The 57,671-nt window shown below is 59.4% G+C and carries 40 protein-coding genes (2 of these 40 running past the window's edge); 13 read left to right on the top strand and 27 right to left on the bottom strand.

The window, feature by feature from the left end:
• Both H7A87_RS20730 and H7A87_RS17710 read right to left on the bottom strand, forming a co-directional pair.
• A protein-coding gene (locus tag H7A87_RS20730; protein ID WP_197942519.1) for an alpha/beta fold hydrolase crosses the window boundary here: on the bottom strand, window positions 1-518 show its 5' portion. The gene continues 1,939 nt to the left of window position 1, outside the view; only the first 518 of its 2,457 coding nucleotides appear in the window; its start codon is at window positions 516-518; its stop codon lies off the left edge, out of view.
• An 86-nt stretch (window positions 519-604) separates the two neighbouring features.
• A complete protein-coding gene (locus H7A87_RS17710; RefSeq protein WP_180496787.1) occupies window positions 605-1,156 on the bottom strand; it encodes a TetR/AcrR family transcriptional regulator in 552 nt (183 codons plus the stop codon).
• Window positions 1,157-1,623: 467 nt separating this feature from the next.
• Between H7A87_RS17710 and H7A87_RS17705 the strand changes: the two genes are divergently transcribed.
• The gene (locus H7A87_RS17705) at window positions 1,624-3,825 is read left to right on the top strand and encodes a methyl-accepting chemotaxis protein (RefSeq protein ID WP_119128199.1); all 2,202 of its coding nucleotides are present in this window, start codon (window positions 1,624-1,626) and stop codon (window positions 3,823-3,825) included.
• 505 nt (window positions 3,826-4,330) lie between these two features.
• Here H7A87_RS17705 and H7A87_RS17700 read toward each other — a convergent pair.
• The gene (locus tag H7A87_RS17700) at window positions 4,331-5,605 is read right to left on the bottom strand and encodes a VCBS repeat-containing protein (RefSeq protein ID WP_197942518.1); all 1,275 of its coding nucleotides are present in this window, start codon (window positions 5,603-5,605) and stop codon (window positions 4,331-4,333) included.
• A gap of 153 nt (window positions 5,606-5,758) precedes the next feature.
• The gene (locus H7A87_RS20725) at window positions 5,759-6,613 is read right to left on the bottom strand and encodes a hypothetical protein (protein ID WP_197942517.1); all 855 of its coding nucleotides are present in this window, start codon (window positions 6,611-6,613) and stop codon (window positions 5,759-5,761) included.
• 614 nt (window positions 6,614-7,227) lie between these two features.
• Here H7A87_RS20725 and H7A87_RS20935 point away from each other — a divergent pair.
• From H7A87_RS20935 to H7A87_RS21025, 3 genes are all read left to right on the top strand, one after another.
• On the top strand, window positions 7,228-7,353 hold the full coding sequence (locus H7A87_RS20935) for a hypothetical protein (protein ID WP_255437910.1): 126 nt from the start codon (window positions 7,228-7,230) through the stop codon (window positions 7,351-7,353).
• Window positions 7,354-7,436: 83 nt separating this feature from the next.
• Complete coding sequence (locus tag H7A87_RS17690; RefSeq protein ID WP_119128201.1) at window positions 7,437-8,393, top strand: DUF932 domain-containing protein; 957 nt, start codon at window positions 7,437-7,439, stop codon at window positions 8,391-8,393.
• The gene (locus H7A87_RS21025; RefSeq protein ID WP_119128202.1) at window positions 8,393-8,902 is read left to right on the top strand and encodes a JAB domain-containing protein; all 510 of its coding nucleotides are present in this window, start codon (window positions 8,393-8,395) and stop codon (window positions 8,900-8,902) included. Before H7A87_RS17690 ends, H7A87_RS21025 begins: the two co-directional genes overlap by 1 nt.
• A 108-nt stretch (window positions 8,903-9,010) precedes the next feature.
• Here the strand turns inward: H7A87_RS21025 and H7A87_RS17680 are convergent, their stop codons facing one another.
• The gene (locus tag H7A87_RS17680; protein WP_119128203.1) at window positions 9,011-9,397 is read right to left on the bottom strand and encodes a helix-turn-helix domain-containing protein; all 387 of its coding nucleotides are present in this window, start codon (window positions 9,395-9,397) and stop codon (window positions 9,011-9,013) included.
• A 156-nt stretch (window positions 9,398-9,553) separates the two neighbouring features.
• On the opposite strand from H7A87_RS17680, the gene H7A87_RS17675 reads away from it, so the two are divergent.
• Genes H7A87_RS17675 through H7A87_RS17660 form a run of 4 tightly spaced genes read left to right on the top strand, consistent with a single transcriptional unit; the run spans window position 9,554 to window position 11,390 of the window.
• Entirely contained in the window at window positions 9,554-10,234 is a 681-nt protein-coding gene (locus tag H7A87_RS17675; RefSeq protein WP_119128204.1) for a J domain-containing protein, read from the top strand.
• 25 nt (window positions 10,235-10,259) lie between these two features.
• The gene (locus tag H7A87_RS17670; RefSeq protein WP_119128205.1) at window positions 10,260-10,478 is read left to right on the top strand and encodes a hypothetical protein; all 219 of its coding nucleotides are present in this window, start codon (window positions 10,260-10,262) and stop codon (window positions 10,476-10,478) included.
• Window positions 10,479-10,480: 2 nt separating this feature from the next.
• Complete coding sequence (locus tag H7A87_RS17665) at window positions 10,481-10,747, top strand: hypothetical protein (protein WP_119128206.1); 267 nt, start codon at window positions 10,481-10,483, stop codon at window positions 10,745-10,747.
• Between the two features lie 10 nt (window positions 10,748-10,757).
• Window positions 10,758-11,390, top strand: a complete 633-nt coding sequence (locus tag H7A87_RS17660) for a hypothetical protein (protein ID WP_232087879.1) — start codon at window positions 10,758-10,760, stop codon at window positions 11,388-11,390.
• A 356-nt stretch (window positions 11,391-11,746) separates the two neighbouring features.
• On the opposite strand, the gene H7A87_RS17655 is transcribed toward H7A87_RS17660, so the two are convergent.
• The 8 genes from H7A87_RS17655 to H7A87_RS17620 all read right to left on the bottom strand — a co-directional run bounded on the left by H7A87_RS17655 (window position 11,747) and on the right by H7A87_RS17620 (window position 20,669).
• Window positions 11,747-12,463 carry a MobA/MobL family protein gene (locus H7A87_RS17655; protein ID WP_119128208.1) on the bottom strand — a complete coding sequence of 239 codons (717 nt, stop codon included), beginning with the start codon at window positions 12,461-12,463 and terminating at the stop codon, window positions 11,747-11,749.
• 654 nt (window positions 12,464-13,117) lie between these two features.
• Complete coding sequence (locus tag H7A87_RS17650) at window positions 13,118-14,557, bottom strand: YfjI family protein (RefSeq protein ID WP_119128209.1); 1,440 nt, start codon at window positions 14,555-14,557, stop codon at window positions 13,118-13,120.
• The gene (locus tag H7A87_RS17645) at window positions 14,554-14,841 is read right to left on the bottom strand and encodes a hypothetical protein (RefSeq protein ID WP_119128210.1); all 288 of its coding nucleotides are present in this window, start codon (window positions 14,839-14,841) and stop codon (window positions 14,554-14,556) included. Before H7A87_RS17645 ends, H7A87_RS17650 begins: the two co-directional genes overlap by 4 nt.
• Window positions 14,842-14,853: 12 nt before the next feature.
• Window positions 14,854-15,258, bottom strand: a complete 405-nt coding sequence (locus H7A87_RS17640) for an AlpA family phage regulatory protein (RefSeq protein ID WP_167763248.1) — start codon at window positions 15,256-15,258, stop codon at window positions 14,854-14,856.
• Window positions 15,259-15,392: 134 nt separating this feature from the next.
• On the bottom strand, window positions 15,393-16,226 hold the full coding sequence (locus tag H7A87_RS17635) for a hypothetical protein (protein ID WP_232087878.1): 834 nt from the start codon (window positions 16,224-16,226) through the stop codon (window positions 15,393-15,395).
• Window positions 16,227-16,694: 468 nt separating this feature from the next.
• Entirely contained in the window at window positions 16,695-16,949 is a 255-nt protein-coding gene (locus H7A87_RS17630) for a hypothetical protein (protein WP_147421076.1), read from the bottom strand.
• A 178-nt stretch (window positions 16,950-17,127) separates the two neighbouring features.
• Window positions 17,128-19,962 carry an XVIPCD domain-containing protein gene (locus H7A87_RS17625; RefSeq protein ID WP_119128213.1) on the bottom strand — a complete coding sequence of 945 codons (2,835 nt, stop codon included), beginning with the start codon at window positions 19,960-19,962 and terminating at the stop codon, window positions 17,128-17,130.
• Between the two features lie 44 nt (window positions 19,963-20,006).
• Window positions 20,007-20,669 (bottom strand): DUF1629 domain-containing protein, encoded by a 663-nt coding sequence (locus tag H7A87_RS17620; protein WP_119128214.1) that lies wholly within the window; start codon window positions 20,667-20,669, stop codon window positions 20,007-20,009.
• Between the two features lie 682 nt (window positions 20,670-21,351).
• Between H7A87_RS17620 and H7A87_RS17615 the strand changes: the two genes are divergently transcribed.
• Window positions 21,352-22,029 (top strand): hypothetical protein, encoded by a 678-nt coding sequence (locus H7A87_RS17615; RefSeq protein ID WP_232087877.1) that lies wholly within the window; start codon window positions 21,352-21,354, stop codon window positions 22,027-22,029.
• A gap of 128 nt (window positions 22,030-22,157) precedes the next feature.
• Here H7A87_RS17615 and H7A87_RS17610 read toward each other — a convergent pair whose 3' ends face one another.
• Window positions 22,158-22,673 (bottom strand): 3'-5' exonuclease, encoded by a 516-nt coding sequence (locus H7A87_RS17610; protein WP_232087876.1) that lies wholly within the window; start codon window positions 22,671-22,673, stop codon window positions 22,158-22,160.
• A 99-nt stretch (window positions 22,674-22,772) separates the two neighbouring features.
• Between H7A87_RS17610 and H7A87_RS17605 the strand changes: the two genes are divergently transcribed.
• Together H7A87_RS17605 and H7A87_RS17600 are read left to right on the top strand one after the other, a co-directional pair.
• Entirely contained in the window at window positions 22,773-24,728 is a 1,956-nt protein-coding gene (locus H7A87_RS17605) for a site-specific DNA-methyltransferase (RefSeq protein WP_119128215.1), read from the top strand.
• Window positions 24,725-27,406 carry a DEAD/DEAH box helicase family protein gene (locus H7A87_RS17600; RefSeq protein WP_119128216.1) on the top strand — a complete coding sequence of 894 codons (2,682 nt, stop codon included), beginning with the start codon at window positions 24,725-24,727 and terminating at the stop codon, window positions 27,404-27,406. Before H7A87_RS17605 ends, H7A87_RS17600 begins: the two co-directional genes overlap by 4 nt.
• A 47-nt stretch (window positions 27,407-27,453) precedes the next feature.
• Here H7A87_RS17600 and H7A87_RS17595 read toward each other — a convergent pair whose 3' ends face one another.
• Window positions 27,454-30,564 carry an AAA family ATPase gene (locus tag H7A87_RS17595; protein WP_180496786.1) on the bottom strand — a complete coding sequence of 1,037 codons (3,111 nt, stop codon included), beginning with the start codon at window positions 30,562-30,564 and terminating at the stop codon, window positions 27,454-27,456.
• 1 nt (window position 30,565) lies between these two features.
• Window positions 30,566-32,326 carry a hypothetical protein gene (locus H7A87_RS17590; protein ID WP_147421077.1) on the bottom strand — a complete coding sequence of 587 codons (1,761 nt, stop codon included), beginning with the start codon at window positions 32,324-32,326 and terminating at the stop codon, window positions 30,566-30,568.
• Window positions 32,327-33,145: 819 nt separating this feature from the next.
• On the opposite strand from H7A87_RS17590, the gene H7A87_RS17585 reads away from it, so the two are divergent.
• Window positions 33,146-34,264 (top strand): hypothetical protein, encoded by a 1,119-nt coding sequence (locus H7A87_RS17585; RefSeq protein ID WP_119128219.1) that lies wholly within the window; start codon window positions 33,146-33,148, stop codon window positions 34,262-34,264.
• 1,308 nt (window positions 34,265-35,572) lie between these two features.
• On the opposite strand, the gene H7A87_RS17580 is transcribed toward H7A87_RS17585, so the two are convergent.
• The 7 genes from H7A87_RS17580 to H7A87_RS17550 form a co-directional block, all read right to left on the bottom strand.
• Window positions 35,573-37,438 carry a hypothetical protein gene (locus H7A87_RS17580; protein ID WP_119128220.1) on the bottom strand — a complete coding sequence of 622 codons (1,866 nt, stop codon included), beginning with the start codon at window positions 37,436-37,438 and terminating at the stop codon, window positions 35,573-35,575.
• Window positions 37,429-37,926: an ABC-three component system middle component 2 gene (locus H7A87_RS17575; RefSeq protein WP_119128221.1), complete on the bottom strand. Its 498-nt coding sequence runs from the start codon at window positions 37,924-37,926 to the stop codon at window positions 37,429-37,431. Before H7A87_RS17575 ends, H7A87_RS17580 begins: the two co-directional genes overlap by 10 nt.
• Window positions 37,923-38,999 carry an ABC-three component system protein gene (locus H7A87_RS17570; RefSeq protein WP_119128222.1) on the bottom strand — a complete coding sequence of 359 codons (1,077 nt, stop codon included), beginning with the start codon at window positions 38,997-38,999 and terminating at the stop codon, window positions 37,923-37,925. Before H7A87_RS17570 ends, H7A87_RS17575 begins: the two co-directional genes overlap by 4 nt.
• Window positions 39,000-39,349: 350 nt before the next feature.
• Window positions 39,350-40,456, bottom strand: coding sequence for a hypothetical protein (locus H7A87_RS17565; protein ID WP_119128223.1), 1,107 nt, complete (start codon window positions 40,454-40,456; stop codon window positions 39,350-39,352).
• Between the two features lie 402 nt (window positions 40,457-40,858).
• On the bottom strand, window positions 40,859-41,497 hold the full coding sequence (locus H7A87_RS20895) for a hypothetical protein (RefSeq protein ID WP_232087875.1): 639 nt from the start codon (window positions 41,495-41,497) through the stop codon (window positions 40,859-40,861).
• 587 nt (window positions 41,498-42,084) lie between these two features.
• Window positions 42,085-43,110, bottom strand: a complete 1,026-nt coding sequence (locus H7A87_RS17555; protein WP_119128225.1) for an ATP-binding protein — start codon at window positions 43,108-43,110, stop codon at window positions 42,085-42,087.
• Entirely contained in the window at window positions 43,107-45,482 is a 2,376-nt protein-coding gene (locus tag H7A87_RS17550; protein ID WP_119128226.1) for a DDE-type integrase/transposase/recombinase, read from the bottom strand. Before H7A87_RS17550 ends, H7A87_RS17555 begins: the two co-directional genes overlap by 4 nt.
• A gap of 1,066 nt (window positions 45,483-46,548) precedes the next feature.
• On the opposite strand from H7A87_RS17550, the gene H7A87_RS17545 reads away from it, so the two are divergent.
• On the top strand, window positions 46,549-47,613 hold the full coding sequence (locus H7A87_RS17545; RefSeq protein WP_119128227.1) for a DUF3800 domain-containing protein: 1,065 nt from the start codon (window positions 46,549-46,551) through the stop codon (window positions 47,611-47,613).
• Window positions 47,614-47,646: 33 nt separating this feature from the next.
• On the opposite strand, the gene H7A87_RS17540 is transcribed toward H7A87_RS17545, so the two are convergent.
• The 4 genes from H7A87_RS17540 to H7A87_RS17525 all read right to left on the bottom strand — a co-directional run.
• A complete protein-coding gene (locus H7A87_RS17540) occupies window positions 47,647-48,372 on the bottom strand; it encodes a hypothetical protein (protein WP_147421078.1) in 726 nt (241 codons plus the stop codon).
• A 101-nt stretch (window positions 48,373-48,473) separates the two neighbouring features.
• Window positions 48,474-54,011, bottom strand: coding sequence for a DEAD/DEAH box helicase (locus H7A87_RS17535; RefSeq protein WP_119128229.1), 5,538 nt, complete (start codon window positions 54,009-54,011; stop codon window positions 48,474-48,476).
• Window positions 54,012-54,020: 9 nt separating this feature from the next.
• Window positions 54,021-55,109 carry a hypothetical protein gene (locus H7A87_RS17530; protein WP_119128230.1) on the bottom strand — a complete coding sequence of 363 codons (1,089 nt, stop codon included), beginning with the start codon at window positions 55,107-55,109 and terminating at the stop codon, window positions 54,021-54,023.
• Window positions 55,094-57,671 carry the 3' portion of a hypothetical protein gene (locus H7A87_RS17525; protein ID WP_119128231.1) on the bottom strand. Its footprint extends 218 nt past the window's final position, so only the last 2,578 of its 2,796 coding nucleotides appear in the window; its start codon lies beyond the right edge, outside the window; the stop codon is at window positions 55,094-55,096. Before H7A87_RS17525 ends, H7A87_RS17530 begins: the two co-directional genes overlap by 16 nt.

The following is a 57,671-nucleotide window of genomic DNA, read 5'->3' as shown; positions in this document are numbered from 1 at the left end:
GGTGCTAGTAGCAAGAGCCCGGCGAGGTCCTGCGGGTCGCGCAGCGCGCTGGATACCGCCACCAGCCCGCCGAGTGAGTGGCCGAACAGGAACACCGGCAGGGGCTGGTCGCGCAGGGCCTGCCTGGCTGCCAAATTGTCCTGGATCGCCTGCTCCACATCGACCACGCCACGCCTTCCCGGGGAATAGCCGTTTCCCCGCATGTCGAACGCGTACACGCTGATGCCCTGCACCAATAGTTGGGGAATGAGCCGGTTGTTTCCGCTAACGTAGCGCAGCGCGTAGTGGCCGTAGCCCGGCTGGATCAGGATGACCGCGCGCGTATGGGAAGCGCGCCAGACGTAGCCGGCGACCGATCTGCCGCCTGGGCGCCAAGGCTCGCAGGGGATGTGCACTCCCACCGGCAGGGCTGCCAATGCCTGATCGCTGGCGCTGATCGTTGCGTTGACCGGTCGTGGCGCGGTTTGTCCGCGCGCCGGCATGGCACCGTGGTACAGCAGCATGCAGTAGGCAAGCATCTGGGCCTGCTGCGCGAGTCCACGCGATGCGATGCGGCCAAGCGTTTCGCGGGTCGACGAGTGCCGTGCCCTGTGGCAGGCCATACTCACTGAGCCGAACTCGCGATGATGGCGTTTATGTAGGCTATATAGACCGATTCGGCGTGTTCCGCATACGTGGAACGCTGCAGGCTAAAGCCACTTAGCAGCGCCCAGAACCCGATGACGATCTGGCGCGGCGGCATAGACGGGACGAGACCGAAGCCGACGAAAACCCGCTCCACCACCTGCGCGAAAGCGTCTATGAACCTTGCCTTGTGACGCCCGTAAAGCTCACCGAACGACGGATTGCGGTTAGCGTGCAATTGCAGTTCCAGCAGCATCATGCCCGCCGTGGAATCCTGATGCATTTCCACCAGCCAGGTCACGATGCCGCGCAGCGCACTGGTCATGTCGGCGCTGTCAGGCACCACGAAACGATCGAACTGCTCGACCAAGCGCTTCATCTCCAACTCCATCAGCGCCACCAGCATCGCGTCCTTGGACGCGAAGTTCGAGTAGAACGCGCCCTGGCTGAATCCTGTGTTTTCAGCGACGTCTCGCACGGAGATGCCAGCCAACCCACGCCGGGCGATGAGCGAGCGAGCGGACGCGAACAACTGTTCACGTGTGTGTTCCTGGTTCGCTTGGCGCGACAGGCGTGCCCTCGGCGCGGACGTCGGTATCTCGTTAGCCCCACGCCTTGTCATAATTTACCCAAATAGCAAATGTAATCTAGATATCATAAGATACTTGAAAAGCGAAAAAAGTCGAGTCGTTGAGTAGATTCGTTCACTGGCTGTACTAGGGCTAGCCGGGTCTATCACCAACGCCCGGCTAGCCACCCTGCGGGCCTGCTCCGATCCGCCAGTTCGGCGTTGCACCGCGTCCTCCACTCGTCGCCCATCGTCACTCACGCCCAGGCCGACGTCCCTAGCCATCGACTGGACCGATCTTGTTCGGGCCGCAAGACAGTCCTCCTAAAGTTCTAAATCGAGATGCCGATAAGCAGACGAGCCTTTTTGCGTCTCGCGTTCGTCTCCGGCAATGGATGGCCTAAACCCTTTTCTTTGAAGAAGGCACTTTTATGTTGGATTTCATACAGCGCTACAACGTGGGACGACGGCTTGCCATCGCATTCTCTTTACTGATTGTCCTGACGACCGCGCTGGTCGGCATCGGCGTAGCCAGCATGCACCTGGCCCGATCCGAACTCGATAATATCGCCCAGGACAACATGCAGAAAATCAAGCTCGCACAAGAAATGATGGATGCCAACTCCATACTTTCTGTCGAGCTTCGCAATCTTGTGCTTCCTACCGACAGTAGCGAAAAGGCCGGTTTTAAAAAAATAATTAGGGATCAGCGTCTGCGCTATGATCGGAGCCGGGAGCGGCTGTACAGCCTCAAATCAGACGTCGATGGCAGGAGTCTACAAAGAAAAATGGATGCCCGTCTTGAAGCGTCCAGAGGCGTAAACGATCAGGTCGTTTCCCTGGCTGCCGCGGGCCAGCCTCAGGAGGCCTTGGAAGTTCTTCTCCGGGAGTCGGCACCCGCCACGCAAGCATGGCAGGACTCAATTCGCGACTATGAGGAATTCCAGAACCTGCGCGCGCAACGTGCTTACGATGTGGCGGCTAGGCAACTCGATCATGGACGAAACCTGCTGGTTGCCGGTGGCATCGCAGCTGCTCTTCTGAGTGGCCTTCTAGCTTGGTTCATTACTCGCAGTCTCACGGCTCCATTGAGATTTGCTAATAAAGTGGCCGAGGACATTGCGATGGGGAGGCTGGACAACGATATTCCCTCCAAGGGGCGGGACGAGCCTGGACGGCTGCTCCTGAGTATGCAGAGGATGCAAACGCAGTTGAAAGATGTGCTCGCCGCACAAACGGAAATGGCGGCTCGCCATGAGCAGGGGCAGATCAGCTACCGAATGGATGCCGACTCGTTCCCGGGCGAATATGGCCACATGGTTCGGGACAGCAATCAGCTGGCTGCTTCCCACATCGCCGTAAAGATGCGTCTAGTAGAGGTCATGGGGCGCTATGCGGTTGGCGATTTGCGGGACGATATGGATCGCCTGTTGGGCGAGAAGGCCGTGCTGACCCAGACTATGGACACCGCCAAGCTCAACTTGATGTCGATGAACCAAGAGATCAACCGCCTGGCAGCGGCCGCTGCAAGTGGAAACTACAAGGAGCGCGGAGAGGAAGACCGCTTCCAGCACGATTTCCGTACGATGGTCGTTAATCTAAATCGGCTTATGTCCATCGCTGATAGCGGCCTGCAGGCACTTTCGAATCAGTTTCACGCTCTTGCTAGGGGCGACCTGGATGCACGCGTCGATGGCGATTTTCAAGGGGTTTTCGCGGACATGCGAGACGATGCCAATGCCACGGCCGCGCAGTTGTCTGGCATCGTAAGGCAAATCAAGAATGCAGCCGGAAGCATATCGACGGCCGCCAGTGAAATTGCCACGGGCAACCAGGACCTGTCACAGCGTACCGAACAGCAGGCGGCCAATCTTGAAGAGGCCGCAGCTTCCTTGGAAGAACTTACTTCGACTGTGAAGCAAAATGCCGAACACGTTCGGCTGGCCAACGGGCTAGCCATCGGGGCCGCTTCAGTTGCCTCTGAAGGTGGTCGCATCGTCAGCCTCGTCGTCGATACGATGGGTGGGATCGAGATATCATCCAAGCGGATCGCAGACATCATCGGCGTGATCGATGGGATCGCCTTTCAAACCAATATTCTGGCACTCAATGCTGCAGTGGAAGCGGCGCGAGCAGGCGAGCAGGGCCGAGGGTTCGCCGTTGTGGCTTCGGAAGTGCGTACCCTCGCCCAGCGAGCGTCAGCGGCTGCGAAGGAAATCAAGGACCTGATCGACGACTCCGTTCAACGCGTCACCGATGGCTCCAGATTGGTTCATGATGCGGGCAAAACGATGACAGAGATCGTCGCCGGGGTGCAGCATGTTACTAGGCTGATGGGCGAGATATCGGCGGCCTCCGAGGAACAATCAGTGGGTATAGCGCAGGTCAATCAGACCATCACCCAGATGGACTTAGTCACTCAACAAAACGCTGCACTCGTAGAAGAAGCCACGGCGGCAGCGCATGCCATGGAAGATCAGGCCCATCAGCTGAGCGAGGCGGTGTCTGCCTTTACGCTCAACGATGGCGTCTCGTCCGGCGGGCCAGGAGGGACTGCGGTTGGTTCGGATGCGCGTAGGCAAAGCAGATTGAATGGAAAACGGGCGGACGTCATCCATTTATCGACTGTCTGAAAGGTCCGCAATCTATTGCCCAGATGCTAAACGTTGCTCCTGCGCAACGACCGGCAACCGCAGATTCTTCAATGACGTGCGGTTGCTGCAGGCTCTTGACGCCCTGATCGACACCATGGGTTTCAAGCGTTCCCCGGAGCGATAGGCGTCCTGGACTATGTCGATAGGCCATGACAGAGTGCTGTTCCAGCAAATCTGTACCCCCTAGAAGGAATTCCGACTGAAGCAGCGTTGAAACCGGGATCACAGAGCGCAGTATTGAGGTTTATGTGAATCCCAGTGCGCGGCTGTTGAAATCTGGAATGACAAAGTGCGGCCGTTGGTGGGGGTCAATGCGGCTGGTTAGGCAATGCCGCGCTCAACAGTAGGCCGCCTCCGCGGCGTCGCAACAGGGACGCCGTTGGGGATCGCGGGCATTGCAGCGCGGCTCCGTCGGGATCGCTCGCTATGCCAGCTTGCGATGTCTTGGCAAGCGGGGGCAAGGCCGTTCCACACGGGCTGCCTGTCATTCCTTCGAGAGTCGTAGCGGCGTCGGCGCCGGGCGCGGAGGCTCCAGGACCGCCGTGTCGGTCAGCAGCAGCCGCGCCTGCGAGCGCCAGCCGCCGATGAACACGTCGGGCTTGCCGTCGCTGTCCAGGTCGCCCTGCGCCATGCTCCAGCTGCGCCCCACGGTGGCACTGGGCACGATGTCCAGGGTGGCGTCCTCGAAGTTGCCCCGGCTGTCGTTGCGCCAGGCGCGCACCTGCAACGGAACGAAGCCCGGCACCTGGATCGCGCTGACCAAGATGTCCGGATCGCCGTCCCGGTCAAAATCGACGATGGTGCCGCCCCAACTGGAGAAGCGGTGCCGCGGAAGGCGCCGTTCGCTCTCGTCGCGAAAGCGGCCCTTGCCGTCGTTGACCAGCAGGCGGGTCTGTGGGTCCTTGTCCCAGTCGTGGTTGTTGCTGGTCAGGTTGAAGAACAGGATGTCCGGATGGCCATCGCCGTTGGCGTCGAACACGTGGACCTCGCGGGTTTCCAGCGGCACTTTCAGTTCCAGCCGGTCGCTGGCATCGGTAAAGCGTCCGCGGCCGTCGTTGAGCAGCAGGCGGTTGGGCGGGGACTGGTTGGCGAGCACCAAGTCCAGTTGGCCGTCGCCGTTCATGTCGGCCAACGCGATGTCCTGGGTGTGGGCATCGTTCGCCGGCAGGTGGGTGCTACTGACATCGACGAAGTGGCCGGGCCGCGCCGGGTCGTTGAGCCACAGCAAGTCGCGCGCGGGCTTGCTCTTGTCCTCGGCGGTGTTGCCCACCACGATGTCCGGCAAGCCGTCGCCGTTGACGTCGCCGGCCGCGACCGCATTGCCCTGGCTGCCGCGCGGCAGGTGCGCGCTCATGTCGGCGAAACTGCCGCGGCCATCGCCGAAGTACAGCGCGTGCACCTCGTCGTCCTCGGCAACGAATACCAGGTCCGGATGGCCGTCGCCGTTGAAGTCCGCCGATGCCACGTGCTCGTTGTCGTGCGGTGTGGCGTCGAACGCGCCGGGCTTCCAGCTCAGGCGGCCCTTGCCATCGTTGAGGTACAGCGCGTTGGGGCCGCGCTCGACGGCGACCGCCACGTCCAGGTCGCCATCGCCGTCGGCGTCGATCATGGTTGCATCGACGGCGTGCATGTCCGGGCCTGGCGGGACATGCGTCGTGGTGACATCCGCATAGGCCTGCGATGGACGTTCCTGGGCCGGGGCCTGGCTCACCGCCGCCGCAAGCGCGATGGCGAGGAAGAGCCTGGATCGATTGTTCATCGGGCGGCTCCTTGATATGAAGTGAGGGGGGGGCATTACGGCGGGCAAGGCACGGTGCCGGCAATGTCCGGCGACCCCGTCGAAGGGTGAAGCGCTCTGTCTGCCTGCGCTCGCGGTGGGCAAGGCCGCAGTGTATCGCCCGGACCTACGGGGTTAGCTCGGCCCCTGGGCTGACGTCACACGAAGATTGCGGAAGTGGGCGACGGTCCCGGACTCGATCCAGATGCCGACACCACCGTGCTGGTCTGGTCCCAGCTTCAGGTCGTTGACGACGAGTGCCGGCTCGGACTTCCCGTCCAAGTACAGACGGGCCCGGGCGCCGGCCACGACCAGCTTCATCGGGATCCACCTGCCCAGGGAAAGATCGGCATAGGCCTCGTACCTTGACGGCGCGTCTCTGCGCAGCCGATCGAAGCGGAACTCCGGGTAGGCCGCGTATTGGACGCTGTGGTTGCGTCGTTCCTGGTCGTCGGCAGTGCTGTTGGTGGGACGCAGGTAGACGCTCTCGAAGCGCCCCTCCGCGTCGATGCGGAAGCTGATGCCCACAAAGCCACGCGCATAGGCGGGTGCGTCCTCGGCCAGATCGCTGGCGACCTCCACCTCGATCGTCCCATCTTGGAAATCTACCGGCAGCCAGGCCATGAAGTTGCGGTCACTGAGTTGTTCCCTGGCCGGATCCTGATAGGCCGATGCGGGCATCCGCAATTCTATGGCCGGCGCTCCGAGATACGTGGAGTCACGCAACTCGACTCCCGAGCGCCGATACGACTTGGCGTCGTCTTTGCGCACGCTGGCAGCCGCGCGCAGCTTTTGCGGCCGGCTTGCGACCGCGCCCATGTTCTGGGTGAACTTGATGGGATTTTTGAACATCAAGAAGTTGTTGCCCTCATCTTCCTTGTTGTCGACGAACGGCTCAGAACCCGGGATGACACCATGCAGCGTCGGTACGGCAATGGCCGTCGAGGCCGCCAGAGCTGAGCCCAGGCCGAGGAGCAATCGTCGCGACATGTCTAGGTCTCCGGGGAAAAGACGGGGCACCGGCAGGTGCGCCCTTTTGGAGTGGGTGGTGGGCGATCAAGACGGCGCAGCCACACGTTAGCGCTGGCCGAGTTATCCAGCTGTTGCGGTCCTTCGATAGTCGAATCGCATGCGTTGATCCTCACCTTGAAGTCTACTTCAACCAGAGCAAATACACGTGTGCATTCTTGGCCCGGATACCAACCGATGCAAGGTCGCCCACGGGATGGGTCATTTGCCTGCAATTGGCGCGATGCTCAGCATCCCGAGCGCTCTTTAGCCTTAGCCTTCCGCGTGATTTGCGCGGACGTGGTAACTGCCCTGCATGGCTGCCTTAGCGGTGGGCCTTACCACGAACGCGGTCATGGACATGCATTTGGGTGAACTGACGCATGGGGTCCCAGCGCCCCGCGCCAGGTAGCAAGTCGATTGTTGCAAGCGAAGACATCGTCACGATGGATCAATATCTAGAAAGCCGCCTGGATATCGTGGAGCACGTATTTCAATGAAAATTATTCTGAACACATACTACCGATACGAAGCAGGGCCACCTCTTGTTTCGCGTACGGCACTCCGCATCGAGGTGCCAGCTCAGGATGCACTTAATGGCGAAGAGCAAGGTCGAGTTGATCTACTGCATCATGGTGGTGGCCACTGCCGTCATGGCGGGCATCGTCAAATGTACGGTGGCGGTGACTTGCCCCAACTGCAGTGATTTCTTCGATCACTGACCACCACAACCAACGTTATTTCTCACAAGGCCCGGCTCGTCCGGGCCTTGTGCGTTTATGCGCTTAACTATTAGGAATCGACAATGCACTTGCTTGAATCAATGGTCTATGTCGGCCAAAAGCCGTGGCATGGTCTGGGTAATCGGCTCGCTCGGCAGCAGCCTATCGAGACATGGAAGCAACAGGCTGGGATGGATTGGAAGATCGAGGAGTCCGAGGTTAGATACATCGCCGGTAACCAGAACATCGGAGCCATCAGCGCGTTTCCGGGAAACAAGGTTCTCTACCGCTCTGACACCAAGGCGCCTCTGGCAGTGGTTTCGAAGCGCTTCCAGGTTGTCCAGCCGGGGGAGATCCTGGAGTTCTACCGGGATCTGACGGCGAACAACGGATTTGAGTTGGAGACGGCCGGCATCCTGAAGGAAGGGCGGAAGTTCTGGGCGCTGGCCCGGACGGGTCAGAGCACCGTGCTTCGGGGTGGTAGGGATAGGGTGGAGGGCTATCTTCTACTGGCGACCGCCTGTGACGGGACACTGGCCACAACGGCCCAGTTCACATCCATTAGGGTGGTCTGCAACAACACCCTGGCGGTTGCCTTGGGAGACAGTGGTGGCGCCATCAAGGTGCCGCACCGAAGTCACTTCGATCCGGACCTCGTCAAGCGTCAGCTCGGGTTGGCGGTCTCGGCCTGGGGCGGTTTCGTAGACCGAATGAAAGCACTGTGCGAATCCCCAGTAGACCCAGATGCTGCTGATGCCTTGATGCGCCGTGTGTTGACCTACACCACTTCCAATGCGGCGCAGGTGGTCAACGAACAGGCGGTGGCCAAAGTGCGCGCGCTGTATGAGGGAGATGGGCGAGGATCCACGCTTGCTTCTAGCCGAGCAACGGCTTGGGGTTTGCTCAATGCCATCACCGAGCACGTTGATCATCATCGACGTGCTCGAAGCGATGACCATCGCCGGGATGCGGCCTGGTTTGGGCAGGGAGCCAAGATCAAGCAGCGCGCGTGGGACGAAGTGATGGGAATGGTGGCGTGATGCGGGCCGAGACACGCGCATGTGCGCCGCCTGATGGCGGGCCTGCACCATCACAGGAAGTCATTCGCGCACGGGACGACAAGATCGTCGCGCGTGCCCTGCGCATCCTCCAGCAGCGTGCCTGCGAACCAGGGCCACGACTAGGTGACGTCTCCAAGTGCGGTGCGTTCTTCCGGCTGCGGCTGGGCGGTGAGATACGGGAGCACTTCGAGGTTGCCTTCCTCGATAACCAGCACCGGCTCATCGGGGTAGAGCGCTTGTTCTCCGGGTCCGTGGAGGGCGCGGAGGTGCACCCGCGCATCGTCGTCCAGCGCGCGTTGGCCTTGAACGCCGCGGCAGTCATCGTGGCTCACAACCACCCGAGTGGCCACACTGAGCCCTCAGCAGCCGACCGGGCTGTTACGGTCCAGTTGAAGACCGTCTTGCAGTTGGTGGAAATCCGGTTGCTGGACCATTTCGTGGTCACGGCTCACCAGGCGGTTTCGATGGCTACCCGGGGATGGGTGTAAGCGTAAGTTCCCTGAAAGCAATGGCGGGTCGCCCGGTCCCGTTGGGCCGGGCATCTAGGTGCGACTGATTGGGGTGGATGAAAGCCAGGCGCATGAGGCCAAGTGCGTTTACTCCCCAGTGTCGCCTCCATTGGGTACCTGCAGCAGTTCTACCAACTTCGAAAGCATGCTCGGGTCTTGGAGCACAGCTGGAATCAGCTTGGTCAGAACTTCGCGTTGAGCCTCGTCTGCCTGCGAGAAGGCAAGGATGGCATCTGCCATGGACGCGTCGTCTGCAAGTAGGTAAGCAACCGGGACAGCCAGGACTTGAGCAAGGGTGTTCAGGTTATCGAACCCAATGGCAGTGACCTGGTGTTCGTACCGATTGATTCGCGAAGAACCCTTCTCTTTACCGAGGCCCATGCGATCCCCCAGCGCGCGTTGGCTCAAACCACGCAACTGCCTGGCCTGAGCTAGGCGGGCAGCGAAAAGCGCGCGTGGGGAGGACTCGGGCACAGGAGAATCGTGAAACGAAGGTGTCCGGAATCATGACGAAGGCTCTATCGGTGTGGCAGACTCTATCTTCAAGATAGAGGGTCGGTTGTTGCAAGTCAGGAAGGCCTTGCGCGTCCGGCATGCGACGGAAATGACAGGAAGGACAACAAGGCAAGCATGGATCCATACGAAATCTTGGGCATTCGTCTAAGTGCTGGGGGCGAGGAAATCGAACTGGCATACCGGGGCCGCCGTAGCCAGTACCACCCGGACCGCTACACAAGCTCGGATGCGGAGACGCTGAACTGGGCGACCTCGAAGATGCAGGAGGTCAACCAGGCTTACGCGGCGCTTCGGAATCCGGTCAGTCGTGCGCGAGTGGATGAAGAAGTGCGAACTAAGTCTGGGCGCCCAGCAGGCCCGACAGACACCGCCTGCGCGCCTGAGTCGGGACAGTCGTATGCCCTGACGTTGATACAAGCGCTCGATGGCCTGGCACTGAACGGTGAACCGCTTGAGCGGATCTTCATCGCCCCGCGTATCCCTCAGAAAAAACTTGCCGGCGCATTGGAGTCCTATGGACAAGGACTCCAACCACAGGATGTGGTTGTGCTGATTGACGACACGCTCTTTGGCGGTGCACGAGAAGGTGTCCTGATCACCGAGGCACAGATCAGATGCAAGGCGGTGTTCCAGCCCGTGGATATCCGACTGATTGGAGTCCTGTCGGCGATCACGACAGAAGGGAAGTACGTCTACATAAATGGCGAGCGCTTCGCCGATCTGAACATGCCTAACAGAGGCGACTTGAAGGCCCTCTTCAACGCCGTAAGCCGCTATCTGCAGCAAGGCCGCTGACCATCACAACAACAGGGGGAAATAAATGAAATATCTGATTGGGCTCTACGGAGCCTCGGTCGTAGTTGCTGCAATCTGTTTCGCCAACTGGGGTCAATACGCCTACAAAGGCTTCGCTTACAACCTTGGTCGCGCGCTGGTCTGGCCGGCAATTGTGTTTCCGTCGTTCGGGGGAATTCTGAGCGGGTTGATTTGGCTTGTCGTCATAGGTGGCGTGCTGGTCCTTGCGCAAAGGAGGGCCTAGTCATGGCACGAGATGTCGCGATTGTGGCCGCTCTGGCGGCGTTGCTAATGCTTGGAGCATGCAGCAGCAAGGTAGACAAGGCACGCAGCGAATTCATCGGCAGCTGTGCCAGCAGCGGAGGGAGCGAGTCTGTCTGCGAATGCGCTTTCGACAAGCTGCAGGCGCATTACGGGGAAGAAGGAATTGTTGCAATTCAGTCCGAGGGCTCTCCGCCCCCGGACTTCATCGATCAATTGGCCAACGCAGCACAACAGTGCAGGAAACGATAAGGAAATGAAGATGAAGCAGTTTTACCGGCCCGCGATGATCATGCTAGCCGCGCTAGCTGTAACGGGGTGTGGCAAAGCAGATGAGGTAACGAAAGCCGGCGAGCTCAATCTCGCTGGTTGCGAAGTTCCGGCGGGTACCAAGCGGGCAGAGGCCGAGGCTATCCAGTGCGACGCCGCCAAGGACGTAAAAGTCAAGGTAGAGAAAGCGCCTCCGCTGGAAGCTGTCCAGATCACGCCGGACGCTGAGGTCATCAACGCAGCAATCGCCCAGGAGGCGAAGAAGGCTGACGGAGCAACCGAGTACAAAGAAGTGCGGAAGATAGTCGAAGGCGATCTGACCGGAGACGGCAAGCCAGAAGTGGTGGCCCTGTACACCTTGGAGGGCAGCGGAAACGGCAATGGCGCTGGCAGTTATCTGGCGGCATTCCAACGCAAGGACGGTCCGCAGCTGCAGTTGGTCGGCACCACGTCGGTCTCTGGCTTCGGGGTCGCAGCCCAGAAGGTTAGCTTGAAGGAAGGCACTGTGCATGTGACGTTGCTGGTCCCAGGGCCGGATGATCCGACCTGCTGCCCCTCAACGGAAGAGGAAAGCTTGTATGTCTTCCACGGAGGCAAGTGGCTGCAGGTGCAGCCATCGCCCTGATCTTTGTCAGACCTGCCAGGGAACAGGGAGCGTTTGCTCCCTGTTCCCTGGCACCGACACCGAGCTTTTTTTGCAGACAGCATCAAGTTGAAGGTGGGGTTACATGTCCGGGGCGCCTGAGCGTAGTGACAGTGTCAATGGCTGCCAGTAAGCCTCCCTTGTGATCTTTACCGCACTCTCTGGCTCTTCATTTTAAAGAAAATCTAGAAGATGATCGCCAGGCAGGATAGATAGGTTCTACGTTATGAAGACTTGTTCTGCCTTCTCTTCGACCCGCCAAGGCATCTGGAGTTTGCGCTCTGGCTAATAACGAAGGCGAGCCCGAAGTAACTATGGAAGCGGCGCGTAGCTGAGCTTCACAAGCTGTGGGCGGATTGGCGGTTAGCAACGTACTCATCCCGTTGCGCTTGGCTCATGTGCCTAATCTGCGCCTTTCCCAGATGCGCCTCGGCTTTACGGTCGATGCCGCGTGCTCTGAAACTGCGGTGATCGACCTGCAACGATAGGCCTGCTTCGGCCAGGTACCGATTGATGATCATGGAGATCGTCATCCTAGATGCGACGAGATCCTGGCTCATCTCGAACGGGGTCTTGCCGCCACTGAGCTTTCTGCAGCCGCCACGCTCGGGATGGGCTGGGTTGTAACGGGTGAAGTAGCGATCGGCAGGACGTGCTGTGCCGTCGTCAGGGCGATCGGAGTACATCAGATGGCAGTGGAGATTGATGCAGCCGCCAAACTCTGCCTCTGGGCCATGCAGGGCGGCCTGCCACGGTCGCGGCCCGACAACAGTCTGCGCGATCTCCTTCATCAAGGCGATGTTGGTTTCGATGCTCAGTTGGTTGGGGAGGGCAATGATCCACTCTCGATAGGCGGCGCCGCCATTGCGCTCCCACGCGTCAGCGTACTTCCAGAACGTCAATGGATGGTCCCTGCTCCACTCAGGCATGTTGCCAAAGGCGAAAGCGAGCAGGTCATCTTGAGCAGACCACTTGCCCATGCGGGCATCGTACCGGCAGTGCTCGGCGGCGCTGCCTTTGTTGCCCTTCTTGATCTCTGCATGGAACTCGAACACTGGTGTTTCTCCGGTTGCGCAGGAAGGCGTGGGAAGGCACACATTTGGAGAAACGTTAAGTGCGCCTCCTCATTCCTCCCCCTAATGTTGGTTGATCAACAGAGGCTCCCAATGGAGGCGAGTACGCTGTTGTCTGATCGGGGTGTGGGGGGCTGTACGGTGTATCCGTACATACGGTTACCCTTTCGGTAGAAAAATACCGATCAGCGACTTCGTATGAATGATCCGTGGAGCGAACATCCTGCAGCCCTTGGCTAGTGCAGGACACCAGGGAGCCAACGCCTGCTGCCTTGGGTAAGTCAGAGCTAAGGACGCAAGGGGTACCGGACCGGTGCAGGTACTCACCTAGAGGTGACACGCCGGTCCAGCGTCGAAGGCCCTGCCTGATGCCCTAAGATCCAGCGCGCTAGCCGTAGTGCTGGAGCGCTGATACGCCAGTGAATGCGTTCTGACACCGAGTTGCATCGTCGGTGCCTCCGCTGCCTGCAGATCATCGGGGAGAGGGGTAGGGTGCTAGCCCCGGAAGAAGTTCCTTGCCCTAGGCTGTGCACACGATGCACAACGCTACTCTTGTGGCAATGTGCATGGTGTGCAGCGTCTTAGATGAATAAAAAAGCCGCCCAGTGGGCGGCTCTTGGAGGGGGGGGCTACCCTCTACAAGGAGGGCTTGTTGAAGAAGCTCCGCATCATCTCAACCCAGAGCGGTCCGCTGCCGCTCTCTTCATTGTGATAACGAACCCGTATCACGCCAGTGTCTTGGAGGTAGTCAAGCGCTGCCTCGAAGCGTCCCTGATGGCGGATCGGGCCTTCCTTCCGGAGGATGTTGCGGCGAACCGTTGACCGTCCACGTGAGTAGTACTTGCGATGCATGAAATCGGTCAGTTTGTGCGCATCGTCCTCATCCTCGGGGATATCGTCTCCGCTGAACATCCGAAGTGCTTCGTTGATGTGCCAGTTACCTATGGTCAGCGCCCGATCAAGCGTCTCGTGACTGATCTCCGTCCCCGCCTGGCCCGAGAAGAAGTGCAGGATCGCTGCCAGGCGGCTCGCGTTGTCCAGTGCCTTTGCGGCAAAGTCGCGGACACCGAAGAGCTGCCCGTCTTTACGCACGGCAGCCTCAACACGATTCTGGTGGTCTACCCAGAGTTCCTTTGCCTCTTGGGTGAAGGTCAGCCGAACCGGTGTCGAGCGAGCTTGGAAACGCAGTTCGAGAAGCTCGCGAACCCGTGCGTGGAAGAGCTTCAGCTTCTCCCATACGGGTTCATCCAGGGTCATGTAGCGAAAGCCCATGGTTGAAGACGGCCGAGCGACTAGGAACCGAGCCAAGAAGCCGGAGCCGCGCGCGAGCCTGCCACGTTTGTCCATAAAGTCCTTGAACACCTCCTCCTGCACCATGAAGCTGAGCGTCATGTTCGGCCGCCGCGCCACATGGTTCACATCGGCGCGCTGGAAGCTGAGGATCTTCGGGCAATCCCACGCCTCATTGATCACGCCGAATTTGTTGGTGACACCTCCCTTCAAGATGATTTCACCTTCGGAGCTCATGATTACGACGGACTTGCCCTCGCCACGCAACGTCTCCATCAGTGGGCGTTCGGTGATGCTCTGGTGGACCAGCTGGGCGTGTTCAATTTTCTGCGGCATCTCGGCGTTGAGTGCGATCAGCTTAGTGCGGATCGAATTTACCTCCTCATCGGAGTCTGCCTCGATTGCCTTCTGAAGTTTGCGCTGAAGGACCTTGTGCTTTGCCTTCCAGCAGGTCATCTCTGCTTGGTACGTATGGATATCGCTCTCGGAGTTGGATGCGAGGCGAATGTCGTACTCGAGCAAAGGATCACCTACGAGATTGTCGCAGGCAGTCTTGCGCTCACCGGAGTCGGCGATGGTTGCGTAGAACAGCGACGCGGGGCGCTCCTGACCGGTAGGTGTCTCCACCACAACCAGGCCTTGGCAAGCCGCGGACATGACCGTGCCGAAGGAACTGGCGATCAGCGCAAGCGGTGCCTGGAGGTTGTCCTGCGTCTCCAGTACGGCGTCGCGGATCAGCGGATACAGCGCGTTGGTCGGGAAGTTGTCGGGGTTGCGGCGGGTCATGCTGCGTCCTCCACGTCCGAGGTGACCGTTTCCTTGGCGTGCTGCTCCAGCAGTTCCTTGAAACGAGCCGGGTGGAGCTTCAAGCCCTTCTTAGACAGCATGGCGAGGATGGCCTTTTGCGTGACGCCTTGGCCCATCAGCTCGACGATTACCGGGTAAAGCAGCGCGAACAGCTCCTCCTTTTGCTGCTTCGGGTTGGGCTTGAGGGTGCGCAGGGACATCGCGATGCGCTCGGCCTGGCTCTGCACGATGGTGGCAGCCGACTTGATGTTGATCTCATTCATTGGTCGGCCTCCTTAGTGCGAGCCGCGCGCAGCGGCGCAGGATTCGATGTAAACGACGATGTCCTGGTGCAGCCAAGCGGTGGGTGCGCGGTCGCCCTTGCCCAGCTTGAAAGGGCGGGGCATGTCAGGGTCGTGCTGCGGAGAGGACTCGTCGAGGCGGTTGTACAGCGTGCTGCGCGAGATCCCTAGCAACTTCAGGACTTCAGGCAGGCGTACCGCGCGAGTTGAAGGAGCCTGGCCTGACTGGTTCGATTGACCATTGCTGCGGAAGGAGGCAAGGATGCGTTCGAGATGCTTCAGGACGATGGCCTGGAACTCGCGGTCGACCTGATCAGGGCTCGAGGTCGAAGCGCTGCGCGCTGCAGGCTCTGCCATGCGGGTACGGGCGTGACGGTATGCGTTGGCGATGTTGCTCATGCTGACTCCGAGTGGTTGTGGGCTGAGAGCCCGTCCCTCAGACGGCGTCATTGCCGTCTGAGGGGTCGCACTTTGGAGCTGTTTTTGAATCCTGTCATGGTAAAAACAGGCTGGAGTTTGACGTTCTATCGTTTTTATAGTAGCGGGTCAGGAAGGAGGCGGGAGGCCTTTTCGGCCACCTTACTGAGCTCTGGGTACTTGGCGGCTTCCTTGGTCGCCCAACGGAGCAGCGGACCTGCGAGCCGGTACCTTGGCTCGCCTTCTTCTGTAGGCGGGCCTTTGATGGTTTTGTCGTAGTCCGCCACCACGGCGGCGTACCGTTCGGAAGACAATAGCTCCTCCGATACCTGCTCCATCATTGCGTCCTTGTGGAAGCGCTTGTTAGGTGACGCATCTCTCGGTCTGCTTTCCATCCACGACGTGAGCACCTCAATCGCGGCTTGCTCAAGAGCTTGTCTTTGTGGCAAGCCGCGCTTGCTGCCTTGGGCGCTCATTGCTTCGGAGTGCGTCATCGGTGAATTGATGATGCCGATGTAGTAGTGGCACTCGATCAATGCGTGCAGCATCCGTGTCTCGTCGCCGGCATCAGCGGCATTCTTTGCTTCAACCCAGTATCCGATGGCGATGTCAGTGACTTCACGCGTCGCCTGTCGCAGCCACTTTTCGTGTCCCTCCTTTCTGCTGGCCGCTGAATCCTTACGGGTCTTGATGAAGGGGAGGAGAAAGAGCTTCAACTCGTCCTCTGGTCGCGCGCGCTCCTCCTTCCAATGCCTGTAGCTGGTGGCGTTGCCGTATTCCTGAAGATTCTCTGTGGCGGATAGCCAGCGCTCTTCGAAGGACTCTCCTGCACCAGCACGTTCTTCGTAGATCGTTTTGATCTGCAACAAGGTACGTTCAAGGAGGGCCGTGGTAGTCGGCAACGTCGCGCTGCTGTCATAGCGGCCTTGACTGCGGCGTTGCTCGCCCAAGCTCAAAGCAACCATCGGGAGTTTCAAGTGCCGGAGGCGCCTGTCATTGAATGGTGTAGTGCGATCGGATGCTGTGCTCATTGCTCGATTTTTAGTCTAGGAGGTTTCGGGCTTTTAGGACGGGGTGGGAAGTGGCTTCCCCCTGCATTTTCGACACCAGAACCAGCCGAGGAAGTCACCTATCTATAATAGGTCCATCGAGAGAGAGGGGCACCTAGTGAACAGCAGCATCGGAACTCAAAGAGATGTATGCCTTTATTGACATGTTTAAGTCTGTTGAAGCTGCATACACCGAAGCCAAGAAACAGCAAGGAACTTTAGCGCCACGAATACGGACGTCTCATCGCTGCCAAGCGCCCAACGATTCAGGCCATCGGCAACATGCGCGAGTCTGTCGGTATGCCGCTGCTGTCCCCGATAACGAGGGGGCAGCTATTAGAGAAGCTGGCCCTTCCCATTCAGGCCGATTTAGGTTTTGAAAGGATTTTTACACTTAGGGCAGATAGCAGCGTTTGCGGTTGTTTGCCAACTTGTGACGGCAAGAATTACAGCTAGTGGAATCGTCGCCGCCATGCCAAACCCACGACCAGCTATACCTATTCCTTTGCCTATGAGAGCGCCAGCTACGCCTCCGCTTACAGCCGCGGTGGCCCGGGTGAAGTAGGCCTTTTTGCTGTTTGGATTAAAAATATGCTTGCAACTCGGGCAAATGATCTCGGCCACGCGTTGTCCTTAATTTGATTGTCAACTATCAATCGACACAATCATGCCAAACTTTAGTCCAACCCTAAGACTGAGCTTTGGTCCAGCCATCTCCATCACAAGGCCGAACTACCTCCCAAAACGCTGGGTCGCTTCCCCCCTTCGTTGCTAGCGGACTCACTGGCGCGAGCATGGTGGATCACGAGATTCGGGGGCCGCTCTTGCTTGGATCATTCTGGATTTGGTCGCGTGCCTGCGCTAGCTCCTGCAATCGCGTTTTTTCCTGCGTGTCACGTGCCTGGTTTGCTGCTAGGTACTGTTGCTCGGGAGCTGCGGCCAGCGCCTCGCTGGTGGGCATATGCGCTCGGTTGGCGGCAGGATCCGGGGATGCGCCTGGGCCTGAGCGCATCACGAACATCGTTACCCCGCCCGGAAGCTTGTCAGTCGGCGTGTTTAGTGCGACTTCCACGTTGCCACCGGGCTTAAACCCCGCCTCAACTGCCATTTTGTACGCACTCGCAACCATGCGATCGCTGCGCTCATCCCATGGTTTGTTGGCGCTTTCGTCGAGTCTTGCAATGGATGAGCGTAGTTGCTCAATCAGCGCAGCGTCTTGCGGCTTTGGGCCAACGGCGCTCTGACGATTCACAGATAGCTGCTCGTCTTCCCGAGGATCGTGCGATGCAACAGAGCGCGCACCCATCTGCATTCCGGGTGCGGCAACCTGTGCTGTGGTCGCGCCTGTGGCCGGCGTACGCCCCTGCGCATGATCGTCGTCCAGCGAGGACGACCTTCCTGGCGCTGTCTGCGACGACGGCGCGCTGGGTAATGGCGTTTGCGAGGAAGGTGCTACAGGCTGCTGTGTCTGAGGCGACTGCGTGGAGGGGGCGGGCTGCGGAGCGTTGGCAGGCATAGCCTGCTGCCGTTCTGCCTGCGATATCTCTACTGCCGTCGTGGTCGCCCTGATCTCCATGCGGTCGTCGTTCTGGCCAACCACCGTGGCGATTGAGCCATCTTTCTGCAGCTGCAGGAAGAAGGGCATCTGCTTGCCTGTGTCGCGCGCATGGTCTTGTGCAACTGCCGCCGTGGCGGCATCGATCTGCGCGTCAGTGCGCGTAATGCCAGCGCGGGCATACATCCCGGCCACCTGGCTGTGCAAGTCGCTCTGCGTCGGCGTGGGATTGCTGCGGGCGACCTCCGCCATCGACGCCATGTCTTGAAGTCCGGCCTGTTGGCTCTGCCACGTGCGGTTCAATTCCTCGCGCGTGTTGCCGGTGGCCGCATTGTTGCCATAGAGCGTGCCGAGCGTGGTCCATTCGCCGTCGGCGTCGCGGGTGTAGGAGTGACCGTCGGAAGCCTGTAACGGCTGCGGTTGTGTGCGTGCGTTCGTGATGGCCTGCGGCACCGGTTCGCGATTGGCGAACTCATTCCAGCCGAACTGGTTGTAGGCAATCTGGTAGCGGGCCGCTGTTGCTTCCGGAGTGTTGGCGGCGTTCTGCGCAATGATGGTTTTCGACTGCTGTTCCAACTCAGTCGCACGCTCGGCGCTGATTGAAGCGCTACGGGTGATAGGTATCTTGCCATCGATACTTTCTCTAATTTCAAGCTGCCACTGCCCGGTCTGCGCATTGCGCACATAGTCACGGCCGGTTTCAAAGGGCTCGCGCGGCGGATGCGTTTCGTTCTTGGCATCCCGGCGATATGGATCCTGCGGTTTGGGTATATTTGCCAGCCCGAGCGAATACGAGTCGTTTGCTGCCCGGTAATTCAGTTCGTCGGCAAGGCGGCCAGCGGCAACCAGGCGGGTCTCCTGATAGCCGCCGCTTGGCAACGGGGCGCTGACCGTACGCGTCCACATGCCTTGTGGATCTTCCGGGTTGCGTGTCCACTCGTTGCCACTGCGGTCTGGCTGTGTGTAGATCCGGTTGATGTCCTGCTTCTCGGCCCAACGTTCGCCAAGATAGGCACCCGCCACGCCGCCGACCAAGCCAGTAGCCAGCGCCCCAGGACCCGTCCAGGACCCTGTGACGGCACCGTAGCCTGCACCAAGCAGGAAGCCGCCTGCGATGCCGCCTGCATTGCGGCCAACGAAGTGCGTGGCTGCTGACTCGGCGCCGGTGTCGTTGCCCTGCGTCCTTAGCTGGACAACGCGGTGGCCGGTCACGGCGAAGTCGTAGGCCATCAGCGCAACGCCGGCAGCACCGGCAACACGTGCTCCAGAAAGCGACCCGCGAACGCCGGCCGCTTCTCCTGCAAGGCCTTCGCCCGCGACGATACCGCCTTCACCTGGGGCGCCAGGAAGCCGCGGCCCAGCCGGCGGCCGCGCAAGAACCGGGGGAATCTCCTGGGCAAAGGCGAGGCGTAGGCGCGTTTCTACCGGTTCGGTGATTGGCAAGCGACCGGCTTGGTTTGCTTCGGCAATCGCTGTGCCAAGAGATTGCCGGCCACCCCATCTATCACTGAGTGTGGATGATCCCGGCTGATCGATCGCATCCAACGCCAGTTGGACATTGCCTTCAGACCGCGTCACGCCGGCCCACCGCGCCTCTGCTGCGGCCATCTTTCCCACATCGGCAATCTGCCCAGCATGACTTTGTTGGTAAGCCGCGAGATCGCCATGAAAGGCTCGGATCTTTGCGTTCGCCTGCTGTGGGGTCATGCCCTGCGGCGTGTTACTTACGAGGTCGCCATTGACCAAGCCCACCTTGAGTGTGTCGGTCAGGCCATTGACTCTAGCCGCGATGCGCTGTGCTGCGGCTTGATCGCCGCGCAGCGTTGCCTGCCCGTCGGGGGACAGCTCTAGTCTTTCAAGCCGATTCGCAAGTTCCTCTGAATACGCCCCAAGCGGTCCACCGGGGTGCGGCGACAGTCCCATCTTGGCCGCCAGCGCCTGGTCGGCCGGTAGATTGAGGATGTTACGGGGCCCATGCAGATCGAACAGGCCGCTTCTGGAAAGCGACTGCAGCAATCGGCTCTCACTGAAAGCCGCCTGCTCAATGACATGGTGTCCTTGGAACGTCGGGGTGTCAGCCATCGGTGCAACTCCCGCTCAGAAATCCGTATCGAGGGTTTGACGCGTTAGAGGTCTGCGGCGTCTCGCAGCGAAGGGCCGCTAAGTTGGGCCGCGCTCAAGGCATCGAACAGAACGCGGTCACAAATGGCCTCGGTTCCTAGGCGTGACTGACGGAAGATGTGGGCGTTACCAACGACCTCGCGCTTGAATACAAGGCTTGCACCGCCGGATACGCTGTAGAAGTTTAGATCTTGCCCGGTCTCGTAATCGTGTTCGATCTCGATCTGGACCCGCGATTCACTCTCATCAAGCGCATCAAGCCAACGCGTCACGCTGCAGAGGTAGTACTGAGGACCCTGCGTGCCGTCGGCAAGGGTGAAGTCGCAAGCCGCAAAGGCGAAGCCTTCCGGATCGACGGCGTCGAACACCTGCTTCAATGCCTCCGAAACGATCCAGATGCCCGCCAGCTTCTCAAAATCACGTGGCATCTCTTGCTGTCCCGGCACCTGCACTAGGTGCGGCCTCACCGGATACTGGTTTGGAACACCATTGGGTGGATCCATGGTGTTCATGCCAGGGGGTAGAAGCAGCTCTTCGTTGGCGATCTTCAAGCCAGCGCTCTGACCATTGCCTCGGAAGCTTGGCCGGAGGACAAAAAACTCTCCCAGATGGGAGTCGCTCGCGACAGTGACGGGGATTGCTGCCTCATCGTTCATGGTGATTTCCATCGTGGACGGGTGCGCCGCAGATCGCGGTTGATTCCTCGAGTTCCAGCAATTCTATGGTAACTGTCAGCTTGCCTGTGAAGCTGGGGACTAGGCTTGAGCTGTGGGGGCTTTCATGTCGGGGGCATTGTTAAAAATGTTACGGATTGCTATGACGTGGCTTGGGGGCGGGTCGCGACCACGGTGCATTGATATCAAATGACCTCCGACCTGGGGTACCGGCGTTACCTGTGCCACCAATAACAACGACATTTGTCAGAGGCGGGTCCAAGTGGCTCGGACGCCGTGGCCGTTGGAGGCGTCAGGTTGCACTGGATGGTGAAGGGTTGCTTCTTGGGTACGTTCGGACTGGCATTTTAGGTGCAGTCCGATCCAGCCCTGCCGTGCGTTCAGCTGATTGGTGCCTCTAACCATTTCATAATGCCGCTGGTCTCAAACCCATGGGAGAAAAGAATGCGATCCCTGCACGGGAATGATCTGCGAAGATTGATGGCTCAGCACCATACAGGTTAGAACCATGGATCAAGCGTCTTCACTGGAGTTCAGGCGACCCGGCAGAAAGGGCCTGGACAGTAGCGATGCGAACGCCTGGATGCAGGAGGGGGAAGGGCAGGAAGCTACCGCGCGTTCAATCCGAGCCCGGTGGCTGCGACAGAAGCGGAAGATCAGAGCGGATAAGCCCTCAATGCTGCGCCATGCCGAGTGGATGGCACTTACAGGAAATCCCCGCGCATCTGTTCTTCTCTTGGGTTACGCCGTCGAGATGTACCTCAAAGCGGGCTTGGCCAAGTGGTTGATCGGTTGCGAGAAAGCACTGCTGGAGGTGGATGCGAAGGGTTATGGCCACAATTACGAGCGACTGGCGAATGACCTGCAGATCGATGAACCGATCGCGCCCAGGGAACTTTTGCGCTTTCTTAAGAATGCGGTCACATTGGAGGCGAGGTATCCGGCTCAGCCAAATCCGGGAGAGACACCGATCGAGGCAATCAATCGGCGTACAAGTAATCTGTGGAACGAGGAGACGTTTAGGGACATTTGCCGTCTGGCTAAACGGCTGCGTGACCATGTGAAGCGGATAAATTCGGACTACAGAAACCCGGTGTCGACACAGCACTTCGAACTACCGACTGGAGGCTACCTGGTCATGCGCAGGGGCGGCCACCTGCCTTCGCGAGTGACAATGCGCCCACCCGATGGACAGCAATGGGATGATGTGGAGATCACTGACGCACTCCAAAGGTGCCCGTCCTTCGAGGTCCAGCAATTCTGGAATCAATGTGCGATCTATCTGCACACCACAAAACTCGACAAGAAGAAGGGCGGTTCTGAAAGGATTCCCACCCCACTTCTGCGCCCCTGAGCCATTAGGCGTCCCGCGGTCTAGCGCACGCCGAGAGGAACCCCAGAGGCTCACATCCGTAGCCTTCCTGTATAAGCGAAACTGCTGGGATCTCTGAGGAGAGCGGGCTCCCGCAGGATCGCTACTCGTCAGGGAGTCATCGCTGGCACCTGGCGCTGGGGGAGCCAGGCTCGATATCCGCAGCGCGCCGAGCGGGAGCAGTCCAGCCTGCGCTCATTGTGCGGAGGCGTCTGCAACGAGCCTACCTTGCAGTTGGGACACGCTGCGCGCTGGGTGTCCAGGTTGATCCAGTCGATGTAGGCATGGTGCTTCGAAAGCGCCGATAGTTCTAGGACATACTCGCTCGGTGCTTCCCCGTTTGCCAAGACGATCACCTGGTGCTTTGCGCGGGTAAGGACCACGTAGAGCAAGCGACGCTCCTCTTCGTTCTCGTTGGAAAGTTTGGGCAAGACGAGGTCCTTCAACAGTTCCGGTGGGCGTTCGTCCGGGAAGCCCCGGACCCCCGAATCGAATCCCCCCAGCACCACGAAGTCCGCCTCCAGTCCTTTGGAGGCGTGCAGGCTCATGGCCTCCACTTCTAAATGACCGTCGTACTCAGTTTTCAGCGCCTCGATCGCTTTCCCCGAATCCAGTCCCTGCGGCACTGCCTCCTGGGCGCAGTCGTGGAATCGGGCGCTGGCCCTGTGTAACAATCCTGAATGAACTGCGCCCAGGAGGCGCCCCGGAACACTTAGACCGAGATCATGACTCCACCCGACAAAGCAACAGATCTCCTCACCCGTCTTGGCCAACTAGGCGCCCCTGAACTGCGGCGACTGCTTGTAGAGCACCTCACCAAGCGGAAGCTAGGCCTGACGTGGGAGCGCAACGCCATCGAGCACGATGAGGCATTGAATGCTGATGTCGTGTTACCTCAATTGGTGTCGGAGCTAAGCCACAAACCTGCGGATGCGGGTGAGAGGTTCGTCCATCGCAACCTGGTCATTGAGGGCGATAACTTCGACTCGCTGCGCCTGCTTAAGGCCACCCATGCTGGCAGGATCCGGGTGATCTACATCGATCCGCCATACAACACAGGAAACAAGGACTGGGTCTATAACGACCGCTATGTCGGGAAGGCTGACAGGTGGCGACACTCTCAGTGGTTAGAGTTCTTGTATAGGCGCCTGCTGCTTGCGCGGGAGCTTCTGGCTCCCGATGGCGTCATTCTGGTGTCCATCAACGATGAGAACCGATCCCGACTGGAACTGCTGATGGATGAAGTGTTCCCGGGGCGGCGGCTTGGTAGCTTGGTTTGGCGGACGAAGGACACCGGTAACGACCTGTCTCAACGGTTCAGTCACGTCCATGAGCATGTGCTTGTCTATGCCAATCCAGGGTTCACTTTCAACGGCCGTGCCACGGATCGGAAGAAGTTCCGCAACTCGGATGACGACGAGCGTGGCGATTGGTCGCCGCAGCCACTGACGGCAAACAAGACATTTGTCGAGCGTCCGAACACGTACTATCCGATCCAGAACCCCATGACCGGGTATTGGTATCCCTGCGATCCGGACAGTACTTGGCGTTTCGCGTCGGAGCAGGAGATCAGGAGGCGACTCGACAACGACGAAGATGCAATCGCGGCAGCCCTTGATGGGCTGCGCAGCGACACCATCGAACAGCTGATCAAGAAGAAGTTGATCTATTTCCCGCCTTGCAATCCCGGGGATGTCATGCGGTTCGACACGCGGCACGAGTTGCTTTCCGCAATCCGCGAGGGGCGCGGGCCAGTCCTGCCCAAGAAAAAGACGCCGCTGTTGCGAGAAAACCTACCAGATCTGGACTTCTGGATCGGGAAGCCCATCGCTACCGGGCGGCCTTCTCGTAAGGAGCACTGGACTGCACGTCCCGAGGAAGAACGTCTGGCGCCCTTAAGCAGCTGGATCGCGGGTGTCAATGAGGAGATAAACGACGATAACGAGTACATCGAGGCCGTCGTCACGATGCGTAGTACCCGTGGTGGCGTCGCCACTGAGGAAGTGAAGTCGGTCCTGGGTGGGAAAGCATTCCCCTATCCGAAGCCACTGAGCCTGTTGAAGGGCCTATTGGAGCAAGCAACCCACAAAGAGGATACGGTGCTGGACTTCTTTGCGGGGTCCGGCACCACCGCTCATGCGTTGCTTCAGTTGAACGCCGAGGATGGTGGGCAGAGGCATTTCATTCTGTGCTCCAGCACAGAGGCAACTGACAAAGAGCCGGACAAGAATGTTTGCCGTGATGTGTGCGCGGCGCGGGTACGGCGAGTCATAGCGGGTTACAACGGCAACGCTGGGTTTTCGATGGAACAGGGTGGTGAGTTCGCCTATCTGAAGCTCAACAAGCTGGCAGTAGCGGACCTTCCATTCGAGGCCAAGACGGGTGACGCCGCAGCGCTACTAAGCCTGCGGTTGGCTCATGCGGTATGGACATTCGGTGAAAGGCGTGTCCAACACATTGCCAGGACAGATGGCTGCGACATCCTGCTATGTGCGGAGGTCAATACGAATGCCGTAGATGAGTTGGCCGCATGGCCTCGGGCTCATAATGTTCAACGCCTATCGGTGTACTGCGATCGCCCCGTTGCGTTGCAGGAAGCACTGGAGGAACGTGGTATCGATGCCAACTGCCATAGTTTGGCCGATGCGTTGCTGGGCGGTCAGGCTGGAGGGCGCGCATGAATATGGATTTTGTTGTCGCGCAGACATCCAGCCATGAGCCAATTGGCTTCCAGAAGGACATCATCAACAATTTGTCCGGAGCGTTGCTCAGCCACCCGTCGCCACCGGTCCTGTTGCGAGCGCCTACTGGCTCTGGCAAGACCTTCATGCTGGTGCGCTCCCTCTCCAAAGTGTCGATGGAGCAGGAAACTGTATGGCTGTGGTTCGTCCCCTATGTGAATCTGGTTCAACAGACCGAGGACGCCATTCTGGGCAACGCGGAGGGGCACCTCTTCCCTGTCATGCTGTCTCGTGGACGTAACCAAGAGCCAACCAAGGGCATGGTGTTGCTGTCCACGGCGGCGGGCGTGGCCAGCGCCAGGGATCGCAAGACGGGCTATTCCAGTGGGGCGGATGATGATCAGCGGGCGCTGAATGAGTTCGTCGAGTTGGCACGCGCCCGGAAGCTCAAGGTCGGGCTTGTTGTTGACGAGGCCCATATCGGCCTCAAGACAGGAACAGAGTTCGGTGCCTTCGCGATGTGGGTCAAGCCGGACTACATGGTCATGGCCTCCGCCACGCCTAAAGACACGGCGCTGGATCAGTTTCTGGCCCAGTCTGGCAAGGAAGCCCGCACGTCGTTCGTCGTAAGCCGGGCCCAGGCCGTCGAAGCCCGCTTGAATAAAAAGTACATCGAGGCGGTGAAGTACGACCTCCAGCGAACGATCTCCACGGTCGCCGACCTCAAGCGCACCGTGCTGCGGCAGGCATGGAAGAAACACCTGTGGTTGAAAAAAAATCTCAAGGCCGCAGGGATCGACCTGACGCCGCTCCTTCTAGTACAGGTCGCCAATGGTGACAAGACCGTTGAGGAAGCGCGGGACGATCTGATCCGGCTATGCCGCGTGCCGATGGGCGCCATTGGTGTTCACTCGGCCGATGACCCAGATCCGGTGCTGATGGCGGCCATTGCGAACGATCACAGCAAGGAAGTCCTAATCTTCAAGCAATCTGCGGGTACAGGTTTCGATGCTCCTCGGGCGTTCGTCCTGGCCTCAACGAAGCTGGTAAACGATGCCGACTTCGCCATGCAGTTCATTGGGCGTGTCATGCGTGTGGCGCCGCAAGTTCGTGAGGCTTTCCCAAAGCCACAAGAGATCCAGGACGCGCTGGATACGGCCTATATCTACTTGGCCGATAGTGATGCTCAAGCGGGCTTCCAATCGGCCGTAAACACCGTAGGGGCAGTCAAGAGCCAATTGGAAGGACAGACCGAGCAGATGATCGTCAAACACACCAAGAGCGGTGCGACTGTCATCACCAACAGAACGTCTTCTCAGTTGCCGGCGTTTTACGACAAGACCAAGCCGGTATCGATCATCCCCATCGATGAGCCGGACAGCGAAGAAGAGGCTGGGCTGCCAAGCACTGGCACTGCTCAGCCTAGTTTGTTCGGCAAAGATACGCAGGCCGATACAGGCACGACGATTATGGAGATGGACTGGGTGGTGGACGCCGCGCCCAAGTCGGCTGGTGTGCCTGCGGACGAGAAAGAAATTCTAGAGCGGCTTAAAGAACAGGGTCTCAGGGCCTACCGGCTCAACCTAAAGCTACCTGGCGTGCCCGAGGTGTTTCAGCGGGAAACCCGGCCCGAGATGTCCGACATGGCAAAGGTCTCGGCGCACGTGGCCACCCACCTGCCGCTGACCGAAGACAAGGTCGCCTTTGCCGTGCGGGCCGCCTACAACCTGTTGCGCGATAAGGAGATCCACACCGAGTTGACTAAGTATGAGGACAATATCCGCACCGAAGAGGTCACGGTCATCACGGATCGTGCGTCCCTCGCTAGGGATGCTGCGATCCACCTAAAGAAGATCCCTCAGGTGGAAGACGCCGATGTGCGGATCATTATCGGCACGCTGGCCGGCCGGCTGAAAGAAGATGTGGCGGTCCCTCCCTCTGATGCCGGCTCCTCGGTGCTGAGCGACAAACAGCTAGATCGCCTAGCGCGCGATGCGGCGTGCTGGGTGGTGCGCCGTGAAGCCCAGCGGATAGGTGAAATGGTCCAGGACGCTATCGCCGAGTTCGCGACTGTCAGTAACGCTTCGCCGCTACCGAACTTCCTCCTGTATCCCTTGAGCAAGGCGCTGGATCAAGCACCGAAAAATCTCTACGGCATCGTTCCGCCCTTGGACACTACGATCACGAGTGCCCGTGACAACCTGGACATTGAAGGTCAAACGACGATGTTTAAGGAAACCCTGGCCCATGTCGGCGGCATAATTTCGGTGTTCGGGATCGACGGATCGGCCGGCGTCAATCAGGAGGAGCGCGAGTTCATCCAGTCCATGGAGCGGGACGACCATGTGGTTTGGTGGCACCGAAACCCTTCACGTAAGCCTTGGTCCGTGCGGATCGTGCGTAGTGAGCACAGGAACTACTTCTACCCGGATTTCGTCGTCTGCTTGGAGTTCCCGAACGGGGAGAATGCCGAGATGCGCATGGTGGAGACCAAGGAAAGCACAAAGGACGCCAGCCGCAAGGCACAACGTACTCCGAAGGTTTACGGCAAGGTCCTATTCGTCACGAGGGAGGATACACGCCTTCGGATCGTCAATGACGACGGGAGCTTGGGCGATGAGTTCGACTGGGTTGATCTTACGCCGGCTTGGAAATGGATGGCGGCGCGTCGGAGCTAGGTGTCGGCGAGGCTCACAGTTTAGTTCCGTAGGGTGGCCGCCTCGAACTACGGTTCGCGAACCAAGCTGATGGTCTTGAACGCTTCCCCCATGAAGCTAAATTTCTTTGAAAACAGTGACGCCACTCGAGTGTCCGCTGTGGCAAAGAATATTTGCCTTCCCGAGTTCACCGCGAGATCACGCAGGTAGTCAAGGAACGACAGAGCGTTGAGGTCGTCGACGTGCGCAATTGGGTCGTCGATGAGTAGGACTGGAGGAGCTGCCGCGGCGGTGCGATTCCTGGCAAGGAAGATGGACAAGGCAAATGCGGAACGCTGTCCTGTGCTGACCTCGTCAAGCGTGCGGGCGTCATGACCATCTGCGGTCCGCAAGAGGACGTCAGGGCTGCCAACGTACTCATACTCGCGAGGGGAATGGATGCGCGAGAACACCTCATTGATTTGGTCGCCTATGGCATCAAGCGCTTCCCGCGTCGCGTTTTTCAGGGAAGCGTTCTCAATGAGGTCGTCTAAGACCTTGCCTGCTTCCAGAAGCGCCTTCTCCTCGTTACGATGCTTCTCGAGGCTGAACTTCCAGTCAAGAATATTCTTCGGCAGATCTTTCTGCTCGGCCGAGCTCTCCGAATCGCTGCGCGACGCTTCGTCAGCTTGCTTGAACGCTGAGGCCACGGATGTGATGCGTGCCTGAACCTCTACGAGCGGAGCATCGTCGTCGACAGAAAGGTAGGAGCGAAGCCCGGCAGCATTGTTTGTAGCGGCAAGGAACTCGTCTTGCAGCGCAACGAGCGATGCGAAGGTGCCAGTTGGCTCGACGCGCGTGACCCAGCCGTCAACGACGATAGACTGAGCGAAGGCCCGGATGGACTCAACAAAATCTCCCATGCTGGTGCGGCAATCAATCAAAGAATTTCGGGTCTCTTCCATAGCGTCCGACTGACGCCGCCGTTCATCCGACGCAGTGGCGGCGGTGAGATTACTTGACTCTATGTCGAATAGCCCAGCGATTCGGCCCAGCAACAAATCGGCCTCGTTGCTGGAAAAACCCGCGCTTCCCAGATCTTGGCCTTCCTTGATGACACGCTGGAGTTCCTGCTCCGCCTGGCTCGCCCGCTCACGCAATGCGACCAGCTCTTCAAGGACCTGCTTGGGCGTGGTCCCCACCAACTGCAACTGCGCCGCATACTTTTGACACAGCTCCACGGCGCTCGCCCCCCGCGCCGCTTCGCTCGCTTCGTCCCCCGCCAAGCGTAGCGACTCCGCAAGGCCCTCGACCTCCTGAGTGGTCTCCGGCCCTGAGGTGAGTCCCTCAATGAGGTGTCTCAATGCGCCCCTAGCATGTACCGTGTGGCAGACCGGGCACATGTCCGGATTCTCCGACGACTTGAGCGCCTCCAACGCTGCGTCCTTCAGCTTCGCCGCCGCAGTTGCGCGAGCCGACGCGGCCCGGCCGTGAAGGTCCAGGGCTTGCTGAGCGCGAGTCAACCTCGCCTGGGCGGCAGTAGCCGCTTCGCCCGCAGCCTGCAGCGCATCTTGCATCTGGAGAGTGGCGTACTGCTGCGGTACCTGCGGGAGGTCTCCGGCGACCAAAGCTCCAAGACGTGTGGCCAGTCGTTCGGAAACCTCGCGGGCCGTCTTGTATCGACGGCGCACGTCAGGAAACCCCGCAGACTCATACGTAACCCACCGGTCCAGGTTTTTGATGTTGGCCTCAAGTTCCTCCATCTTTGAGACGAGTCGCTTTTCTCGCTCGACGCTCCCAACTAGCTGCGTCTCGACCGGCTTCGCGTTGCAGACCGCGGCCTCCAGTCGCGCGGAGCGCTGCTCTAAATCCTTCATGGTTCGAGCGGCACCTCCGAGGGAGACGAGCGCTTGCACGTGCGCCAGCGCGGCAAGAAGCTCCTGTTCTTCCTTTAGGGTGGGCACGCCGGTTTCAGATGGCCTCTTCCAACCGAGGCCTGCTAGCGCGGCGCGATATGCGTCAGTCAGCGTTTTTGCCGTGGACGGCTTGCCTTGCAGTTCTGTCAGTCGCCGTTCCATGACGGCCAACTCCGCTTCCAGCCCATCGGCGCGACGCTGTGCTTTGTCCCAGGCCTTGTCCACGTCGGCGCGAATCTTCTCTATGTACTCGAAGGTCGTCGAAGCCGAGGAGCCCACTAACAACCGGCTCAACTCCTTGGTGATGTCATCGGGTTTCAGCTTGCCCGATAAACGATACGCGGCATCGGTATCGAGGAAGTTGTAGAGTGAGAAGCTGTCAACAATGTCGGCAACGAGTTGTTCCTTCCGGTTGAACCAAGCAAGATTTCGAGCCTTAATTCGAGGCCCGTCGTCAGTGGATGCAAGCTCGACGGTACCGCCGCCCGCACGAGGTAGCAGCTTTCCTTTGATGCGAACCGGCCCGACAGTGGTGCTTCTGCGGTTGTTCCCGCAGTAGAAGTACTCGATGGCCTCGAGCAGAGAGGTTTTACCGCTTCCGTTCGCGCCTGCGAGTAGTGTGACATCACCGAAGTCATAGCTCTTGCCGTCGTGGACCGGCCGGAACGCAGCAATGTCCAGACTGAGCAATTTCGCCGTTGCCAGCGGCGTATCGGCGGCGTTCAGCTCTTTCACTCGCAGCTTCTCGTTCGAAGCCGCACCAGCTGTGCGCTGGGCAATCTTCTCCACCACGGTGGTGCGAGGCGTGGGGGCATCGAGCAACAGCTCGAGCCCAGCTGCTGAAAGTCGCTGACGCCAATCCGTCAGTACGTCATAGGTGCTCCCATGCTCCGCCGCATCGAACAGCTTCGGCCCGCCCAGCAGGGATTTGAGGTCAGCTTCGGATATGACGCGCTTGCGTGCGTAGTCCTTGTCACCCTCGATTGCGGCCTTCGCCGCGGCGAACTCAGGATTTGCAGTGGAGTTTGGGCCGGCGACGAAGTAGAGGTATTTGTTCCAGCGCAGGTCACCCGGCGCTTCGAAGAAGTCGTCAGCAAGGATGCGTTCTTGGAAGTCACGCAAGTACAGCGAGCGCTCGACAACTTTATCGGCGAAGTCCACATAGGCAACAGCGTAGGTTCGTTCCCCGAGCTTTTTCTCGCCGCGCACGACGGAATCGTCGACATCGTGAAGCCCGATCAGAAGCTGTTTCAGTGCATCACGTGCAGCTTGCATCTCAGGCATCTTATTGCTCCCCTGTGATGGAGGCCATGCTGCTTCCATCGTATGTAATGTCAGTCTGTTGCTTGATGTCGGCGAACTCCGTGACGCCGGTGACCGTGCGATAGCAGATGGCCACGCGGTTCTGGTGGCTTTTGTTTTCTTTTCGCAGGAGTTCGAACGCGCTTTCGCCAACCCTCTTGACCAATTCCATCGGTGGGTTCTCGCCGAGATAGGCCACCAAGGCGGGACGCAAGCCTGGTTTGATGACGTTAGTGTTCGGTGAGTTGGGAGACCAAGCTATGGAGGCTCCGCCGCCGCCGAGATCTTTTATTTGCGCCGGCAGAGGACCCGTCTGGAGGATGTGGCTGAGCACCGCGACGCGGCTGATGCGCTGTTGACGATTCTGGGACGCGGTGACGTCGCGGTCGAGCTGAAGGGTGGCGCGAGCTGTAACTTCAGACTCTGGAATGCGGCACACATCCAGGTTATCAACGCGATACCACTGCTCTTTCATGCTTTGAGGGCCGCATGAAAGAGAGATTGCCCGCTCGATGTGTAGTCGGTTATTGATGTCTTGAAGGCTTTGGAAGGCCGTGGTGACTCCCGGGTTCGCGTTGATGACCTCGTTCCACCCGGTCTCTGGACAGCTGGTGCTTTCCAGCCATGTACCAGCGTTGATATCCCAACTGAACCGCGAATCAAGTTGCGGGCCGATGAGCACGTCGTGTACCGCTGGGCCATCCTGAAGGACTTTGGGGACTGTCAACGCGAAGACGGCCTCGTCATAGTGAAAGTGCAGCACGTGGCGCTTTTTCTCATGCCAGGTGTAGTACAGACCCTTTGCCTCATTGCTGGCAACCTCTTCATCTTTCACTGAGCAGCGACGCCGAGGGACATACCAAGCTGAACCGCTCTCGTTATTCCAGGCGTCCGGCGCGTGGTCAGATGAATCGTACTGGACCACGTTGTGAGCCCAGTTCAAGCAGATGATGTCGCAGTCGGTCTTGACCTCACTGCGCCGGAAGACTTCGTTCCGATACCTGCGGTAGTCGGTCTGCTTTGGCTTCGGGTTCAGCTGGATATGGATGAGAATAGTTCTGTCTGATAGCTTCTTATTGGCATCAGCATCCTCGCCAAGGTCCAGCGCGTCGGAGCAGATGATGGTCGAAAGCTTAATGTTTTCGTCTTTGCCCTTGAACCGATAAATGGCACGGCCGCAACGCAGCTGCTTGTTCTCAAAGCCGTGGTCGTCTCGGGATGGGGCAGTCTTGAACTGGAAAAGGACAACTCGCTTGAGCGTATTCTCCGCGTCGCGGGTGAGGAAGCAGTAAGCGACAGGGTCGAAGTAGTTGCCCTGCACGGCTGGAAATGGGTCTTCCTCGTAGATGACATCGCAATTTCCGGCGCAGTCGGCCTTAAAGCTCGCAAGCCTCGCGGGGGTCATGCTCTCACAGCCAAGCACCCAAAGAGCGCCCTCATCGGGAAAGGGTCCGCCTCGTGCAGCCTTCTCCAGGGAGCTAACCGGGAGGAAGTACTCAGGCGTGACCACAAGTTGATCGCCGCGCTGCGCAGCTAGTGCAAGGAAGCTGTCTGCCCGGGCGGCTGCGGCGGCAATGTCTAGGTGGCCAATTCGCTGTGTGTCCGCGTAGATCGGTCCGGAAGGCTGAAGAAGTAGCGTGCGATAGCTCTGGTGCGTCGCTTGAAGCAAAGCAAGGTCGGGCGTTTGAAGTCCCAGCAAATCTAGAACGTCTTTGACGTCTCTGATGCATACAGGCAAAGGCATTTCCCCTTTCGTGGCGGCCTCTTTGAGGTGATATTACCAGCGCGTTGGGCAGGCAAGGAGACAGACGGCAGTTCGGCCATCCAAAACGCTTCTCTGGCATGCAACTGGGCGCAGGCAGCTTTGCCCTCAAACTGTCCGGAGTCGTCCTATTCGCGCCGGCTCAAAAGTAAGTCAAAAAGTGAGGGGAATCCCAACAGTTTAGAAAAATAAGTGAATGAAAAAACAGATGCGGCAGCTTTTCGCGTGCTGGGGGGCGTGAAGTCACTGCGTGAAGCCTGCTTGGTGTAAGGGATCCTGGCGGAGATTGCAGTTGCAAAAAAGAGTTGGCCTTCGGCGCACGTGACGCAGCACCATCCTAGGGCGTCGCTGTGGGTATGGCCGGAGGCGGCGGCCTTCGTACCGCCACACCCTTTCGGAACAGATCAGGAGTGGGAGCCGCAGTAGGAGCCTTTGCCGCATAGCGAGTCGCCTGGCTGGGTTGACTCGGGCGCCCGAGAGAGCGAAGCGTTTCTCCATGGAGGGCGGCCGGCCAAATATTGGTTTCCAGAGTGCATCGAAGGCTTTCGCCACCTTTAGCGCTTTAGCGCGTTGTCATTACGCATCGAGGGGGCCAAAAAACTCCGCTTCTGGCCGGTAGTGCACTGCAGCGGTTGGAATTGACAATCGACCGCCGTTGGCAATAGCCTGAGTCAGGCGCCCGCCCTGCTTGCACACGAGCAAAAACAGGTCTGACACTGATCGATTCGACTTCTGGCCAAGTTGCCGGGGATTTAAACGTGTGTGCCTGACCCGGATCGGCTTGGCCATCGAGGGCGAGTCATGACCATCAAAGAACAAGTTTACCGTGCGCACGCTTTTTTACAGGCACGTTGCGTCACGTCACTCAAGCGCAGCCACGTCCACGAACTGCTCACCGCCGCGGTGGGCTACCGCACCTACGCTGGGTTCCAGCACGACGCCACCTGGTGCAGCGTGCCGTTTAGCTTCACCGGTATCGATCCCGACCCAGGCGCCGTCCGGTCCCGTTGCCGAGAGCTTGGCCTTCCTGCGGACGAGGCTGAGCGAGTCGTTGAGGGGTTGCCGATTTTTCTGCGCGACGCTGGTCACGCCCCGGTGCGGTTCGATGCGCTGATCGCGGCGGTCGAAGGTGTCGACAAGGACTCCGACTGGCATGAGTGGGTATGGACACACGTTATCGAGCCCGCGGACGGCGCCCTTGACTTCTATTTCGAGCACCAGCGATTGCTGCTGGAAGGCTTAGAGGCGGCGGCCCAGCGCGGGGCGCCGGACGCGCACTTGGCGATCGCGAAGCTGCTCGAGTCCGAGGCGGTGGCGTTTGGCGACGAAGACGAACGAGTGAGAAGGCAAGTAAAGCGCGAGGGCACGTGGACGAGCCCGTTTGTGAGCTTCGTAGACGTTGAGGCCAACAGACTACGCGCAGAAGAAAAGCACCGCGACCACCTGCTCGCTGCGGCCCGAGGCGGAGACATTCGCGCGCTTATGGAAACGGCCGAACGCTACGGCGACCCAGCAGTTCTCGAGCGCCCTCCGTCCGCCGAAATGGACCCGATGAGCATGGTCGATATCGCAAGCGAGTACGGAGATCGAGAGACAGCGCGCTATTGGCTAACGGCCGCTGCGCAGGAAGGCGACATCGGTGCAATGCGCGAGTTGATCCTCGACCATAAAGAACCAGACGAGCGGGCGTGGGTTTGGATGCACCTGTCCCGCCTGCTGGAGCACGACCTGAGTAAAGACAGGTACGAGGCTATCTATGAGGATGGCTCGCCTTATGACGATGACGTCGGGGGACCTGCCTACGTCGGCGGCGATGAGGGCATCGACTTAACCCCGCTCCCGAACGACGCCGATGCCGTCGCGCGCCAGACGGCCGAGCAGCTATTCGCTCAGATCAACGCCGAACCTGATCGCATCTGACAGCGACTCTGGTTCGACGCTAGGGGCACCGGCGAACATCGGCGCCCCGCTGTCCACCCTAAGTTGCGATTCTTGGTGATTGGCGGCCAGAAGCAGTGGCTTCCACGTCCAAACCTTCCCAGTCCCAGCGAACAAGTTGGGCGGGGAGACTTGCTTGAGTGGTTCTTGTTTTTTTCTGCGAAAATTGAGCACTTATCTCAGTGCCGCCCTCTCGGACGTTCAGAGTTGTCCAAAGAAGTCCAGCAGCATTAGATGGAAAAGTGAGTCAAAGTGTGAGTCTAGATTTTAAAGATGTTCCGAAAAATCAATATTTTTCATCTACTTAGTGTTCTAGTTCGGTTGTTGGTGGGCCACCAAAAAGCATTTCAGGGATGTGCGAGTGTTCTTGTAAGCATAAGTTGGCCGTATTGGACAACTTATGATGTCAATGCAGGCATAAGTTGTCCGGTGCAAGCCACTGGACTGGTGTCGCAACGCTAGGCCGCCGGGGTGAAGGCCTTGCCGGTGCCAGCGCTGGCTTCGACAGGCCCACGCCGTGCAGAGGCAACTGCAGATACGGGTCGGCAGGCGCACGCATTCGGAGTCGTCCTGGGCGCCGTGCCAGTGAATCAGTTGGCGAAACTCACCGCCAAAGCAACTGCTTGCGGAATTTTTAGCGATACAGAACCCGAAGCGGCGAATTCTGCACCGGCGTATCCCCTATGTGCCCGCGAAAAATCTTAGGACTCCGCTGAACAGGGATCCTCTAGGATCGTCTGCAACGGCTTGGCGTAGTAGAGGCTGAAGGTCGCCACTGCTTTCCCATACGCCAATGTTGTGTAACACCGTTGGACGATTTTCGCAGCTTGGTCCTGCTGCACCCGGGCGAGGTCCAAGTGATTTGGCGACGAATGCTTCAAAGCACTCGATAGCGTGCCCTGGATTGCTCCGTGGCAATCCAACGCTCCGAGTGATTGGGTGATAGAGCACCAACACCCCCAGGACTTCTTCTACTTCCTGCGACTTCGTCCCCTAATACTATCTTGGTAGGCGCACAAGCCCTCCTTCTCGATAGCACGCTGATGGCCTGTAGGCTGTTTCCGACCCGTAGTGGTCGTTCGCAGCATCTCGGTCAACGTAGTTGTGCAGCCACAGCAGTCCGTCGCTTCGACGGACTGCGTCCCAAAACCACCCATTTAGTCTTTTTCATATAGAACTCTTGGATCAGAAGCGCCGCGACTTCACCGCCGCTACCCTCCACAGTCCTTACGGCGATTAGTGGTGCGCGCTCGTCAGCTGGCGGTCTGGTTCGGAGGCACGAGTAGCGCATTACGCAAGCTTGTCGAACTCGGCCCCGTCGCTCGGCCCTGGCTGCGCAATCTTCGGTCTGGGCGGATAGAACCCTTGCCGTCCGCGCGTGTAGTCGTCGGTGAACTCGATAGCACGCAAAGCGCTGGCCGTGACCGGATCCACCGCTTCGTTTTCCAGCACGACAATTTGGCCGGGGCCTTGGAAGCGGGAAAGCCAGGTGTAGAAACTCGTATTCACCGTGGCCGCAGGGATCTCCCGGTCGTTGTCCGGCGTCTCTTTCTGGGCGTATGCTTTTAGAGGCGAATCCAGCACCACGACGCCGAGGTGAGGGTGGTCACTTCTTAGAGCATGCTGCATCAAAGCAATCGTCATTGCGGACAGGAACAGACCACGTTTGCCCGCGCCATAGCTGAGGCGACGGCGGCCATCAATGACCAGGTCGCAGGCCTTTGGATCTACGTATACAGACTGGATGGACGTGAACCCCCAGTCGTTAAGCATCTGGCGTGCGATCGTTCCGACTTCGTCTCCGTGCTGTCCAACATTGCGAACTAGGGCCGTCTGTTTCTGTTTCGTTGCATCCTTGAGGCGCGCGATTTCACCCGTCAGCCGGACGGCTTCATCGAAGGCGTCGATCAGAGATGAAAACCGCGTATGTGACTCGGCGAGATCGCGTGGGTCTGAGTCAAACTCTAGCGACGAGCTACGCAGCACCGCCTTCTCTTGCTCCTCCAATGCCTTCAACGATGCTGTGAGCCGCTGCACATCAGCCGCAGCGGAGGTCAGGCGCATCTGCTCTTGGGCAAGCGATGGTTGCAGTCCGCGACGGAGTGCGCGGATCTTTTCCGCCTCTGCTGCGATCGCATCGCGGTACCTAGTCGGCGCTCTAGGATTCAGGTTGTCGGGATCGACGTGCTGCTCCACGGGGGTGCCGCAGAGAGGGCATGGTGTCTCGGCCAAAGCCTGGAAGAATGCGATGCCTTCATCCGTGGCTCCGAGGCGGGCGAGGTCGCTTGCATACTTCAGGTCCAGTAGCATGAAACGCTCCCGCATCGATGTGGCGCTGGCAAGTTGTGTCGTCTCGATAGTGAGAGCGTCTCCCTCAGCGAAGATCTGCTGTCGCAGTTCCTTTAGGACCGAAGAGCGCACCTGGAGCTGCGTGGCGAACATATCTAGACGCTCATCGACTTGTGCCAAGGCTGCGACTGTGGATGCCCGATCTGTGCCCGCTGGAATGATGCCTTGCAGGCGCGCCAGTTCCGCCTCGGCCGCCGCCAATCTCCCCTTGGCCTGGTCTTTCTCGGAAGCGGTCTTGTAAAGATCGACCGCGGAGTCATCGAGGCCGCTAAGGAATAGCGAGTAGGAAGAGACATGCTTGTCCGAACCATGACCCTTGCCCTTCGTAGCATCCTCGGAAATCATGCCGGGCTGGGAGAGGAGCGCCCAATGCCGCAGGTCGTCACCAGTAAGAGGACCTTTTTCACTTCGCTTGCGAAGCACCAACTTACCTGCGGCTCCAGATAGCCTGACGAGCAGTTCGCCAAGATCCTCATCGACGTCTTCGAGCGGGTTCGGCGTACCGTCCGGAACCCAAAGATTACTCATCCGCATCTGGACACGTGCGGCGCCGCCAGACATCGCCTTGCGAACAACGTACTCATGCTCACCATGCAGGAAGGCAAGCTCCAGCGAGTTGTATCCCTGTAACTCCGGGAACGGTTCGGGTGTGCCGGTACCGCCTAGCAAGAACCAGATGCACTTCCAGATGTGCGACTTGCCGGTCTCACTGGGGCCGCGGATGAGGGTGCGACTACCGTCGAACACGACTTTGGCGGGCAGTAGCTCCGGACCATGCACCGACAACTGCTTCAGCGTTATTGCCATTGGTGTCCCCTCGCGGTGGCACCTTCAAATTCAGCGCCCCACAGGTGGCCTTGCTGAGCGAATCTCTCGGTCATGTCTTTTGAGCTGAGGGTGGAGAAGGTGGTGGCTGCCCAGCGGCACCGACCTTCCAGTTCCCGCAGGTAAGGTGACGTCAGCGCACCGACCATGCTTCTGGCGCGGTCGCCGGCGAAGTAGGTGATGCCGGTCTCATCCATGGAGACGGCGACTAGGCCACGAGTGCTCATCAAGTACAGGCTTTGGGCGATGAGGTCGCGGCGACTCATGTGTTCGCTGCCACGATAAGGGACCGGCGTATGAAGGCTGGGTGGACCGCCAAGATCGTCGGAGTACACAATGGCGTAGTCGAGTAGAACGAGCTTTTGGAGGTCGGCACCAGCCGGCTGTAAGGAGTTGAGCAGGTACACCATCCTAACGCCCAATTCGAATGGTGAGTTGAAAGCAATGAGGGGCTTGGATTTTCGTCTCATTTGACCCACTTCAGCCCATCTCTAATCACCAGGTGATGGCAAGTGCCGGGCAGGTCACCCCCGCGAAGTTGGGGCGACAGACGGCTCTCCTGGACCTGTAGCGTCGACGCTCGTTCTACGGCTGCGTCGACCCGTTCCATGCCCGTCTTAAGGCGAAGTTGCGCGACCGTAGGGCGGATGCCCGCATGGACCATGTCCAGTAGCCGATCAAACTCCGGTTCGTTGGGGTAGATGTCCCGGCTGAACCGTTGCAGGCCCTCCGCGCAGTAGAAGATTTGTCGATGCGAATCAAAGTGGTCTTCGTACTCGCTGCCCGGGAGATCGGCAATGGCGACAGGCGACGCCTTGTGCTCGGTGTAGACGCGCAAGAGCTCGTCGACATACACCTCCTCGTGTCCCGCTGGCTTGGCGGGCATCGGATCATCGTCGCCGCGTTTAGGGACGATACCGAACAGGTGATAGTGGGCGGCCTTGTCGATAGCATGCCATGCCAGCAGGTCGTGTACCGGGCACTCGATGAAGCGATCGAAGTCGAAATCGTCAATGGCAGCCTGGACCTCAGGCGTGAGCTCTGCAGCTCTGCTTTTCATGCCGGTTTTCTCGTTCTGCCATGCATCAATGAACTTCGCCTTGAAGGCCAAAGCCCCCGAAGCCATCGTGTTGTGGAGCTCGTTTCCGACAGCATGCGGGCAGCAGAAGTAGTAGTAATTCGGACGCGGGTAGGTCTTCAAGGCCAACTGCTTGAAGAACTTCGCCATCTCGGGAAATGCATCACTCTGCGTCAGTCCCTGCTTGTAGTGCTTGGCTTGGTAGAGGTCCCAGCCGTCACGCACCAACACCGCGCCATACCGCGCCTCGATGTCGCGGCCACCGTCGCCTGCGCCGCCCAGTCGCTTTACAACTGCATAGGGGACGCCACCTGGCAGAGTTCTCTGGCGCGCGGCGGCCAGGATGAATTCCTCCCATTGATCGGGATTCAGCAGAAGAACTTGCGACGATGGCTGTATGACGCCGCCCGCTGTGACGTGCTGGGTCTTCCGCGGCTTGCGGCTCGTGCCTGGTTTTGATGGCATGGATTTGGACTTGTCCTTGGCCCGAAATTCTCAGTGATCGCGCAAGCGCAGATTCTGCAAGCTAGCACGTAGTTTGGTACATCCCTAGATTGCGACAACTATGATCAAAGCTTGCTTGTTGCGGATGGTGTAGTGGGCAGTCGTTGAACTAGTTGTCCAGCGCTTAGTGCCGCAAAGCAGTCGTCGGTGAACGTTTGCAATCAGTCTGACGCTGTCGCTCAGAAGTCCGCAGCGTCAGGCGGCTCCTGGGAAGCAGCTCCCACGTAAAGGCGTGCCTCGTGATTGCAACGCTTCGCAAGCTTCACTGATGCGACTGCATGGGCAGAAGCCATGGATTTTGTTTCAGGGATTTATCGGGCGGCTCCTGTGGCAAAGTGCTCAACTGTTCGAAGCCCCACAACTGAGTGTTGGTGGCCGAAGAAGCCGAGGAGCTTCGTGAGCTCCCGGCAGCCGCTTGGGGCGAAGGTCAAGTTGTTTACCTGTGTCTGGACGCGATCGAACTTAGGTACCCAGCGACCAACATCAATCTTCGTGTTGAGCTTGAACCACCCCCACCCAATGTTTAGTGTCGGCGCGTCGTCCGGCACCCTGCCGAGTGCACGCTGGACCTCCCGGCCTAGACCGTCGAGACGCTTACGTTCGGCGGCGATCGCCTCGAACTCTCCAGCAGATACAGCTTCCTGGAATTGGCTGAGCCAAGCGCGCAATTCGGACAGTTGGTCACGCATCTGTGTAGCCACTACGAACAGGTCACCAAGCGAGGTGGCTTCTCGAAGGACCAATGCCGGCAAGGCAGGGAGTATGACGCGGACGCCGACGACCCCATTGTCCGATCCCGATGCCGGATAGAGGGCATCCCGATGCTTGGCGACCTGTGCCTGGAACTCACCCAGCGCTATCGGAGGCAACGGCAGGGCCAGCCCGGCCCGCTGGAATAATCGCCTCCTGAGCGGATGGGGCGTGTAGGGGCTGGCATAGACCCACGCCCGGGCCAACATACCTGCGCCTCCCCACACCAGCTGCGAAGTGAAGACGTGAGGAGTTGTCTCGTTCTCTTTCCAGGCAGATTCGTTGGTTGCCTGCTCCTTCACCATGGCGTCGTTGAGGAGCAACCGCCGAAGGAAAGCAGCCCTCGGCTCCTCAAGCCGCTCGGGATTCTGCAGAAAGCCGTGGGGCCTTACGATCGAGCGCAGCGCCAGCTCGCTCAATGCGTCTCCGCGCCCAAACCAGGCATCGTGGAAACGGTCATCGACCAGGATCTGGTCGCGCAGTACGACATCGGTCAGCAGATCGAACAGCGCCTCGAAATCAATGGCGGCCTGCGGTATCGCCTTAGGCGTCTGCCCTGGGTCGGTCAACGGTGCAATACCCGGGTTGTCATCTGGATCTATTCCCTGCGCCATAAGGTCGCTGACAGCCTGCAGCGACCAGTTGTCCGCGATAACCCGCTGTCCCATCAGCCGTCCTTTGCTAGAAGAAAGTGAACCGAGTGCCCAAAGCCACACCATTACAGTCCAGCAAGTCAGACCGGGGCCACGACCGGACCCGGCCGCGCAGAACCGCCGCTTGTCACGATGCCAGCATCGTCGCACTTCGCGGCCCTCACCAAACGCACTGGAGTTAAGACCAGAACTCTAGCCGAACTGGCGAGCGATCATGGACACCGTGCTGAAGGCCAGGAGGTGATAGCACAGAGACAATGTTAAGTCCCGGCTATGGCTCACACTCACCGTGCTCTGGGCTGGCAGTGGGCTCCTGTTCCTGTTCATGGTGGTGCTTCAGTAGATTGCACTGTGGTCCCTGAGTCTCTAGCGCCGGCCGAAGCGGAATACAGCTAGAAATCAACCTGGGCCAAAGCTTCACCACGAGCCATCTGAGCTGCAATCGACCAGCCCTCTGACCATGTGGACTGGCGCACCAGAGGCCGCACAAACCTGGACTACGAATTCTTTGATGGTCAGCTGCGCACGCACGTCAGCTCGTGCGGCAATGGCCGCGATCGCTCTTTCCCTTAACTTATTTGCCTTGCTCCTCTTCCACTTCAAATGCTTTTCACTGAGCGTCGTCGTCAGGTCCCGGAAGGTGCCACGAGCAGCCGAAATACTGAAATCGTTATTCCTGCAAAACTCTTCCGAAGACGGGAATGGCGGTCCGCTTTGAATCGCCAACTCCAGCTTGGCTTTGAACCAGGCGGTTCGCTTCTGTCGTAGATGCGAGGACGGGCGAGCAACCCGTGTCTTGGGTGGCCGCTTGATGTCCAAGGTTGCCTGGCGTGCGGCTTGTGATGGGTCCACGATTAGCTGTAGGGTATCGACACCGAAGTGTGTCGCCACTGCGACCAGCGTGGTCAGCTGCGGCTTGGCAGGCAGACTTCGGTTGTGAATGATGTCGCCTAAGTGCTTGGCAACATATTGTTCTGCGCCCTCTATACCCTGGAAGAACCTCCGGACCGGATGCGTCTGCGCTGCCCCCATGGAGCCGATGCCACGAACGAGCACCTCGATCTGCTCCTCCCCGAACTCAGGCCGGGGGGCATATTCCGCTTTCGTGACCTTCGCAGCTAGGCTCTGCCTACAGAGCCTGCAGAGATGGAGCTCCTCTCGGCTTGAGTCACTGGCTTGGTAAACGCCGCAATGCGGACAGCTAGAACGCAAGCGAAGCCTATGCACACTACATCGCCTGTAGCCCTGCACGCGCCACACCAATCGATCATATGTGGGCTCGCCTGACACAATGTCGTCTCTAAAGCAGCCGGGGCACCAGGAGCGCGAGTGGGCGATCGAGCCGATGCAGTTCGCAGCGCATACGTTCCTGAGCGGCAGCAACGTGCATCCTGTGAAGTCGATGCCCAGCGCGTCGCGGAGGGCCTCAACGGCCAATGAGACATTTGGGCTGTATCCGTCCCAACGCAGCTCTTCGCATCGCGGCAGATATCTACCCCGCTCAAACTCCCACCAATCGCGAAGGTTTGTCACAAACTGGTGCCGGGTTACACCGTGCGCTACCGCGAGACGCTGCAGCACGGACGAGAGGCACTCCACTTCAAGCGCTCCGACGGCGACAGGCCGCACCGAAAAGTAGCGCGTCATAGCGCCATCTCGGGCTTCGCGAGAGAGTCACGCGTCGGCTTTCGCCTCCCTGGTTTCAGCCGTCGAGCTTTTCGGCCTGTACCCGCCTCACTTGTCGAATGAGTGCTGCTTGCGTTCTCCCCTTGGCGCCCACTCTCTATAGGCCTAAGGACACTCTCCCCATAGTCAATCTCGCTGGCTATGGCATCGATCTGCTGAAAATAGCGCACCTTTCGAAAGTGCTCACTCCGCAGCCGCGTGGCACCTGATGCATCCATCTGCCCCAGTGCGGCGAGCACCCAACTGCTGATAAGACCACATGAACCCAAGGTGCCGTCGTAGACAAGATCGCTCATGGAGAGGAGCGAATCACCTCTCGCCCATGGGAGAAGCTGGTCGAACGTAGCCAGGATCGACTCGAACTGCCTCATCTGGGCATCGCTTCTTCCGTAGCGTGGGAACTCGATCAGCGTGAGCCTGCCATTGAAGTGCGCCGAGCAGAAGCATCCCTTCAGAAGCTCGTAGCCCCCAACAAGCACAATCACCGCACCAGTCTCGTTGCCCAAGCACTTCAGAGACTCAAGCGCAGCCTCCCTACCACCGCTATTTTTGATCCTTAGAAGATGGTGCGCCTCGTCGACGATGATCAGCTTGGTCTCTCTGTGCTTGATCGCCCTTCGGAGCGCCAACCGTGCGTTCGTTTCGGTCTGTGATACACGGGACTTTCCGCTCGACGTGCCGTAGAACGGGTGCTCTAACTGGCCAAGTAGATCAAGTGTCAGATATCTCATCGACATGAAGCCGGCATCGGTCCTACTACAATCGACCACGACGTAAGGAATGTATCCATCCTGCATCCGCGGATACACCTGCTTCGCTGCAGCACGGATGGCTGTGCTCTTGCCGACCCGTGTCGGGCCCACCAGCGCCAGAACGGAGCCCGGCACGGCAAATGTCATCTGCGAAACGGCAGCTCTAATGGTCTGATCGAAGTGAAAGTGCCTCACTTTGGCACTGGCGATGCTATCGCGCAGGGGCATCATGACCAGTATTCCGTCTTCAGAGTGGCCGCCTCGATAGGTCTTGGCGGCAACTTCCTCCTTGTTTCCGCACGATTGGTTGGCTTCGTTTGCACCGCCTTGGGGCCCAGCGAGGCAGCGAGCTGCCTGGAGAGCTTGGCCGATGCCATCGCAGCCTCCTTCAGAAGCGCACCACGCACATCCGAGGACTCCAGATAACGAATGGACTCAAGCGCAGGGGTGAAATCTTTGCTGAGATCCATCGTCGCCGGAGATCCATGGCGACACGGGACAAGCACGCCATCGACGAGGGCATACAAGGTGTTCATGTCCCAAGGCTCTTCGAAGACCTTGAGCCTCTTGCCGTGCTCCTTGGGCTCAAAGAGCTTCGGATGGGTGAACCAGCGGCCCAGGTGCCGAATCCCGCGAGCCAGGTCGACTTTCAACAAATTCTTCAGCGGCATCGCAGTGAGCGCTAGGAAGTCGAAGTCGAAGGAGGTCAGCACACCGCTCTCGGGAAAGAGGGACAGCGCATTAGTGGATTTGGTGGACCGACTGTCTACATCGCAACGCGCTGTACTGGAATTGAAGAGCTCGAATACGAATCGATCGATTGCGTTGTAGGCGTCAACAAGCGTCCAGGCTGCGTGTGATCTTCCCTTATGAGTAGCGACCGCGGAGCGACGTCTGCCGTCATTGTTGGTGTTGCCATGCTGCGAGCTCAGGAACGCCTTCAAGGAATGGAACCATCCCTCGATCGTGCCTCCATACCTGGGCCGCCCCGGCGGCCGACGCTGGATCGCCACCCCCAGCCGGGCAAGCACTACTTCGAAGTACTCGGAGTGGAACTCAGCGCCATTGTCGACCACGATCGTTTCGGGCAATCGTCCATGCCGCCTGACGCAGTCCCGGACTACTGCTAAGCAACTGTGGCGACTTGGAGCTTTGAAGCTAAGCGACACAGCCAGAACAGAGCCTGTTGCCTCGTCGCGCATCGCCGTGAGTTGCGGACGTCGCGTGTGCCTCTTTGCTCCATCCGCAACAAGGACATGGATGTCGCAGAGATAGTGGTCGACATGCGCGCGCTCAAAAGCTCTGACAGGTGAAAGATACCTAGAGACCGGTGCAACGGGCTGTGCTGCCGCGGCAGCTGCGCGTCCTCCGCTGCGTGCTGCAGCTAAGTCCTCGGCGGGAAGACACCTGCTACGCGCAGCATACGTAACGTACGAGACCGCCATGGAGGACTGGGCCAATGTACCTCTTGCCACAGCTCCTTGATGGTCGACTAAGTACTGGCCGTAGGCAGCCATGCGCGAAACGCACAGCTTACTCAGATAGTGCTCGCGCAAAGACGATAGGAGTAGGACTTCCTCGTCATCGGATAGGCGTGGGGTCCGATTCCCCTTGCTCCGATGATGCGGCCGGAGGCCGAGCGGATCGCCGTTCGACGTTTGTAGTTTCCTTCTCCACCTGCGTACGCTTCTGTGGGAGTGATGGGACTGAATTTCGCCACGCAGAATAAGGAGGCGATGATGAGCTTCCTTCAGCTCAAGGCTCGATAGCTGGGTCAACGCCTGGCTGCCAGTTGCCAGTGCTGCCAGGGCTGAAACGTGCGCTTCGATTGCATCTTTGGATCGGGAAATTAGGCACTCGTCTGGTACCGAGAGCCGCCAGCGATCGAGATCAGTGAACAGACCGCCTTGCTCGACAAGACGCGCAATTGGCGTTGCTGTCGCGATATCGGCATCTAGCATCAACTGCCCGATGCTCAGTACCTTGCTAGCTGATAGTGCGGCGAGAGCCTTGCTCAACCTTCTTGCACCTTCCGGATCCACGGCGGCCTCCCGCACGTGAAGCATCAACCGGCAGTTGTCGGCGCGAACTTTGTGCTCCTGGCCGCTTGAATAGACCAGATGCGGTAAGCCGATTTCTGAAAAGTGTTCGGAGGCGGCCGTGTCGTGCGCTACTCCTCCGCTCCAGGTCCAGCGATGAGGGTGCTCATGAGACAGGCGCTCGCATTGATCAGCGGGCTTGACCTGGACGACTTGGACCTCATTGCGCCTCACCACCAAGAAGTCGGGCACGTACGCGCATCGACGACGATGACCTTTTTTATCTCGAATGACGAGGGCGATGTTCGGCGGTTGCTCCCAGTATTCAAGGACATCCGTGTCGAATTCCAACTGGATGGCCAAGATGAACTCTTCCGAGCTTTCCAGCGCCACAGTAGTGCCCATCTTGGCGCTGGGATAGCGCCACACTGTGTTGTGGCGGCCGTTCGACTCGACTCTGCGCGCGGGGTTGCTGGACCTGGCTTGGCTCACGTAGTCGATCGCTAGTTGCGACAGACACAGACGCTTCGCGTATTTCCTGAATTCGGCAGTGGTGATAGGCATAAGGCCTCCTACACCGCGGTTGCCCGCGGCGGAAAAAAAGAGAAGGCTCGCGGCATGCCGCGGGGCTTGACTTCTTTGGAGGGCTACTCGCAATATCTAGCAACGGGCGACAATCCGTAGGCTAGACTAAAGGCCGCACACTGCAATGTGCGGCCTTTGCTTTTGAGGGCCCAGTGGCTGAACTAGCTCATGGGGTGATCTCCTCTCTGTTCAGGGATTGCTGGAGCCAGGCGCAAAGCTCTTCTCGCCGCGCGAACCAGCCTCGACGCCCCGGAAGAGTGAACATTGCTATCTCAAGGCGTCCCGTTCTGCGCGCCTTCGCCAGCGCTTCCCGAGACGGGAACCCCATCAAGCGTGCCGTATCGGCCGCTGAGAGGATCGGGCTATTGGGAACTATTACGCCGGAGGGCAACGGGCTCCATTGAGCAGGATCTGAGCGTGTAGAAGTGGTCTCAGCAAAACTGGACATGCTTAGTCGCGCTCCATCCGTTCCAGGCCTTGTCTAAGTGACGTAATAGCCTACAATTGAAAACAATGCAAGTTATTGATTTGATTGATATATTTATATCGAACTTAGCCGCTGGCGAGGAGCGAACGTGAGAAGTGGACAGTCGGATCATCTCGACGGGCAGTCGGAGGTTGACGACCAACGACCTGGCGCAGCCGTGCTTCCTTTCAGGCTAAAGCCCGAAGTCAGTGGATATGACGTCATTGGAATAGAGAAGCTTGAAGGACTAGAAAGGATACGCAAGCGTTCTGATGTCACATGGCTTGGAAAGAGCGCAGTACCTATTGCGGTGTTGCACGAGTTCTCGCGCATCCTAGACAGTCATCCAGAGCTTCGTGCGATGAGGATCCTCGACCATGAAGGTCATGAAATGACTCTGTGGACGGGCGATCTTCCCAATGGATACGGCTAGCGCTTTCCAAAATTGCGACCATCGCCGAGGCAGTGCCGTGGCTTTCGCAACTTCAGAATCATCCCTTTCAGTCACATCGCCGATTTTTCCGCGATGACCGACACCTTGCTCGCCGGCGAGAGCCAGCCAACGGATCGATAGCCGCTATGGCAACCGTATTTTGTGACGAAGCCGGGAACACCGGCGCTAATCTTCTCGACGGAACCCAGCCATTCTTCGTGCTGGCGTCCAACAACTTCGCGGCCGAAGAAGCCGAACAGCTTTTGGATCACGTCCAACTGCCTCGAGGTTCCGAGCCCAAGTTCACTACGCTTAGAAAGTCGGTTCCAGGTGTCGCCAAGCTCATTCGGTTCCTGTCGGATCCGCGGCTCAGCTGCGAACGGGTTGTCGCCGACGTGTTCGACAAGCGATTCATGGTCGTCACCAAGTTGGTAGATCTGGTGGTGGAGACGCTGATCCATAAAATAGGTGGGGACCTCTATAAGGACGGGGCAAACATCGCAATGTCGAATATGCTGCATCACTGCATGCCAGCCTTTTGCGGCCAAGAGAACACTGATCGATTCCTGCTGTCATTTGTTGATCTGGTGCGCAAGCGTGGACCGGAGCATGTTGCTGCGTACTACGAAGCGGGACGCGCCATGCTTGAAGCATGCGATAACGAGCCTTTCAGAAAAAATCTCTTCTTCTTCACCGATCAGAGTCTGTTCACCAGTTGGTTCGGCGACGAGATCGACTCGCAGGCTCTGGACCCAGCGATCCCGGCGCTGTTTGGCCATATTGCGGTTTGGGGGGCGCGGATCAGTGACAGGTTTGACGTGATCCACGATGATTCGAAGCCTATAATCGCCACGCAATCAACCTTCGAGAGCATGATGGCGAGCTCCGGAGAGGAGTCGAGGTTCATCGGCTACGACCGGCGGAAATTTCGGTTTCCGCTTCGGGCGAAGTCGCTTTCGCAGGCAAACTCGAAGATGCATCCGCAGATCCAAGTCGCGGATCTATGCGCTGGCATCATCAATCATTTCAGCAAGTGCCGGATGGCCAACGACTTCGACGAACTTGCGACGGCCACACGCGAGCTCGGCCGGACCAAGTGGGTATTCGATAATGTGCTTCCAACAACAGATGTCACGCCACAGACGCTAGGGACGGCCGAAGCGGGAGGAAACAATCCAATAGACGCCATCGTCGACCACCTATCGCGGTAGACCCTGCGGAGCCTCAGTAACCCAAGCCCTTGTCTAGTCATCGCCGTTCCTGCCCTGGCGCTCGCCGTCCTTCGATTGCTGGAGTTTTGCAGCCGGCAGGCTGCTCCTCAAGGGCGTGACGGACGCCATGAAAGTATTCTCCCAATAAGCCTCGCACACTAGCTCGCCGTCACGCTCAAACCAGTGCGTTTCGCCGGGCAACAGATCGTGCGGAAACGGGTTGGTCGCCAAAGGGTTGTGAAAGGCCTCAAGTTCTTGGCACCAGCACTCGCCTCCGGCCCATAGCGCGGTGTACTTGTCGCTGAGGATATCTTCTTCGAACTCTATAGGCTCCAGGGCATCAGATGTCCTGTCATAGATCACGCCTCCGCGCACCATGCTAAGGCCTGGCGGCCGGATGCCCGCTAGGAAACCCATGCGATTGAACTTCGTCATCGTGCCCGCGTTGCTGAAAATAATCGCGGACAAATGGGCATAGGCCGGGTTCCGGAAAATCCCCGCCGGGATGGGGTCCGGATCCCGTAGCTGCGTAATTCGCTCTTCGATGACGCCTCGTCCCGTCGGCGTGTCGGCGACTACCCGGTATAGTCCATACAAATACGAAGGAAGCGCCTCGCGCGTCCACGCCATCGACGCGGATCCATGGAAGTCCACCACGGCCAACGCGAACGGATGTCCTGTGACATGAGGAAGTTTGACGTTGCTTCGCTGCAGCTTGCTTCGTATGGTCTTCGCGAACCTCGCCGAAGCCGGGCACATCAGACGCTCCTCGCGATCCTTTGGCGCATATATGCGCGTCGCCGGCATCGGTCCCGAAGCTGGGTGGCATAGGCCAAGGGAAGAGAGGAGGTCTGCTCTCACTAATGGCTGATTCCTAGCCTCGCGCAGACCGCTTTCGTTGCCGCCGGCAAGTTGGACCTTACCAGTAGCTCGTTGATGGTAACCACGGCGAGGTCATCTTGCAGAGCGCGTACATCCGCATCGGCTGCGAATCCCTCCTTCAATGCACTGCTAAGCCCTATCACGACTATGGCATTATTAGACCTTAGACAGCACAAGATCGGCGCAATGTACTTGCTGCTACCAACCATGATTTCATAGTTTCGTTTGCACCCGATACTTGTGTTGTGGCCCAACAGCCGGGAAAGGTCCTTAAATAGTAGGTCGGTCGATGCCTGAAGGCGATCGGTCTCGGTCTCCGGAATGACGCCGGTCAGAAGGTAGTCAATCAGTTCGACGCCGACGTGTCGGTCGAGCGAGCGATGCTCGATGCGGTTGCCAAAGGCACGCAGGCAGCGATAGCAGGACGAGTCGCACTTCTCCGGGCAATTGTCCAGCAACTTGCGGGCGTGTTTGAGCAGATCCTCCGCCTTAGCGGGGATGGCGCTTGAGAAGCCGGCGCCACCAGGAAGCGTGTCGTAGAGAAAGATTTCCGCGCACAGTGCCGAACTTACGTCCGCTGACATCGCTGGTCGGAACTCAGCGAGGATCTCGCCCGGTTCTATCCCCAGCAGGTCCGTCGCCGCTCTGGCCAGCGCCTCGCTGACGGTCCGCAAGGCTACGTTGCTCGCGTAGGTACCTGGTGTTAGGTTCATCGGCGCATCTACCCGTAGCGAGAACAGGGCGATGTCGGTGACGAACTTCGCGCCGAGGACAACATGTTCGACGCCGCGGCCGCGGCAGTTTTCCTCACCCGGATCAGTAGGGAAAGGACGGCGATGCGGGCCGCCGACGACCGAATGCAGCTCGGTCATGGCCTCGATGCGGCCACATTGGGTGCAGTACCGGTAGCCTTCGCCCTTGGGTCCGACATTCGACACCAGCAAGTGCCGTCGGAACGGCAGACCCTTGAACCGTGGATTGACCTCAAACCACTCTTGGTCATCGCCGGGCGTTTCCGTCGTCAGCTTGGCCCGCGTGGCGTAGCTGACGTCTGGCACGCGATCAGGCGAGGTTTCTTCCTCGACGTCAATGGGGTGGGCGAAGCCCACCGGCCGCATCCATTCGCCCTTGAAATCGAGGCTGTCCCGAGTGCCGCAAGCCGGACATTGACAGGTTGTACCCGACGAATCGCTGTTGGGCTCCGTCTTGGCGAACCGGCACACCGAGCACTCGTAGTAGCGCTCGCGGTTCTCCCACGCGGTGGCACGCTCCTGCCATGAGCGCGAGTAGATGGCGCCCGATACGTAGCATTTGCCGCCCACCCATACCTGTTTGCCTGGCGCGTATTGTGACAACGCCACGGGCAGACCCTGGGAGGGGGCATATTCGTCGCGATGCTGGAATTTGCTGGATCGCTCTCGATCGAAGATGTGAAAGGTTGCCACGTCCGTGGGGAATGCGTAGCGGGGTAAGACGCCCTCGTAGAGCAAGCGGTCGAGCAGCTTGTCGCTGTCGGAACGGGGCGGCTTTTCCTGTTCGACATCTGGATCCTGCTCTTCCGCAACGGCGCCCTTGCCATCGCTTTTCTTCTTGTCCTGCGTCTTTGCGCGGCCGCTCGCGATTGCCTTCTCGATCTCAAGGATGCAATCCTCGGCCATGCCGGCGACAAGCGCGTCGATGCCCGCAGTTGTCAGGTGTTCGGGGAGCCATTTTGCGACACGTGCTTTTAGCTCGGCTTCGTGCTCGTCTAGCCAGGCGGCCAGGTCGTCGCGATTGAGCACGCCCGAGCCGTCGCGGAATGGACCGACCTTACCCAAGACAGAAAACAGGTCGTGCGGTTGCTCAGGATCGAACTCGGGCAGGCGATCTTGGTGATAACACTGCAGCAGAAAGGCGCGGATATGCCGCTTGGCAATATCCTGGTTGTCGAGTGTTAGGAGGGGGTCGACCACCTTTCCCGAGATCATTTCTTCGGGATGCGAGAAGTAGTGCTCATCGTGGCTGTCGACGCTGCCGAAGGCGACAACGGTCGCCACGGCCGTACCGCGGCGGCCGGCACGACCGGCGCGTTGCTGGTAGTTCGCGCGTCCGGGCGGCATGTTGCGCAGCGCCACGCCGGACAAGGCGCCGATGTCGATACCGACTTCCATCGTCGTCGTGCTCGACAAAATGTCGATAGCGACAGGTGCATCGTCCTGCTCCTTCCAAGCGATATTGATGTCCTGGAACAGCAATTCGTTGCGCTCGGCCTTGGAGAAGGCTTCCTCCTGATCGGACGAGTTCAACTGCGCGGTATGCTCGGCGGCGATCAGCGCCAATGGGCGTCTCGATGCGTCGGCCAGGACTTCTTCGGTGGCCCGGCGGTAGTAGGCCTTGCGGGCGCGGAACACTGGGTCGATGAAGGGGTCGACGATCGCGGTCTCGTTTTCGCCACAGTCGACGCAGATCGCCGTGGTCGCGACCGGGCGGTGCACGGAAGCACAGTTCTTGCAGCGAACCCAGGTGCCACCTAGTTCGAGGTGGAGATTTTTCGCCTGCAACCGATGTATCGGTCCAAGCTTCTCGGCAAATGCTTCTAGGAGCGCCGGTAACCAGTGATTGACGAATACCATCTTGGCCGCCTTGTTAGGCAGCAGCTTCTCGACGGCTTTGAACTTGCCGCTTTGTCCTAGTACATCTGTCTGCCACATATCGGCGTCCATTCCCTGAAACCAGATGTGGCCTTTCCGACTCTTCTTGCGCCAGCACCGCAGCCAGAAGCCGATAAGCGACAGTTTTTCCTCGTCGGTCATAGCAAGCCCGGAAATATCAGGCAGCTTCTTCAGCAACTCTTCCTTCTTCCTGCCAGGGCGCACCGTCAACGATCCGAGCGCGATCGCGTCCAGTCCGATGTAACGATCCTGGATGACGCCGAGCAGCTCTTCGAGCAGCGCATCGGGCGCATCCTCGGAGTGGTAGTCGTTGTAGAGCTCGATCAAGGTGTCCTCGTTGACCGTCCTGCTGCTGCCGATGGCAGCGCCGATCTTGAAGTAAGGGGCGAAGGATTCGCCGGACTTCAACTCGGGACGCAGTCGCACCGAGAGGCAGCGGGCGGCGAGCAGCGTCGCGAAATAGGCATCCTGCAGGCTGACCTGTCTGGTGAGTGCGGGCGACTGTTGCAACCGCCGCATGCCCCAGACGAGCAAGGGCCGCAATGCATCGCGCATCGAATAGGTTTGCAGGTTTGGCGCCAAACGTGCGGCGACCTGTCGCGAGTCCGAGAACGCCAACACCTTGCGACCGCGCAGCGGTGCGAAGTTATCGTCGCTCTTTGGCCCGGGAGGCTGGATGTCGATCTGCCGGGCGATGAGCGCCTGGAAGGGCTGGTCGCCCTTGGTCATGTGGTCTTGCACCGAGGACTTGCCGCCGCCGGCCCGACCGCGACAAATGCCGCAGGGGATGAACTGCCCCAGCGTGCCATGGTTGCTATCTTCATCCTCGTCGGCCAAGTCCTTGGCGTTGAGTAACCTGCGATAGACGACTCTGGATCTGTCTCCGCTGTCGAAAGCGTTAAGCCGGCCGGTTTCCACGTCATATGTGACCGGCACGACGGTGCCTTCCTTGAGTGGCTTCTGCAACAGCAAGTCCAGCGCTTCCAACTGCTCGGCTTCGCCGTCGTTGAGCGCGATGTTTGCGCCTGGCTCCGGCCAGAGGGATTGTGGCTCCTCGACGTTGTCGGTATAGGCGCGAGCGTATGGGGCACCGCAGTGGCGGCAGGTGTAGAACTCCAGGCACGTCGCGCCGCAGGCGCAGTGCTTGATCGGCTGGCTGTACATCTTGCCGCAGTAGGGGTTGCTTTCCTCCGAAGTGACCTCCGTACAATTGGGGTCCATGCAGACCCACAGCCCAGGCAACCCTCGGAAGAACCCATGCACGCGGCAGGGCAGCAGACCGTTGCCGCTCGCGGACTTTGCCATGCTGCCTAAGGTCAGGAGATTGGAGAATGCTTGTGCCGCCAGGTCACGGTCGATGCCCGGAAACACCTGCGTCGGTAAGGCGGCAAGACGCTTGGCGCTGCCCATGGTCTTGTTGACGACCCATTGCAGTGGACCGAATGTTTCCAATGCGGCATACAAGTCCTGTTCAATGGACCCGGTGGAAGTCACGCCGCGAAACAACAGGAATGAGGCAATGAGACTGGCCCGCTCCTTTGGAGCTTCAGCTTCCTGCAAGCGAGCGATGTCAATAGCGGCCAGCGCCTGGACCTCAGCCAGCGTTCCCGTCGCGGCTTCGGTGCCCAGCAGCTTGTTGCCTTCGACCGGCTTGAATGTCTCCTCGGCGCAGCCGCTGAGTTGCGCCCCGAAGGTCTTGGCGTACTGGCTGTTACTGAAGCTCGCCGTGGCGCAGATCGCCTGGATGCGATCGGAAGACACGCCAAGGCGGTCGGTCAGTCGGCGGATCAATAAGCCGACCTCGGCACCGCCTGCGCCGCGATACAAGTGCGCTTCGTCGAGGATGATCAGAAACTTCTCGTTCGGATTGCACTCGAGCCAAGCCTTGGTCGCATCGAAGATCGAGCGCTCGATCGGGCGCATCAGCATGTACTCGAGCATCGAGTAATTGGTTACTAGCAGGTCCGGTGGCGTCACCTGGACCTCGTGGCGCGTGATCAACTCGCTATCATCGGGGAGTGCAACCGCACGGACGAATTCGCCGGTGTTGCGATCCTGCCATCGCGTACCTGGCGCGCCGAGCCATGTCGTAAGGCTTGGTTTCGCCGGCCATTTGCCCTTTCCCTGCAATTGCCGCATCAGCGCCCGGGCCCGATCGGCCTCATCGCCGGTCTCCCCTGCCTTACGCTCGATCCTGACGTAGAACTCTTCGAGCGACTTCAGCCGCCGGTCGTCCTTGCCCTTCTCGCGCACGCCCGCGTAGGGCGTGCGGCTGGTATAGCGGGCAAATCGCGGGATGCGACCAGCCCAGCCGGCGAACGCCTGGGTCACGCGTGGGTCGCTGAACATCGAACGCAGTCGCCCGAGCTGATCGTTGACCAGGGCGTTCATGGGGTAGAGCAGCAGGGCGCGGACCGCAGAATCGGTGAAGGCCTCGGGCTTGGAGCTGGCCTCGATCACCAGCTTTGACAGGATCGGCATCAGGAAGGACTCGGTCTTGCCCGAGCCGGTGCCGGTCATGATTAGCAGGTTCTTGCCCCTGACAATCGCTTCCTCGATCGCTTCGGCCTGGTGGGAATACGGCGGGTTGTGCAGCAACGGGGCTTGACCCTGTACCTTGGACGACAACGCTTCCAGCAAGCTCGTGGCCGCTTCAGGCAGGCCGCTGATCTGGGCGAATGTACGGTCTGAAACATATCGTGGTGTGGATTCTAGGAACGGAACCTGATGGATGGTGCCTGGATCGTCGAGCAGGCGTTTGCGCGCATTGACCAACGCTTCGGTGCCGATATGGTAAGTCGCCTCAATGTACTCGGTCAGCGCCTGGTGGAGCTTGGAAACGGATTGCTGGATCGTCGTGGACATCCTTCCCCCTTAGTCGATTTGCTGTAACCACATATAGGACTGCACCAGATCATCGATGCCGTGATCACAATGCCGATCAAGCTCGTAGGCGAGCAGCGCGTCATTGGTAGGCACCTTCTCTCCGTGGATTCTGAGCCTGCGTTCGATCCAAAGCGGCAATGGAGAGAAGAATGCGTAGCGGTCGAGATAATTATCGGTGGGCGTTACGCGGTAGGTTTGTGGCTGACCGGCATGAGCATCGAGCGCGCTCTGGATGCGCCAACCATCGTCGCAGCCACGAAACTTGCCGCCCCGCCACGGCAAGTCCAGGAAGCGAACCGGGCGGCCTTGTTCGAGCTCTACGAAAACCCAAATCGGTGCTCCGAAGGCCTGTGGGCGCCGGCCTACGTGAAAACCCGAGCAGTCTGTGGGTGGGCCCAGCCGCGCTGCGAAACGTTTTCCCGGGTTGTTAGGGCCATACACCTGGAGTCCCTCCAACGTTCCGCGGTTGTCGGTCTCGTGCATGCGGCGGACGGCATCTTCCAGGAATGCTTCGGCGGTATGTTTATGCGGAAGACGCGTCCACGCGGTGTTCGAGATTTCGAGGTATCCGGCTGCACGTAGTTGTAGCGAGATGACATCGCAATCTTCGTCGGTGCGGAGATAGCGCAACTCACGTTGGCGAACCACGTGGGTACGCAGCGCTGTCGGCAAGGAAGCCTGATCTTCTGGCTCAATACCCAGCAACAGGACGGATCCCTCGCGAACGACGAATGCCGGTGGGGCGCAGTAGAGCCAGTCCACGGCCATCACGCCGGGCAAGGACATCGACCCTCCCAACTCTAGTAGGTCACCGATGACGACGAGGCTGTCGAGTACGTCGCGCACGCGCAGTTTGATCGCGTCGGGGGGGGCGAAGCCAGTGAATGCGTCGACCGCGCAACCGACAAGTGCCTCCCTTGGGCAGGGACAGATGGTGACAGCGATCCGGCGCAGGACGCTCCCAAGGAGGGCGGTAGGCAGTTCGTCGGAGGCCGCCTTTGCAGCGGCCACCCCAAGCTGACTTGCCGTGGCGGCAAGTAGTGACTCCCGCGTTAGCGATTTCAGTTCCAATCCCATGACTTTCCCTCCAGCAGCTTCTGCAGGTAACGAACGCTGCGTGCGAGTTCGCCATGCGCGACAAGTGACTGTATGTCCATGGCGATGTCACGGGACGATGCGATGAACCCATCGGGGTCAGTCAAGTATCGAAGCATTCGCTCAACTAGGTGAGGATCAGTACATAGCCGGTATCTGGTGGTGATCTCGAGTAGCCATGGCACGACCTGCGCCGGCACCATATCCAGGGCTTCCCGGTGCGACATGCGTAGCTGGGCCGGGAAGTTCATCCACTCCCCGCGGTTCGTAATGGCGTCACCCAGCGCGGCAATGGCATCGTCGTTCCACGGAGGGTCGCCGATCCAGCGTTCGACATCCATCCATGCCGGGCCGCACACGAAACGGACGAGTGCATCGCGCATCGTGTGCACCACCTTGCCCTTTCTCGCCGCGCCCAATGGGCCGACGACACGAGCGCGCGACCACAAGCCAAGCAGGGCGACATCATCGCGCAAGCGCTCGGCAGATGATGCGAAGCCATTGAGCCGAGGTGCCACGGCTAACTGGGCAAAATCGTTCATCGTTCCCTGGCTTGGTTGGCTCACGACGACCGTATCCAGCCGGTCGCGGCCGGCAACGACGAAAAGCGCGCCTGGTGCGAGAACCTCGATGCCATTGACGCAGTCGTCGTAGTCCAGCGCCTGCGCAGTACAGGGCTGGTCCAGTGGCGCCATATGGCACAGCGCATGGGCGCCCAGTGCGGCTTCGTCGACCAGCCTGATCGTGGTGGCCTGTCGCGACCGGCGCAGTGCCCAGCGTATCGGCCGGCTTTCACGCTCCAGCGACAGCGCGAAAGTGCCGATCTCTTCGGCGCGGATGACCAGGCGGCAGGCATTGCTATCTCCGAGGTTCTCTTGGATCTCGGTCGGCAATCGGCGCCACAGGTGGGTCAATTTCGCCGGCACGACTGTCCTGTCAAACGGCCTTCGATATGGGGCACAGCCTTCGACTTCTAGGAATAATTGAGCTTCACGACCGGCGGGGCCATAGACCTCGAGTTGAAGTTCGTTTCGCTCGAGACTCTCCAGCGACGCATCGATTGGCGTCGCGACCACCATCAGGCCGCCGCGCTGCTGGACTGTTTCGTCCAGGCTCAACGGGTCCCGAACCTCCAGGATCACCTCACCGCGGGAGGCGCCAGGCGATCCGGCTTGCCCGGCACCATCCTTCACTTCGACCACCATGCGGTGCTCCCCCGGCGGCAAGGGAGGCAGTTGCACCCAGGAGGGGCTTTGCACCCCCGTTCGGGAAATCCGTAGCGAAGAAAGGCCATCGAGCGCGACTTCCAAAGCCGCCACGTCGTGATCGACATCGATGCCGAAGCATGGCGTATCGGTCGTGAGCCATTCGCTCCGTCCCTCGCCATCCCAAGATACTGCGGGCAGGCCGGCGGGCCAGATTCTAACTGTCGAGGTGAGAGGTAGGCCTAGCGTCTTCAGCGTCTGCCGGAGGTCTTCAGGCACGTGGGTGGGCAGCGACAACTGGATACCTGTCAGGCCTTCGCATCGCAGGTTGACGGGCCGGAGGGCCGGGTGGGGTCGGAAAGCGTGGCCCGTGCGTGCCATCACGATATATGTCTGGCCTGGTCGGACGTGGCATCCACGAACTTCACGCGCGAGACCGTCGTTGCCGATGCGGCAGACCCAGAGGGGGCCTTCGCTCAACGTAGCCTCCAGGCGCATCAGTTGGTCAAAGACAGGGAGTGGATCCTTGAATCGCAGGACCACGCCGTCGGCGGGCCAGTATTGAAGCCCATGAAGTTTTGACGGGATTTTGAGGATCTGGGCTGGATGCCATTGGCCCGATCCGCCCTCGATCCGCACCCGGGTCTTTTGTAGATGTCTGGCGATTTCCGGGGAGCCGGCGACCAGCGGGGCGAAAGAGGAAATTTGAATAACCAAGTGCCAGGCGTCGTTCTTCGGGCTCAGCAGCAGGGTTGGGCGCAGGTTGAATCGGGGCTGTGCGACGGTCTTGGGACGATCCTGCGGTATGTGAGTCGAGGATCGTTGGTGCTTGACACCACGGATTCGCCGGATGTCAGCGCGAGCTTCTTGCATCCACTCACGGGCTTCTTGCGTCGTCTCCAGATCGGCAACGATGCGTCGGGTCGCCTCGGGTGAGAGCGGCAGGTTCTCGGTCTCCGCACCCAGCAGAGCCAGGGCGATACGGCCGACCATGTCCTCCTGCTCGCAGAATTCCCGGAAGCGCGACGAAGGGTGGGCCGTCCGATGGCGGATCAGGCGACCGATGGCGAGTGGACTGCTGTCCGCGGCGATTTGGTAGCGATTTTGGTGGATCGACCTGGCGAACTGGTACTGCAGATCCTTAGGTAGGATGGCATGGGTGACCGGCCAGGCAATGATGCGGAACTGATCTGCCCAGGTGCCCGACGGATGAGCACCGTTGTAGGTGCTGGCGAAGCGCCGGAACCACATGCGAATCCGGTGTCGCCCCTTGTTTGTGTCGACCGCACGCCAAGCCGGTAATCGATCGTTGAAGGTCTGCCAGTACTCGGCGCCGGCA

The sequence above is a fragment of the Xanthomonas sp. CPBF 426 genome, from assembly GCF_903989465.1.
In the GTDB taxonomy this organism is placed as follows: domain Bacteria; phylum Pseudomonadota; class Gammaproteobacteria; order Xanthomonadales; family Xanthomonadaceae; genus Xanthomonas; species Xanthomonas euroxanthea.
This window is presented reverse-complemented; position numbering and strand designations above follow the sequence as displayed.

Excerpts from the sequence above, each read along its gene's own strand:
- H7A87_RS17615 (WP_232087877.1), top strand. The coding sequence starts at position 21,352 with ATGCTGCGCCATGCCGAGTGGATGGCACTTACAGGAAATCCCCGCGCA.
- H7A87_RS20725 (WP_197942517.1), bottom strand. The coding sequence starts at position 6,613 with ATGTCGCGACGATTGCTCCTCGGCCTGGGCTCAGCTCTGGCGGCCTCG.
- H7A87_RS17640 (WP_167763248.1), bottom strand. The coding sequence starts at position 15,258 with ATGAGCAACATCGCCAACGCATACCGTCACGCCCGTACCCGCATGGCA.
- H7A87_RS17535 (WP_119128229.1), bottom strand. The coding sequence starts at position 54,011 with ATGTCCACGACGATCCAGCAATCCGTTTCCAAGCTCCACCAGGCGCTG.
- H7A87_RS17670 (WP_119128205.1), top strand. The coding sequence starts at position 10,260 with ATGAAATATCTGATTGGGCTCTACGGAGCCTCGGTCGTAGTTGCTGCA.
- H7A87_RS21025 (WP_119128202.1), top strand. The coding sequence starts at position 8,393 with ATGCGGGCCGAGACACGCGCATGTGCGCCGCCTGATGGCGGGCCTGCA.
- H7A87_RS17585 (WP_119128219.1), top strand. The coding sequence starts at position 33,146 with ATGACCATCAAAGAACAAGTTTACCGTGCGCACGCTTTTTTACAGGCA.
- H7A87_RS17595 (WP_180496786.1), bottom strand. The coding sequence starts at position 30,564 with ATGCCTGAGATGCAAGCTGCACGTGATGCACTGAAACAGCTTCTGATC.
- H7A87_RS17600 (WP_119128216.1), top strand. The coding sequence starts at position 24,725 with ATGAATATGGATTTTGTTGTCGCGCAGACATCCAGCCATGAGCCAATT.
- H7A87_RS17605 (WP_119128215.1), top strand. The coding sequence starts at position 22,773 with ATGACTCCACCCGACAAAGCAACAGATCTCCTCACCCGTCTTGGCCAA.
- H7A87_RS17650 (WP_119128209.1), bottom strand. The coding sequence starts at position 14,557 with ATGACCCGCCGCAACCCCGACAACTTCCCGACCAACGCGCTGTATCCG.
- H7A87_RS17565 (WP_119128223.1), bottom strand. The coding sequence starts at position 40,456 with ATGGGACAGCGGGTTATCGCGGACAACTGGTCGCTGCAGGCTGTCAGC.
- H7A87_RS17620 (WP_119128214.1), bottom strand. The coding sequence starts at position 20,669 with ATGGAAATCACCATGAACGATGAGGCAGCAATCCCCGTCACTGTCGCG.
- H7A87_RS17705 (WP_119128199.1), top strand. The coding sequence starts at position 1,624 with ATGTTGGATTTCATACAGCGCTACAACGTGGGACGACGGCTTGCCATC.
- H7A87_RS17550 (WP_119128226.1), bottom strand. The coding sequence starts at position 45,482 with ATGCCTATCACCACTGCCGAATTCAGGAAATACGCGAAGCGTCTGTGT.
- H7A87_RS17590 (WP_147421077.1), bottom strand. The coding sequence starts at position 32,326 with ATGCCTTTGCCTGTATGCATCAGAGACGTCAAAGACGTTCTAGATTTG.
- H7A87_RS17700 (WP_197942518.1), bottom strand. The coding sequence starts at position 5,605 with ATGAACAATCGATCCAGGCTCTTCCTCGCCATCGCGCTTGCGGCGGCG.
- H7A87_RS17530 (WP_119128230.1), bottom strand. The coding sequence starts at position 55,109 with ATGGGATTGGAACTGAAATCGCTAACGCGGGAGTCACTACTTGCCGCC.
- H7A87_RS17690 (WP_119128201.1), top strand. The coding sequence starts at position 7,437 with ATGCACTTGCTTGAATCAATGGTCTATGTCGGCCAAAAGCCGTGGCAT.
- H7A87_RS17575 (WP_119128221.1), bottom strand. The coding sequence starts at position 37,926 with ATGAGACGAAAATCCAAGCCCCTCATTGCTTTCAACTCACCATTCGAA.
- H7A87_RS17675 (WP_119128204.1), top strand. The coding sequence starts at position 9,554 with ATGGATCCATACGAAATCTTGGGCATTCGTCTAAGTGCTGGGGGCGAG.
- H7A87_RS17645 (WP_119128210.1), bottom strand. The coding sequence starts at position 14,841 with ATGAATGAGATCAACATCAAGTCGGCTGCCACCATCGTGCAGAGCCAG.
- H7A87_RS17540 (WP_147421078.1), bottom strand. The coding sequence starts at position 48,372 with ATGTGCCCGGCTTCGGCGAGGTTCGCGAAGACCATACGAAGCAAGCTG.
- H7A87_RS17660 (WP_232087879.1), top strand. The coding sequence starts at position 10,758 with ATGAAGCAGTTTTACCGGCCCGCGATGATCATGCTAGCCGCGCTAGCT.
- H7A87_RS17580 (WP_119128220.1), bottom strand. The coding sequence starts at position 37,438 with ATGGCAATAACGCTGAAGCAGTTGTCGGTGCATGGTCCGGAGCTACTG.
- H7A87_RS17665 (WP_119128206.1), top strand. The coding sequence starts at position 10,481 with ATGGCACGAGATGTCGCGATTGTGGCCGCTCTGGCGGCGTTGCTAATG.
- H7A87_RS17625 (WP_119128213.1), bottom strand. The coding sequence starts at position 19,962 with ATGGCTGACACCCCGACGTTCCAAGGACACCATGTCATTGAGCAGGCG.
- H7A87_RS20935 (WP_255437910.1), top strand. The coding sequence starts at position 7,228 with ATGGCGAAGAGCAAGGTCGAGTTGATCTACTGCATCATGGTGGTGGCC.
- H7A87_RS17555 (WP_119128225.1), bottom strand. The coding sequence starts at position 43,110 with ATGATGCCCCTGCGCGATAGCATCGCCAGTGCCAAAGTGAGGCACTTT.
- H7A87_RS17570 (WP_119128222.1), bottom strand. The coding sequence starts at position 38,999 with ATGCCATCAAAACCAGGCACGAGCCGCAAGCCGCGGAAGACCCAGCAC.
- H7A87_RS17545 (WP_119128227.1), top strand. The coding sequence starts at position 46,549 with ATGGCAACCGTATTTTGTGACGAAGCCGGGAACACCGGCGCTAATCTT.